Genomic DNA, 57,671 nt, shown 5'->3' on the forward strand with positions numbered 1-57,671 from the left:
ACTGTTCTCCTTGAGACCCGCGTCCATGGCCGCCTCCTTCACCTTGTCCAGACCGACATCCATGCCGAGCTGCACGAAGGCGGAGTTCACGGACTCCCGCATCGCCTCACGAAGGTCGATCTGGAACTTGGGCGGAGAGCCGTAGGACTGCTTGCCGTCGTTCTCCTGGAGCCACTCCTTGCCCTCCTCGTTCTTCCAGATCGAACCGTCGTAGTTCTTGATCTTGAGGTCGTTCTTGCCGCTGAACAGGCTCTTCGCGTTGACGACCGTGCGCTCGTCCTGTGCCTGGCTCTCGCCGAGATCCGGATCGCGCACGCCCCACTTCATCGCAGCGGCGAGCACGAAGGTCTTGAAGGTCGAACCGACCTGGGCACCCGTCGAGTCACAGTTGTTGGTGAAGTGGGTGGTCGCGTCCTCGCCGCCGTAACAGGCCCGGATCGCCCCGGTGGACGGCTCGACCGACGCACCGCCGAACTGGACGAAGGTGTCCTTCGTCGGCCGCTTCTTGGGGTCGATGTTCTCCTTGCGGACCTTCTTGACGGCCGCCTCGAGCTCGCCGACCTTTTTCTTGTCGAAGGTCGTGTAGATCGAGTAGCCACCCTGCTGGAGCTGGTCGGCGGTGATGATCTTTTTGTTGACCAGATAGGCCTTGGCGAGGTCGACCAGGTAGCCGACCTGGCCCTTGAGCTGGGTGTTGGAGCGGGGGTTCTGCCACTTGGGAAGCGAGGTGTAGTTGGCCCGGTCCGCCGCGCTGAGATGGCCGTACTCGACCATCTTGTTCAGGGTGTCCTGCATCTGCCTGAGGGCCCGCTTCTGGTTGGCCTCAGGCGTGGCGTTCGCGGGGTCGATGGAGGTTGCGCCCGCTGGGTCGTAGTACGTGGCGCCCTTCAACGTGGCGGCCAGGAAGGCGCACTCGCCCGGGTCCAGCTTCTCGGCGTCCTTGTTGAAGTACGCGCGCGCGGCGGCCTGGAGGCCGTAGGCGTTGCGTCCGTAGTACGCGGAGTTCAGGTACTCGGCCATGATCTGGTCCTTGTTGACCGTGGCTCCGACCTTGATGGAGATGAAGATCTCCTTGAACTTGCGTGTGACGGTCTGGGACTGGTCGTTCAGGAGCGCGTTCTTGACGTACTGCTGGGTGATGGTGGAACCACCCTGAGTCTCGCCGCCCCTGACCATGTTGAACACGGCGCGGGCGATGCCCTTGGGGTCGATGCCGCTGTCGGTGTAGAAGGTCTTGTTCTCCTGCGAGACGACGGCGTACTGCATCGCCTTCGGGATCTGCGCGAGGTTGATGATCTGACGGTTGGTCTCACCGCCGGTGGAAACCATCTCGCTGCCGTCGGACCAGTAGAAGACGTTGTTCTGCGCCGTCGCGGTCTTGTCAATATTCGGAACGCTGACGAGCGCGTACCCGACGCCGGCCACGGCCACCAGGCTTCCGATGAAGCCGATGAACAGCCCCGTCACCAGTTTCCAGGACGGCACCCAGCGCGCCACGCCGTACTTGCCGGCGCGCGGATAGTCGATCAGCCGCTTCCTGCCGGGATCGGCCGCCCGCCCCCGGCCCGTCGGCGCCCCACGGCGGTTCCCGCGGCCCGGCTCCGGCCCTCTGCGCCGACCACCGCCGCCCGCGCTTCTCTGGGCCGCACGACGGGCCTCGGCACGGCTGCCGTACTGACGTTCCTCGCCTCCCGGACCGAAAGCAGCGGACTCCTGGGAACTTGTCCCATAGGAGTCGGCAAGAGACCCGGTGGCGCCTCGCGGAGCCGCACGGCGGCCGGAGGACGAGCCGGACTGGCCGCGTCGGGCCGCGGCACGTCCGCCTCCCTGCGGCTGCGGCGGTTTGCGACGGTGCTCGCTCATCGAACGACTACTCCTCGGGCAGGCGCACCTTTGCGCGCCTGGAAACGGCGGCTGGTTTCCGGTCCCCCCGAAGTACGGATGCGGTCGGTCGCGCATTCATCCGTACTGCACCGGGACAACGACGCCCCCCAGGCGTCACTCGCTTCCCGGTGGCGTGCATGCCGCACAGACTACGCACCGTCAAAACCCGCCGAGCCCCGAAGTTCACCCCAAATCAGGCAACTTGCTTCGCATGAAACATTGATGTGATCCCGTTCACCATCCCCCCACTTGTCGCTTCCGGATGGCCGTTCTATCGTCTTGATGTATCGAGTCGATACATCGGTGCGAGACAGTGACGAGGAGGCGACGATGAGCCGGCGTTCCGGGATCCTCGAGTTCGCCGTCCTCGGACTGCTCCGCGAGTCCCCGATGCACGGCTACGAGCTGCGCAAACGCCTCAACACGTCCCTGGGTGTGTTCCGTGCCTTCAGCTACGGCACGCTCTACCCCTGCCTCAAGACGCTGGTCGCCAACGGCTGGTTGATCGAGGAACCGGGACACACCACGGAGGACGCCCTCGCCGCACCACTCGCAGGGCGTCGCGCCAAGATCGTCTACCGGTTGACGGCGGAAGGTAAGGAGCACTTCGAGGAGCTGCTCTCGCAGACGGGTCCCGACGCGTACGAGGACGAGCACTTCGCCGCTCGTTTCGCCTTCTTCGGGCAGACCTCACGCGACGTCCGCATGCGAGTCCTCGAAGGCCGGCGCAGCCGGCTGGAGGAGCGCCTGGAGAAGATGAGTGCCTCGCTGGCACGCACCCGGGAGCGACTCGACGACTACACGCTTGAGCTCCAGCGCCACGGGATGGAGTCCGTGGAGCGCGAAGTGCGCTGGCTGAACGAGCTCATCGAAAGCGAGCGGGCCGGTCGGGACCTGAAGGGCCCCGGCCATGGAGAAGCCGCTCGCGACACCACAGAGGGAGCGCCGGGCGTCCTGCCCCGGACCGGGGACACCCCCGGTCCGGATACGCCCGGCGACACCGCCACGTGAGGTCCCTGCCAGGGCCTCACTCGTACACACAGGGAGCAACCGGAATGGGTTCGGTTCGCGTAGCCGTCGTCGGCGTGGGCAACTGCGCTGCGTCGCTGGTTCAGGGAGTCGAGTACTACAAGGACGCCGACCCGGCGTCGAAGGTCCCCGGGCTGATGCATGTCCAGTTCGGCGACTACCACGTCCGTGACATCGAGTTCGTCGCGGCGTTCGACGTCGACGCGAAGAAGGTCGGTCTCGACCTCGCCGACGCCATCGGCGCCTCCGAGAACAACACCATCAAGATCTGCGACGTGCCGAACACCGGTGTGAAGGTCCGGCGGGGCCACACCCTCGACGGTCTCGGTAAGTACTACCGCGAGACCATCGAGGAGTCCGAGGCCGAGCCGGTCGACGTCGTCAAGATCCTCAAGAAGAAGCAGGTCGACGTCCTCGTCTGCTACCTGCCGGTCGGCTCCGAGGAGGCGGCGAAGTTCTACGCCCAGTGCGCCATCGACGCCAAGGTCGCCTTCGTCAACGCCCTCCCGGTCTTCATCGCCGGCACCAAGGAGTGGGCGGACAAGTTCACCGAGGCCGGCGTCCCGATCGTCGGCGACGACATCAAGTCCCAGGTCGGCGCCACCATCACGCACCGCGTCATGGCGAAGCTGTTCGAGGACCGGGGCGTCGTCCTGGACCGCACGATGCAGCTGAACGTCGGCGGCAACATGGACTTCAAGAACATGCTCGAGCGCGACCGCCTCGAGTCCAAGAAGATCTCCAAGACGCAGGCCGTCACCTCCCAGATCCCCGACCGGGACCTCGGCGAGAAGAACGTCCACATCGGCCCGTCCGACTACGTGGCCTGGCTCGACGACCGCAAGTGGGCCTATGTCCGCCTCGAGGGCCGCGCCTTCGGTGACGTCCCGCTGAACCTGGAGTACAAGCTCGAGGTCTGGGACTCCCCGAACTCCGCGGGTGTCATCATCGACGCCCTGCGCGCCGCGAAGATCGCCAAGGACCGCGGCATCGGTGGCCCGATCCTCTCGGCCTCCAGCTACTTCATGAAGTCCCCGCCGGTCCAGTACTTCGACGACGAGGCCCGCGAGAACGTCGAGAAGTTCATCAAGGGTGAGGTCGAGCGCTAAGGCTCACGCAAAACGCTCCTGCCAGGGCTACAGAGGGTCCCCGGGTGGTATCGCCCGGGGACCCTCGCCGTATGTGAGGCTGTGCCCCATGCCCGTCGTCCGCGATCTGCGTGTCCTGCTCCGCCTCCGGGACTTCCGGCGTCTGCTCACCGTGCGCCTGCTCTCCCAGGGCGCGGACGGCGTCTACCAGATCGCTCTCGCCGCGTACGTCGTCTTCTCCCCGGAGAAGCAGACTTCGGCCGCCTCGATCGCCTCCGCCATGGCGGTCCTGCTGCTCCCCTACTCCCTGGTCGGCCCGTTCGCCGGTGTCCTCCTGGACCGCTGGCGCCGTCGTCAGGTCTTCCTCTACGGCAACTTCGTGCGCGCCCTGCTGGCGTCGGCGACGGCCGTCCTGATCCTCAGCGACGTTCCGGACTGGCTCTTCTACGTCTCCGCCCTGTGCGTCACAGCGGTCAACCGGTTCGTCCTGTCAGGCCTGTCCGCAGCACTGCCCCGGGTCGTCGACGACGAGCGGCTGGTCATCGCCAACTCCCTTTCCCCGACCGCCGGAACGCTCGCCGCGACCGCGGGCGGCGGACTCGCCTTCGCCGTTCGGCTCCTCGTCGGCGACTCCGACGCGGCCGTGGTGCTGCTCGGTGCCGGGCTCTACCTGTGTGGCGGCCTGGCCGCGCTGCGGATGCCACCGGAACTGCTGGGCCCCGAACCCGAGTTGATCCAAACGCGTCTGCGCACGGCACTGGCCGGCTCCGCACGCGACCTGGTCGCCGGCGTACGGCATCTGGCCGCACCCGAACGCCGGTCCGCCGCCCGGGCGCTCGGCGCAATGTCCCTGATGCGGTTCTGCTACGGCGCTCTGCTCGTCATGGTGCTGATGCTCTGCCGGTACGCCCTGACGTCCGACCCCAGTGACGGACTGGCCCTGTTGGGGCTCGCACTGGGGGTCTCCGCGGCCGGGTTCTTTGTCGCCGCCGTCATCACACCCTGGGCGGCCGGAAGGCTCGGCCCCGAACGCTGGATCGTCGTGTGCGCGGCCGCTGCCGCGGTCCTGGAGCCCGCCCTCGGGCTTTCTTTCGCCACCGTGCCCATGCTCATCGCAGCGTTCGTCCTGGGCCTGGTCACTCAAGGCGCGAAGATCGCCACGGACACGATCGTGCAGTCCGCCGTCGACGACGGATTCCGTGGGCGGATCTTCTCCGTCTACGACGTGCTGTTCAACATCGCCTTCGTGGGCGCGGCAGCTGTGGCCGCACTGATGCTGCCGCCGGACGGGCGCTCGGACACTCTTGTGATCGCTGTTGCCGTCATCTACGGGGCAGTCGCTGCGGCGATGACGAAAGAGCGCCGAACGGTGAAACGATGACGGGCGATGTTTCACGTGAAACACCGCCCGCCCGCTACCCCCGGGTCATGTTTCACGTGAAACATGACCCCGTCCCCCGCCTCAGCTCTGCTCGGCCCACCAGGCCTTGAGTGCGGAAACCGCCTCGTCGTGCCCCATCGGCCCGTTCTCCAGCCGAAGCTCCAGCATGTGCTTGTACGCGCGACCCACGGCGGGACCTGGGCCCACAGCAAGGATCTCCATGATCTGGTTGCCGTCGAGGTCGGGCCTGATCGAGTCCAGTTCCTCCTGCTCCTGAAGCTGGGAGATCCGCTCCTCCAGCCCGTCATACGCGCGGGACAGTGCGGCTGCCTTGCGCTTGTTGCGGGTCGTGCAGTCCGAACGGGTCAGCTTGTGCAGCCGGTCGAGCAGTGGACCGGCGTCCCGCACATAGCGGCGCACCGCAGAGTCGGTCCACTCCCCGGTGCCGTACCCGTGGAAGCGCAGATGGAGTTCGACGAGCCGGGAGACGTCCTTCACCAGTTCGTTGGAGTACTTGAGCGCCGTCATCCGCTTCTTGGTCATCTTCGCTCCGACCACTTCATGGTGGTGGAACGAGACCCGGCCGTCCTTCTCGAACCGGCGCGTGCGCGGCTTGCCGATGTCATGGAGCAGGGCCGCCAGGCGGAGTGTGAGGTCGGGTCCCTCCTTCTCCAGTGCGATGGCCTGCTCAAGGACGATCAGCGTGTGTTCGTAGACGTCCTTGTGCCGGTGGTGCTCGTCGCTCTCCAGGCGCAGGGCGGGCAGCTCGGGGAGCACGTACTCGGCCAGGCCGGTGTCGACGAGCAGCGCCAAGCCCTTGCGCGGGTTCTCGGACAGGATGAGCTTGTTCAACTCGTCCCGGACGCGCTCGGCGGAGACGATCTCGATGCGTCCGGACATCTCCTTCATGGCGGCCACGACCTCAGGGGCCACCTCGAAGTCGAGCTGAGCCGCGAAGCGGGCCGCGCGCATCATGCGCAGGGGATCGTCGGAGAACGACTCCTCGGGGGTCCCCGGTGTGCGCAGTACCCGTGCGGCGAGATCTTCGAGGCCGCCGTGCGGGTCGATGAACCTCGCCTCCGCGAGGGCGTACGCCATCGCGTTCACCGTGAAGTCCCGACGGACGAGGTCCTGCTCGATGGAGTCGCCGTACGCCACCTCGGGCTTGCGGGAGGTCCGGTCGTAGGCCTCGGACCGGTAGGTGGTCACCTCCACCTGGTAGCCGTCCTTCTGCGCCCCGACCGTGCCGAAGGCGATCCCGACCTCCCATACGGAGTCCGCCCACTTCCTGAGGATCCTCAGCACATCCTGGGGGCGGGCGTCGGTCGTGAAGTCGAGGTCGTGTCCCGGCCGGCCCAGCAACGCGTCCCGGACCGGCCCTCCGACCAGCGCCAGGGAGAACCCGGCGTCCTGGAAGCAGCGAGCCAGGTCGGCGGCGACCGGGGGGAATCGCAGCAGTTCGTTCACCCTGCTGCCATGCTCCTGGCTGAGGACATTGAGGTGGGATTCGTCGGCGTTCGGCACAACAGAAGAGGGTACGTGGCCGCGGCGGCCCGGAGTGCCTCCATTAAACGTGCACAGACCCGTCACCCGAACCTGCACAAGGTCTGCTCCGGAGATCGCTGTCGCACTTCTCTTTATACGTGCACATTCAGGACAGCGCGGCAGCGTCTCCCGATCTTGTGGAGCAGTCCGCGGCACTTCCCCTCAGCGCGCATCGTTACCATGCGTGGACGCACATTCCGACGACCACTGACGACGACTAGGGACGGGCGAGCGCGTGGCCGAGGCGGCAGACTTCCAGGGGACCAGTCCCTCACCTGCCCGCCGCTGGCTGCGGCGCACCGGGGCCCTGCTGGCGGGGGTCCCGCTGCTGGCCGGCCTGTGCCAGCTTCCCGCCGCCGCTGCGGCCCAGGCCGCCGACGACTCCGGCTCGGTGGCCGTCGCCATCGACACCCTCAGCCCCAGCGCGCCTACGGACGGTGACACCGTCACCGTCTCGGGGACCGTGACCAACAACGGCAAGCAGGCCGTCACCTCCGCGCACGTGGACCTGGGGGTGGGGCCCGAGCTGACCACCCGCTCGTCGATCGACCAGACCACCCAGAACAGCGACTCCCTCCAGGGCCCCACAGGATCCGAGGTCGGCGGCAAGTACGTCGCGAAGTTCCCCAAGCTGACCCCGGGCGTCGCCCAGCCCTTCTCCCTCACCGTCCCGGTCGACGAGCTGGACCTCGGCGATACCGGCGTCTACCAGCTCGCCGTCTCCCTCTCCGGCAAGACGGCCGCGCAGCCCTGGGACCGTCTGCTCGGCATCCAGCGGACGTTCCTGCCCTGGCAGGCCGACGAGGCGGACCCGAAGACGAAGACGACCTTCCTGTGGCCGCTGATCTCCAGCGTCCACATGACGGCGGAGACCGGTGCCAACGCGCAGCAGACGCCGGTCTTCCTCAATGACAACCTCTCGAAGGAGATCTCGGCCGGCGGCCGGCTGGACCAGATGCTGTCGCTCGGCGAGGAACTCGGCGTCACCTGGGTGATCGACCCCGATCTACTGGCCTCCGTCGACGCGATGACCGGCCGCTACGAGGTACAGGGCCCGGGCGACACCACCACGCCAGGCACCCAGCAGGCGGTTGCCAAGCAGTGGCTGGCGAGGCTCCAGAAGGCGGTCGAGGGCCAGGAGGTCGTCGCGCTGCCCTTCGCCGACCCCGACCTCGCCTCCCTGGCCCACAACGGCACGAGCGTCACCGGCTCGCTCAGCCACCTCGACGAGGCCACCGACGTCGCGGTGACCACAGTGAAGACCGTGCTCCACGTGACACCGAGCAGTGACTTCGCCTGGCCCGTGAACGGCGCGATCGACCCCTCGATCGTCAAGGTCGCCACCTCCGCGGGCGCCGACAAGGTGATCGCGCGCAGCGACAGTCTCCAGGAGACCGGTGGCCTGTCCTACACGCCCTCCGCCGCCCGTCCCATCGGCGGCGGCACCACGGCCGTCGTCGCGGACGCACGTCTGTCGACGGCGTTCCAGGGCGACCTGACAAGGGCTTCCGCCGCGACGCTCGCCGTCCAGCGGTTCCTCGCTCAGAGCCTCGCTCTCGGACTCCAGACGAACAAGCAGCGCAGCGTCGTCGTCGCCCCGCAGCGCATGCCCACGGCGAGCCAGGCAACCGCCATGGCCGAAGCAATCAGCGCGCTCCAGAGCGGGAACTGGTCCGAGCCCCAGAAGCTCACCGCGGCGGCTGCGGCCAAGCCCGACCCCGGCGCCACCACCAAGGTGCCCCCGGCGTCCGCCTATCCCGCCTCGCTGCGCAAGCAGGAACTCTCGAAGGCTGCCTTCCAGCAGATCGCCGGCACCCAGGGCAAGCTCGACAACCTCAGGGTGATCCTCTCCGACCAGTCCCGCGTCGTGACCCCCTTCGGGCGGGCCATGAACCGCGAGATGTCCACGTCATGGCGGGGCCGGGCCGGCGAGGCGAGCAGTTTCCGCAATGACGTCGAGTCCTACCTCGACAGGCTGACCTCCCAGGTCAGCCTGATCGACAAGTCGGAGACCAAGCTATCCGGCCGCAGCGCCACCATCCCCGTGACCGTCCAGAACAACCTGGTCCAGGGAGTGGAGCATCTGAGGCTTCGGCTGACCTCGCTGAGCCCGAACCGGCTCGAGATCGGCGGCTCCTCCTACGACGAGCAGCCCGTCGAGGTCTCCGGCGGCCACAGCCAGACCGTGAAGTTCACCACCACGGCCAACGCCAACGGCCAGTCCTCGGTGATCGCCCAGCTGTACACCGAGGACGGTCAGCCGTACGGCAACGCGGTCCGCTTCGACGTACGGGTCACGGAGTTCACCGCCACCGTGATGCTGGTCATCGGCGGCGGGGTCCTGCTGCTGGTACTGGCGGGATTCCGCATGTACACCCAGCGCAAGCGGGCGGCCGCCCGTGCGGCCGAGCAGAACGGCCCCGACGACGAGACGGGCGAGGCCGCCGACGGCCCGGAGAACCCCGAGGGCCCCGAGGACCGTCTCACCAAGAAGTCCGGCACCGCCGGGCCAGGGGCGGACGGCCCCGAGCAGCCGAGTGACCTGACAGCGGACACCGCAGCGGAAAGCACGGACCCGTCCGGCACGGGTGAGAGAGTGGACCGTTGAGGATGTCGTGGCCGGTGGGCCCGGGACGATGAGGTGGGGTAACCATGAACGCGCCGTACGAGGGTGACAGCCAGGGCGCGGGCAGCTCGGGTCGCCCCGAGGGCCCGCCGCCCGAGCACGGCCAGGTGCCGCCGCAGTCACCCGCGGACATGTACGTCCAGGACGCCTACGACCAGGACCCCTACCGGGGCCAGGACCTCCATGCCCAGGATCCGGTCGCCGAGGCTCTCTACGACCGCGCCGCGCACCCCCCGCCGCCGCCCGGTACCTACCCACCTCAGCAGCCCCTGTACGCGCAGCCGCCCCAGTCCCCCTACGCCCCCGACCCGCAGGTCTGGGCGCAGACCCCGGCGCCCGAGCCGGAGGGACCGACGCAGTTCCTGCCGTACGGCGACAACCCGCGCACGACCCAGTTCGTGGGTGTCGACGACCTGGTCACCGAGGCCGGCGAGGAACGCCACGAGCCGGACGCCTTCGCACACCTCTTCCGCGACCAGCAGCAGGGCGGCGGCCGCCCGACGGATCCCCCGTCGGTGCCCGGACCGGCGCCAGCTCCCGGCGGGCCGTCGCAGGTCCCGCAGTTCCAGGCGGCTGCCGCGCCCGGCCCCGCGGCCGAGGAGACGATGAACCTCGGTACCGCACCGGCCTTGACCGAGACGGCCTCCGCCGCCACGGTGGCTCCAGCCGCTCCTGCCGCTCCCGCCAAGAAGGGCGGGAAGGCCACGGGCCTGCTCAAGTCGAGCGCCGTGATGGCGGCCGGCACGATGGTCTCCCGGCTCACCGGCTTCGTGCGCTCGGCGCTGATCGTGTCGGCGCTCGGTGTGGGTCTGCTCGGTGACACCTTCCAGGTCGCCTACCAGCTGCCGACGATGATCTACATCCTGACCGTGGGCGGCGGCCTCAACTCCGTCTTCGTGCCGCAGCTCGTGCGTGCCATGAAGGAGGACGAGGACGGCGGCGAGGCGTACGCCAACCGGCTGCTGACGCTGGTCATGGTGGCTCTCGGAGCGCTGACCGGGCTCGCGATCCTCGGTGCCCCCTTCCTGATCCGTCTGTTGTCCGACTCGGTCGCCAGCGACCCGGCGGCCAACGAGGTCGGCATCACCTTCGTCCGCTACTTCCTGCCCTCGATCTTCTTCATGGGCATCCACGTGGTGATGGGCCAGATCCTCAACGCGCGCGGGAAGTTCGGCGCGATGATGTGGACCCCGGTCCTGAACAACATCGTCATCATCGTGACCCTCGGCATGTTCATGTGGGTCTACGGCACCGCGGCCGACTCCGGCATGAAGGTCACGAACATTCCGCCGGAGGGGCAGCGGCTGCTCGGCATCGGTGTGCTGCTCGGCCTCGTGGTCCAGGCGCTGGCGATGATCCCGTACCTGCGTGAGACCGGCTTCCGGATGCGGCTGCGCTTCGACTGGAGGGGCCACGGGCTCGGCAAGGCTGTGACACTGGCCAAGTGGACCGTCCTGTTCGTCCTGGCCAACCAGGCCGGTGCGCTCGTCGTGACCCAGCTGTCCACCGCGTCCGGCAAGGCCTCACCCGTGGACGGCACCGGTTTTGCCGCCTACGCCAACGCCCAGCTGATCTGGGGCCTGCCGCAGGCCATCATCACGGTCTCCCTCATGGCGGCCCTGCTGCCGCGGCTGGCCCGCTCAGCGGCCGAGGACGACGGCGGTGCCGTCCGTGACGACATCTCCCAGGGCCTGCGCACGACAGCAGTCGCGATCGTGCCGATCGCGTTCGGCTTCCTCGCGCTCGGCGTCCCCATGTGCACCCTGATCTTCGGCTCATCCGGCACCAGCGAAGCCACCAACATGGGCTACATGCTGATGGCCTTTGCTCTCGGCCTGATCCCGTACTCCGTGCAGTACGTCGTGCTGCGTGCCTTCTACGCCTACGAGGACACCCGCACCCCCTTCTACAACACGGTCATCGTGGCAGCGGTCAACGCGGGTGCCTCGGCGCTGTGTTACGTCGTGCTGTCGCCGCGCTGGGCCGTGGCGGGCATGGCGGCCTCTTACGGCCTCGCGTACGCGATCGGTGTCGGCGTCGCCTGGAACCGTCTGCGCAAGCGCCTCGGCGGTGACCTGGACGGCAAGCGGGTCCTGCGGACCTACGCCAGGCTCTGCATCGCCTCCGTCCCGGCCGCACTGCTCAGCGGCGCGGCCTGCTACGGCATCGCTCACACCCTCGGTCAGGGCGTGGTCGGTTCGTTCGCCGCGCTGATCGTGGGCGGGGCGGTCCTGCTCGGGATCTTCTTCGTCGCGGCACGCAAGATGCGTATCGAGGAGTTGAACTCCCTGGTCGGCATGGTCCGGGGGCGTCTGGGGCGCTGAGCCGGGGGTACGCGCACAACCATCGTCCGCCACCGTGTGTCGTGCATAGCGGCGGACTGTGGGCACAATTGGATTCTGCGTCGCACGGCGCGCAATGAATGGGGAGGCAGGGAACGACGGTGGCGGAACGGAGCACGGCTGCCGTCGACGTGGCAGACACCAGCGGTGATCAACCGCTGACCGCCAAGGCGGACCAGTCCACGGCCGACGGCGTGGCCAAGAACCGGGAGCGGGACACGGAAGACGTCGAGGCACAGGGGAGTGGCGGGACCGAGAGTCCTGGCAAGGCGTCACCGCCGGAGCTGCACAGCGGTCACAAACTCGCCAGACGCTACCGTCTGGAGGAGTGCCTCACCCGTCTGGACGGGTTCAGCAGCTGGCGTGCCGTCGATGAGAAACTCCGTCGGGCCGTGGGCGTGCACATCCTGCCCGCGGACCATGCGCGGGCCCGTTCTGTCCTGGCCGCGGCCCGTTCCTCCGCGCTCCTCGGCGACCCGCGGTTCGTCCAGGTCCTGGACGCCGTCGAGGAGAACGACCTCGTCTACGTCGTCCACGAGTGGCTGCCCGACGCGACCGAGCTGACCACGCTCCTCGCCTCCGGTCCGCTGGAGCCGTACGACTGCTACCAGATGGTCAGTCAGGTGGCCTCCGCGATGGCCGCGGCCCACCGTGAGGGCCTCGCGCACCTGCGACTGAACCCGAACGCCGTGCTGCGTACGTCGAGCGGCCAGTGGCGCATCCGCGGCCTGGCCGTGAACGCCGCGCTGCGCGGCGCCAGTTCGGACACCCCGCAGCGCGCGGACACCGAGGCGATCGGCGCCCTTCTGTACGCGGCGCTGACCCAGCGCTGGCCGTACGAGAACGACGCGTACGGCCTGGCCGGTCTGCCCAAGGACGTCGGTCTGATCGCACCCGACCAGGTGCGGGCGGGCGTCCACCGTGGACTGTCCGAGCTGGCGATGCGGGCACTCGCCAACGACGGTGCCACCGCCTCCCGGCACGAGTCGGCGTGCACGACGCCGGAGGAACTGGTCAAGGCGATCGGGGAGATGCCCCGTATCCGTCCGCCGGAGCCGGCGTTCACCGCGCCGCCGGAGTACCAGCGCACGACGTACCAGCAGGGCACCTACGGCCGTCCGGCACCGCACCCCGGTGTCACCCAGCCGGTCGCACCCCCGCCCCCGCCCCTCCAGAGCCGCACCGGCCGGGCGCTGAAGTGGGCCGTCTCGGCTCTCCTCATCGCCGCGCTGGGCCTGGGCAGTTGGCAGCTGGCGGACGCGCTGATGGACCGGAGCGGCGGTTCGGACGACAACCAGAGCCAGACGACCGATGACGGCGACAAGAACAGCACCGCGCCGAAGCCGACGAAGACGCTCAGCATCGAGGATGCTCAGGAGTTCGTCGCCCAGGGCGATGCGCAGCACCCTGGTGATGTGAAGCTGACGTACGACAACAGCATGACCACGGGCTGGCGGACGAGTAGCTACACAGACGGTCCGAAGATAGTGATCAAGCCTGGCGTCGGCATCGTCTACGACCTCGGTTCCTCCCAAGAGGTGTCGGCCGCGACCCTGTCGCTCCGGTACGGAGGGAACTACACGGCAGCCTCGCTGTACGCTGCCGATTCGCTCACGCCGTCCTCCCTGGACGCCATGACCAAGATCGGCTCGGTCAAGACCGACGACACCACGGCCACGATCAAGGTCGGCAAGCCGGTGAAGTCGCGGTACCTGCTGGTCTGGCTCACCGCGATGCCGTACTCCGGGGACGATCCCGCGAACTACAGCCGGCCCGGCTACAAGCAGGCCATCACCAATGTGAAGTTCACCGGCTGAGGCAGCACCACAGACAAAGGGAGGGGGTCCGATGGCGGATGACACCGCATACGGCGACACCAGCGATCAGGACCTCCTGGCCCGTCACGTGGACGGCGATCCCGACGCCTTCAGTGAGCTCGTACGGCGTCACCGGGACCGGCTCTGGGCGGTAGCCCTCCGGACGCTCGGGGACCGCGAGGAAGCCGCTGACGCCGTTCAGGACGCCCTCGTGTCCGCCTACCGGGCCGCCCACACCTTCCGGGGACAGTCGGCCGTCACGACCTGGCTGCACCGGATCACGGTGAACGCCTGCCTGGACCGGGCCAGAAAGGCCGCCTCGCGCAAGACGTCCCCGGTGGACGACACCGAGCGCCTGGAGCAGCTCCTGGAGCCGCACGAGTCCGCCTCGGCGCCCGCGGAGCGCAACGACCTGCACCGCCAACTCCTGGAAGCGCTCGGCACCCTCCCGCCGGACCAGCGCGCCGCCCTCGTCCTGGTGGACATGCAGGGCTACCCCGTCGCCGAGGCCGCCCGCATGCTCGATGTGCCGACCGGCACCGTGAAGAGCCGCTGTGCCCGGGGCAGAGCCAGACTCCTCCCCCTTCTCACCCATCTACGGCCGGAAAAGGCCGGAGACGACAGAGAAGGGAACGCCGGACGGAACCGCACGCAGGGGACATCCGTCCCACCCGCAGCGGGACCTTCGTCAGAAGGCCCGCCCACGTCGGGACCAAGCGATTCAACCGTAGTGAAGGGCGGAGGTGGGCGAGCGTGACTTCCTCGACGGACACAACCGGGCACCCGGATGTCGCCGAGATCTCCGACCTCACCGAAGGCCTCCTCCCCGATTCCAGGACCGCGGACGTACGTCGGCATCTGGACGACTGCGAACTCTGCGCCGACGTGCACGCCTCGCTGGAAGAGATCCGCGGACTGCTCGGAACAGCACCTGGACCGACCCGCATGCCCGCCGATGTGGCCGGCAGGATCGACGCTGCTCTCGCCGCCGAAGCACTGCTCCAAGCCACAGCCCCCGACGCGGTGAACGCCCCGGCGCCGGTGGAGAGCGCGCATGTTTCACGTGAAACATCACCCACCGCCGACCGCCCCTCGGGACATGCCCGGTCCGCCTCCACCGGTCCCGGCCGCAAGGAGCGGAAGAAGGGCAGCCGACGCAGGACCGTAGTCCTGGGTACCGCCTTCGCTGTCGCCGCTCTGGGACTGGGTTCTGTACTCATCACATCGCTGAACGACGGCAAGACGTCAGACGAAGGTCAGGCCGCCCCGTCCGACACCTTCTCCGCCGGCACCCTCAAGACGCAGGTCGCCCAACTCCTCACCCCGGACAGGTCCGCCACCGGCGGCTCCCGATCCCCGCAGAACGACATGGGTGCGGCAACCGAACCCGGCGACAAGCAGCCCTTCATCAAGAAGCTGCCCTTCGTCCCCGCGTGCGTCCAGAAGGGCATCCCCACGCAGAGCACCGCCCTCGCGACCAAGGACGGCGTCTACAAGGGCAAGGACGCGCTTCTCGTCGTGCTGCCCGACCCCTCCGACAGCAACCGGGTCACCGCCTTCATCATGGACGCGTCCTGTGTGAAGACCGCTCCCACCAGCACCGCGAAGATTCTGCTGAAGCAGTCCTACGCCCGCTCCTGAACACTGACGCTTCGTCTCCCGCCTGCGTGGTATTTCGTACGGTGTGGCCTCTCCGTGTGCCCGGACACACCGGGAATGCGCGCCCCTTAGGATCCGTTGGGTGGGGTGAGAGTTCTGAGAGGGGCTCCACCGGTCCGACGACGCAGTCCAGAGACGAGGAACCAAGCCGTGAGCGACGTCCGTAACGTGATCATCATCGGCTCCGGGCCCGCCGGCTACACGGCGGCGCTCTACACCGCGCGCGCGTCGCTGAAGCCGCTGGTGTTCGAGGGCGCCGTCACCGCCGGTGGCGCCCTGATGAACACCACGGAGGTGGAGAACTTCCCCGGCTTCCAGGACGGCATCATGGGCCCCGAGCTCATGGACAACATGCGCGCCCAGGCCGAGCGTTTCGGCGCCGAGCTCGTCCCGGACGACATCGTCAGTGTCGACCTGACCGGCGAGATCAAGACCGTCACCGACACCTCGGGCACGGTCCACCGGGCGAAGGCCGTGATCGTCACCACCGGATCGCAGCACCGCAAGCTCGGCCTGCCGAACGAGGACGCCCTCTCCGGCCGCGGTGTCTCGTGGTGTGCCACGTGTGACGGCTTCTTCTTCAAGGACCAGGACATCGCCGTGATCGGTGGCGGCGACACCGCGATGGAGGAAGCGACCTTCCTCTCCCGCTTCGCCAAGTCCGTGACGATCGTCCACCGCCGTGACACCCTGCGCGCCTCCAAGGCGATGCAGGAGCGCGCCTTCGCGGACCCGAAGATCAAGTTCGTCTGGGACAGCGAGGTCGCGGAGATCCAGGGCGATCCGAAGCTGTCGGGCCTGAAGCTGCGCAACCTCAAGACCGGCGAGCTCTCGGACCTGGCGGTGACCGGCCTGTTCATCGCGATCGGGCACGACCCGCGCACCGAGCTCTTCAAGGGCCAGCTCGACCTGGACGGAGAGGGCTACCTCAAGGTGGAGGCGCCCTCGACCCGCACTAACGTGACGGGCGTCTTCGGAGCCGGTGACGTGGTCGACCACACCTACCGCCAGGCGATCACCGCGGCCGGTACCGGCTGCTCCGCCGCGCTCGACGCGGAGCGCTTCCTCGCCGCCCTCGCGGACGAGGAGAAGGCCGAGCCCGAGAAGACCGCTGTCTGACCTACCTGCATCCCGCCCCGCCCCACCGCACCAACCAGTTAAGGAGCCCGCCGTGGCCGGCACCCTGAAGAATGTGACCGACGATTCCTTCGAGCAGGACGTCCTGAAGAGCGACAAGCCCGTCCTGGTGGACTTCTGGGCCGCCTGGTGCGGTCCGTGCCGCCAGATCGCGCCCTCTCTTGAGGCGATCGCCGCCGAGTACGGCGACAAGATCGAGATCGTCAAGCTCAACATCGACGAGAACCCGGGTACGGCCGCCAAGTACGGCGTCATGTCCATCCCGACGCTGAACGTCTACCAGGACGGCGAGGTCGCCAAGACCATCGTCGGCGCCAAGCCCAAGGCTGCGATCGTCCGCGACCTCGAGGCCTTCATCGCCGAGTGACGTTTCACGTGAAACACGAAGGGGCCGGTCCATGAGGACCGGCCCCTTCGTTGTGTTCCGTCACAGCGGTCGCAGCGCCGGCTCCTTCTGAACCGCCCCCAGAAGCCGGTCCAGCGCCATCTCCACGTCTTCCTTCCAGGAGAGCGTGGTACGCAGTTCCAGCCTCAGCCTTGGATACGTGGGGTGTGGCCGGACCGTCTTGAAGCCCACCGCCAGGAGATGATCTGCGGGAAGCAGACAAGCGGGCTCTTTCCAGCGGGCGTCACCGAAGGCCTCGATCGCCTTGAAGCCTCGCCGCAGCAGATCCTTGGCAACCGTCTGCACCATCACCCGGCCCAGCCCCTGTCCCTGGTAGCCCGGCATGATGAACGACGTGATCAGCTGGACGGCGTCCGGAGAGACAGGACTCGTCGGGAAGGCCGTCGAGCGGGGTACGTATGCCGGAGGCGCGTAGAGGACGAAGCCGACCGGCACATCGTCGACGTAGACGACCCGCCCGCATGATCCCCAGTCCAGCAGGACGGCGGAGATCCAGGACTCCTTCTCCACGGCCGGTGTGCCGGCCTTTACCGCGGCTTCTCCGCTGACGGGGTCCAACTCCCAGAAGACGCAGGACCGGCAGCGTGTGGGGAGGTCCTGAAGATTGTCCAGCGTGAGCGGTACGAGCCGACGCCCCATGAAGGCTGATCCTCGCTTCCTTCGCCCGCCGCGCTGCGGGCGGCCGTCAGAGCGCTCCGTTCCCTGAGCAGGCTGCCGACGAATCCGCCGACCGCCCCCAGTCCCAGGCCCGCGCTCACCAGTCCGCTTCGGCTCATCGTTCGCATGGCCCCTGCCTCCCCTCAGAGGTACTGCCGGGTGGATGTGCCGCACCCAGTCGCATCGTATCCACCCACCGATTCCATCGATACCGCCTGAAAGCAAAGAGCGGGCCGTGTCCGGTGGGCACCGGACACGGCCCGCTCTTGGTCTTCTGCCTGAGCACCCTCACTCGGCGAAGCCTGGCTCAGGCTTCCGTCTCCTCGGCATCGTCGTCCAGCAGGCTCTTCTGGAGCACGGGCCCCTCGCCGGGAGCGAGGCTGCTGAGGATGCGCTCGAGGTCCTCCATGGAGGCGAACTCGACGGTGATCTTGCCCTTCTTCTGCCCCAGATCGACCTTCACCCGCGTCTCAAAACGGTCCGAAAGACGGGTCGCGAGGTCACTCAGCGCCGGGGAGACGCGAGCACCGGCACGCGGCCCCTTGGGGCGCTGAGCGGTCTGCGGACGTGACCCCATGAGAGTCACGATCTCCTCGACGGCACGCACCGAGAGCCCTTCGGCCACGATCCGGTGAGCCAGCCGGTCCTGCTCCTCCGAGTCCTCGACGGAGAGCAGCGCACGAGCGTGTCCGGCGGAGAGGACCCCGGCAGCCACCCGGCGCTGGACCGCCGGAGAGAGCTTCAGCAGACGCAGCGTGTTGGAGACCTGCGGACGGGACCGGCCGATGCGGTCCGCCAGCTGATCGTGCGTGCAGTTGAAGTCCTTCAGCAACTGGTCGTAGGCCGCAGCCTCTTCCAGCGGGTTCAGCTGGGCGCGGTGCAGGTTCTCCAGGAGAGCGTCCAGAAGGAGCTTGTCGTCCTCCGTGGCCCGCACGATCGCCGGGATCGCGTCCAGGCCGGCCTCACGGCTGGCCCTCCAGCGCCGCTCGCCCATGATGAGCTCGTAGCGCGCGGGACCGACCTGCCGTACGACGACCGGCTGGAGCAGACCCACCTCCTGGATGGAGGTGACCAGTTCCTGCAGCGCGTCCTCGTCGAAGACCTCACGCGGCTGACGCGGGTTCGGCGTGATCGAGTCGAGCGGAAGCTCAGCGAAGTGAGCGCCCATGGGAGGCGCAGGAGTCTCCGCATAGCCGTTGACCGACGACTCCTCGGCCTCAGATGAAACAGGCGGCAGTGTGGCCACCTTCGCCGCAGCCACACCACGATCGCTCGTCAGCACCGGCACGGCCGACGGGGAGGCGGAACCGGCGCCCCCCATCGCGGCCGGCGTCGGCGTCTTCTCCGTCGGGGCAGCAGGGATCAGTGCGCCGAGCCCACGGCCCAAACCCCTCCGTCGCTCGCTCACTGGATCCCCTCCACCATGCTCGGGTTGCTCTGTGCGCCGATGTGCGCCTGCGTCGGGTCATAGCTGACACCGACGCCCTTCAGCGCGATCTCTCGTGCTGCTTCAAGGTAGGACAGGGCGCCGCTCGATCCGGGATCGTACGTCAGCACCGTCTGTCCATAACTCGGCGCCTCGGAGATACGGACGGAACGGGGAATGCTCGTCCGCAGCACCTCGTCACCGAAGTGGGTGCGCACCTCGTCCGCGACCTGGGACGCGAGGCGCGTCCGGCCGTCGTACATGGTGAGCAGAATCGTCGATACGTGCAAGGTGGGGTTGAGGTGACCCCGCACCAGGTCGACGTTGCGCAGCAGCTGACCCAGCCCTTCCAGCGCGTAGTACTCGCACTGGATCGGGATGAGGACCTCCGCACCGGCCACCAGCGCGTTGACCGTCAACAGGCCGAGCGAGGGCGGGCAGTCGATGAGGATGTAGTCCAAGGGCTGCTCGTACGCCTGGATCGCGCGCTGGAGCCGGCTCTCACGTGCCACCAGGGACACCAGCTCGATCTCCGCACCGGCGAGATCGATCGTGGCGGGAGCGCAGAAGAGTCCTTCGACATCAGGCACTGGTTGGACGACCTCGGACAAGGGCCTGCTGTCCACCAGGACGTCGTAGATGGAAGGGACTTCGGCGTGGTGGTCGATGCCCAGCGCAGTGGACGCGTTGCCCTGGGGGTCGAGGTCGATCACCAGGACACGACCGCCATGCAGCGCCAGCGAAGCAGCAAGATTGACGGTCGTCGTCGTCTTGCCCACCCCACCCTTCTGGTTGGCAACGACCATGATCCGGGTCTGCTCGGGCCGCGGCAGACCCTCGCCGGCACGACCCAGAGCCTCTACCGCCAGTTGGGCAGCACGACCGATCGGAGTGTCGTCCATAGGAGGCGGTGTTTCACGTGAAACATCGTCCCCCATCGACTCGGTTCGGGGACCGGGGACCGGATCGGTCATCGGTCCCGCGATGTTGGCGTCGGACCGCAAGGATTCACTCTCCTCGACTTCAGGCTCGCAATGAACAGAGCCTCCCATGTCTTCGGGGGTGTGAACCAGTGAGGCCTGTTGTTCTGTGGAGAAATCCACCTCTGTGGACAACTCCGTTACCTCTCCGAGTGACCCGAGAGGCTTTCGGTCGCGGGGTTCGGCCGCGGCGCGGCCCCGGCTGATGATGCCGTGCAGCAGTGAGCGACGTTTCACGTGAAACACGATGCAGTGCAGCCGTGCCCGTTCTGCCGCGACACTCCGGCATGCATAGGTTTGGCAGCTTGTGTGGAGTACGTCTCGTCGTCAGGACGGATCAGCGGCGTCGCCGGGTCCGCCCGGTCCGGGCCGCCTTGGCACGCTTGGCGGCGAACCGCACACCGCCCGGGCTCTCCCCGACCTCGACGCGCACGACGGTGGACAGCGGATCGACCACACCCTCACCCACATGCAGGACGGACGTCTCCACGGCTCCGAGCTTGCTCAACGCCGTGGACGCGGCCTTGAGCTCCTCCTCCGCGGTGTCGCCCTTGAGGGCCAGCATCTCCCCGTAGGGACGCAGCAGCGGGATGCCCCAGGTCGCCAGCCGGTCCAGCGGCGCAACGGCACGCGCCGTCACGACATGGACGGGTGTGAGCTTGCCCATGACCTCCTCGGCTCGCCCGCGGACCACCGTCACATGGTTCAGGCCCAGCAGCTCCACGACCTCCGTCAGGAAGGTCGTCCGCCGCAACAGAGGCTCAAGGAGCGTGATCTTCAGATCCTCGCGGACGAGAGCCAAGGGGATACCGGGAAGCCCGGCTCCGGAGCCGACGTCGCACACGGTCACGTTCTCGGGTACGACCTCCGAGAGCACCGCGCAGTTCAGCAGGTGCCGCTCCCACAGGCGGGGCACTTCACGCGGTCCGATGAGACCGCGCTGCACACCCGCCTCGGCAAGCAGCTCGGCGTAGCGGACCGCGTCCGCAAAGCGATCGCCGAACACCTCACGCGCCTGCTCGGGCGCGGGGGGAAGCTCCGCTGCCTCCGTCACGGGGAACCGTCCTTCCGTACCGCATCGACGCACCCGGCGCCGACCACCAGAACTATCAGGCTGACAAAGTTCGGCCCCGCCTGCTCTACAGACGGGGCCGGAGAAACCTAGGGACCGATCAGGCGGGAAGCACGACGACGAAGCGCTGCGGCTCCTCGCCCTCCGACTCGCTGCGCAGGCCGGCGGCCTTGACCGCGTCGTGCACGACCTTGCGCTCGAACGGCGTCATCGGCTTGAGCTTCACAGACTCGCCGGTGCTCTTGACCTCGGCGGCCGCCTTGGAACCCAGCTCGGAGAGCTCGGCACGCTTCTTGGCCCGGTAACCGGCGATGTCCAGCATCAGACGGCTGCGATCCCCGGTCTCCCGGTGCACGGCCAGGCGGGTCAGCTCCTGAAGGGCTTCCAGCACCTCGCCGTCACGGCCGACCAGCTTCTGCAGATCGCGGCCGCTCGCGTCGCTGATGATCGAGACAGCGGCGCGATCGGCCTCGACGTCCATGTCGATGTCGCCGTCGAGATCGGCGATGTCGAGCAGACCCTCGAGGTAGTCCGCCGCGATCTCGCCCTCCTGCTCCAGGCGGGTCAGGGTGTCTGCACCCTCGGCAGCGGCGGAGGTGGTGCCTTCCGTCACGGGATGGACTCCTTCGTTACTTCTTGGAGGGGGACTTGGGCCGCTGCGGGCCCTTGCGCTGTCCGGACTGGGCCTTGCTGCGGCTGGCGCTGCCGGGCTGCTTCTTGGCGGCAGGCTTGGCGTCCTCGGGCTCGTCGGACTTGACGAGCGAGGTCGGCTCCGACGCCTCGGTCTCACCGGCCGCCTTGGGGCCGCCCGACTGGCGCTGGGACTTGCTCTGCCGCTTGGGCTGCTGACGCTTGGGTGTGGCCGCGCTCGCCGGCGAACCGTCCTCGGTCTGGACCGCGGCCTGGGACTCGCTCTGGATCACGGTGCCGTCGGCCTGAGCCGCCAGACCGGCCTTGTTCAGACCGTTGATGAACTTGCGCTCGAACTCGTTGCGGTCCCGGCCCTTGGCGACGATGGCCTTGATGATGGTGCGCTCGCTGCGCTTGCGGGCCTTGCCGTGGTTCGTGACGTGCTTGGTGAGGCGCTCCAGGTAGGCGGCCTGGGCCTTGGAACCCGGGGTCGGGTTGTTGTGGATGACGTACATCTGCTGGCCCATGGTCCACACGTTGGTGGTCAGCCAGTAGACGAGGACACCGACCGGGAAGTTGATGCCGAAGACGGCGAACATGACCGGGAAGACGTACATCAGCATCTTCTGCTGCTGCATGAACGGCGTCTTGACCGTGGTGTCGACGTTCTTCGTCATCAGCTGGCGCTGCGTGTAGAACTGCGACGCCGACATCAGGATGATCATGACCGCGGTCACGACCCGCACATCGGTGACCGTGGCACCCAGCGCCTGGACGGTGGCGGAACCGTCCTTGAACTTCGCGGCGAGCGGGGCCCCGAAGATGTGCGCCTTACGGGCGCTGGCCAGCAGCGACTCGTTGATGACACCGATGGTGTCGCCCGTCGCGATGCCGTTGAGCACGTGGTACAGGGCGAAGAAGAACGGGGACTGCGCCAGGATGGGAAGGCACGAGGAGAGCGGGTTGGTGCCCGTCTCCTTGTACAGCTTCATCATCTCTTCGGACTGACGCTGCTTGTCGTTCTTGTAGCGCTCCTGGATCTTCTTCATCTCGGGCTGGAGCGTCTGCATGGCCCGCGTCGACTTGATCTGCTTCACGAAGAGCGGGATCAGGCAGATACGGATCAGGATCACGAGGGACACGATCGACAGGCCCCAGGCCCAGCCGGTGTCAGGGCCGAAGATCTTGCCGTACACCGTGTGGAACTGGACGATGACCCAGGAGACGGGTGTCGTGATGAAGCTGAAAAGACTGGCAATCGTGTCCACTAATCATGCTCCTTGGGCATGGGACGGAGTCTCTGCGGCCGGGCTCGAAGGAGTATGTCCCTCGGTGGCCGAGTCGGCGGCGGAGGGCCCGCCCCTGCGTGCACGCCAGGTGTTACGCAGCATTTCGTGCCACCGCGGACGCTTGCGCGGCGGGACATGGTCCACACCACCCAGCGACCACGGATTGCACCGCAGGATGCGCCAGGCGGTGAGTGCCGTTCCCTTGATCGCACCATGGCGGTCGATGGCCTGGAAGCCGTAGTGGGAACACGACGGGTAGTACTTGCAGACCGGCCCCAGCAACGGACTGATGGTCCACTGGTACAGCTTGATCAGCGCCAGCAGCGGGTACTTCATCGTGCGCCCCCTCCCAGCAGCCGCTGAACAGCGGCATCCAGGTCTCGGGCCAGTTGTTCATGATCGGCGTCGCCCGCCTCGGGCAGCGCTCGTACGACTACCAGGCTACCGGGGGGAAACAGGTCGACCCTGTCGCGCATCAGATGGCGAAGCCTGCGCTTCACCTTGTTGCGCACCACGGCACCACCCACAGCCTTGCTCACGACGAAACCCGCACGCGTCGGGGGAGCGCTCTCCCCAGGCGCGTGCGGGTCCGTGGCACCGCTACGTAGATGAACGACGAGGGACGGGCGGCCTGCCCGGCGACCCCGTCGTACCGCGGTCGCGAAGTCCTCGCGCCGCCTCAGCCGATGCTCGGTAGGCAGCACGACGTCATGACCTGATCAGATCAGGCGGACAGGCTGGCGCGACCCTTGCTGCGGCGGTTCGCGAGAATCGCGCGGCCGGCACGGGTACGCATCCGCAGACGGAAGCCGTGGGTCTTCGCGCGGCGACGGTTGTTCGGCTGGAAGGTGCGCTTGCTCACTCGGGGGCTCCAGAAATAAATCGGTGGTGGCGGGTGCCGTCCTGGCTGTCACCGTGCGCCCACGAGTAGCTCGCAGTAACGCCCGAGTGCACCGCTTCCCGATCACCTGAAGCGATCTGTGCCCATCGGAGGCAGGCGGCAGCAGCCATCGACAACTCGACCTGGTTACGGTACGCGCGGCTACGCCATCCGGTCAAACCAGTGGTCACCGGGAGACACTATCCACAGGCTGGGGACAACAACTTGAACCGCACCCGTCGCCCTGACTACCGTGGCTGAACTCCGATTCGTTCCCTTGACCCCTGTGTTTCGGCTCCACCCCATTTGAATCCCGACTCGTCCCACAACCACACGTTCGTGGGACTCGTGAGAGAGCGTGCCCTGTGGCTGACGTACCTGCCGATCTTGCCGCAGTGTGGCCACGCGTACTCGAGCAACTCCTCGGAGAGGGTCGCGTCCAGGGTGTCGAGGCGAAGGACGAGCACTGGATCCGTCGCTGCCAACCCCTCGCGCTGGTCGCCGACACCGCTTTGCTCGCCGTACCGAACGAATTTGCGAAGGGCGTACTGGAGGGCAGGCTCGCCCCGGCCGTCAGCGAGACGCTGAGCCGTGAATGCGGCCGCCCGATCCGTATCGCCATCACCGTCGACGACTCCGCCGGCGAACCTCCCTCGCCGCCCGCACCCCCGGCCCCCCGTTCCCAGCCCCGCTACGAGGAACCCGAGCTCCCCTCCGGCCAGTACGACGGGCCCCACGACAGCCAGTACGACAAGCCATACGGCAACCAGTACGAGAGCTACGGCCGCCACCGCGCAGACGACCGCCCACGCGACGATCGCCAACGCGCCGACGACTCCCCCTCGGGCCGCCCCGAGCAGCGCCCCGGCCCCCAGGGCGACCACAATCCCCGCCCGGACCAGCTCCCGACCGCCCGGCCCGCGTACCCCTCCGAGTACCAGCGCCCCGAACCCGGCGCCTGGCCGCGTCCCGCGCAGGACGAGTACAGCTGGCAACAACCACGGCTCGGCTTCCCGGAGCGCGACCCGTACGCGACCCCGTCGCAGGAGCCGTACCAGCAGGAGTCGTACAAGCAGGAGCCGTATCCGCAGGAGCCGTATCCGCAGGAGCCGTACAAGCAAGAGCCGTACAAGCAGGAACCGTATGCACAGGACCCCTACGGCTCCCCCTCCCAGGACTACCGCCCCCAGTCCATGGAGCGTCCCTCCTACGACAACCCGCGCCCCGACTACGACCAGCGGCCGGACTACGACAAGCCCCGCCCCGACTACGACCAGCGGGACGCCCGCCGGGACCTGCCCGAGCCCCCGTCCGCCACCGGGCACGTGCACCGCGGCGGCCCTGTCGGCTCCAGCCTGCCCACCACCGGCGCCCCCGGCCCGCTGGCCGCCCAGCCCGCGCCGGCGACCGGTCCCGGTGAGCCCACCGCGCGGCTGAACCCGAAGTACCTCTTCGACACCTTCGTCATCGGCGCCTCCAACCGCTTCGCCCACGCGGCCGCGGTCGCCGTCGCCGAGGCGCCGGCCAAGGCCTACAACCCCCTCTTCATCTACGGCGAGTCGGGCCTCGGGAAGACGCACCTGCTGCACGCCATCGGGCACTACGCGCGCAGCCTCTACCCCGGCACCCGCGTGCGGTACGTGAGCTCGGAGGAGTTCACCAACGAGTTCATCAACTCCATCCGCGACGGCAAGGGCGACAGCTTCCGCAAGCGCTACCGCGAGATGGACATCCTGCTCGTCGACGACATCCAGTTCCTCGCGGACAAGGAGTCGACGCAGGAGGAGTTCTTCCACACGTTCAACACCCTCCACAACGCCAACAAGCAGATCGTGCTCTCCAGCGACCGGCCGCCCAAGCAGCTGGTCACCCTGGAGGACCGACTGCGGAACCGTTTCGAGTGGGGCCTGATCACCGACGTCCAGCCGCCCGAGCTGGAGACGCGGATCGCGATCCTGCGCAAGAAGGCGGTCCAGGAGCAGCTCAACGCCCCGCCGGAGGTCCTGGAGTTCATCGCCTCCCGCATCTCGCGCAACATCCGCGAGCTGGAAGGCGCGCTGATCCGCGTGACGGCCTTCGCGTCGCTCAACCGGCAGCCGGTCGACCTGGGCCTGACCGAGATCGTCCTCAAGGACCTGATCCCCGGTGGCGAGGACTCCGCCCCGGAGATCACCTCCACGGCGATCATGAGCGCCACGGCCGACTACTTCGGCCTGACCGTCGAGGACCTGTGCGGCACCTCGCGCGGCCGTGCGCTCGTCACGGCCCGGCAGATCGCCATGTACCTCTGCCGCGAGCTCACCGACCTCTCGCTGCCCAAGATCGGTGCCCTGTTCGGCGGCCGCGACCACACCACCGTGATGCACGCGGACCGCAAAATCCGCAATCTGATGGCCGAGCGGCGCTCCATCTACAACCAGGTCACCGAGCTGACGAACCGCATCAAGAACGGCTGACACGAGCGGAACCGCCGCTGTTTCGACGCCGAAGGGCGCTCATGGGACGAGGTCCCGGGGCGCCCTTCGGCGTTCCCGGGTCACGACGCCGTAGCCGGGTGTTCGATTCCCGGTCGGGTTACGGCCTCCCTCCACAGATTCGGCGACTTTCTGCCGTCCACATCCTGGGGACTGCGAAGTTGTCCAGATCACCGTCCACAGGCGCCCTGTTGAGGACCCATCAGGCCAGGTCAGATGGTTGTGGATTCGTGGACGAACGATCTCCACAGACTGTGGACAGCCAGAAGATCCACAGGCTGTGCATCGAGTTGTCCACCGGCAACCCACAGGCGGAGGCCGGTTGTCCCCAGAGATCACCAGCTTCTCCACATGCCTGTCCACTGTTCGGCAACGTGACGCGCCTGATCACCGGGTCGAGTGAAAGGCGTCACACGAAGGTGCCGGGTTGGGCTGTGGGAAACGTGGGTAAAGCTGGGGACGGCGTTGGGGAGAACTCGCCTCCGGCTGTGCACGGAGTGTGCAGAACTTTCTGTTCTCCACAGATACGCCTGGTTGTCCACCGGTGTCGCCCACAGGGTCCGTGGACAAAATTTCCCCTCTGAGCTGGGAAAACGGGGTTATCCACGGTATCCACAGCCCCTACTACTACTGACAACTAGAGAGAGCTGGGAATCCGTTTCGAAGGAGGCCCTGTGCACAACTCGCTGTCCGGTGCCCGGCTGCCCCTCGTCACGACTTGACCCCGAGAGGCACCTACTGTCAGTGGGGTGCGTCAGACTGTTCCCCGGTGTCCTTCCCGTCACCGGGGCCGACGACACCGAGACAGACGACGAAGCCAGGCAGGCCGAGCAGCGCCGGCAACAGCAGGAGGCGGCAACAGTGAAGATCCGGGTGGAACGCGACGTACTCGCGGAGGCAGTGGCCTGGGCGGCGCGCAGCCTCCCGGCCCGTCCGCCGGCGCCGGTCCTCGCCGGCCTTCTCCTGAAGGCCGAGGAAGGCCAGCTGAGCCTGTCCAGCTTCGACTACGAGGTCTCCGCGCGGGTCTCGGTGGAGGCCGAGGTCGAGGAGGAGGGCACGGTGCTGGTCTCCGGCCGCCTGCTCGCCGACATCTGCCGTGCCCTGCCCAACCGCCCGGTGGAGATTTCCACAGACGGTGTACGGGCGACCGTGGTCTGCGGTTCCTCGCGGTTCACCCTCCACACCCTGCCTGTGGAGGAGTACCCGTCGCTGCCGCAGATGCCGAGCGCGACCGGCACCGTGCCCGGTGAGGTCTTCGCCTCCGCCGCCGCCCAGGTGGCCATCGCCGCGGGCCGCGACGACACGCTCCCGGTGCTGACCGGTGTGCGCATCGAGATCGAGGGCGACACCGTCACCCTGGCGTCCACCGACCGCTACCGCTTCGCGGTCCGTGAGTTCCTGTGGAAGCCGGAGAACCCCGAGGCGTCCGCGGTGGCCCTGGTGCCCGCCAAGACGCTCCTGGACACCGCCAAGGCGCTCACGAGCGGCGACAGCGTCATCCTGGCGCTCTCCGGCTCCGGCGCCGGTGAGGGCCTGATCGGTTTCGAGGGCGCGGGCCGCCGTACGACGACCCGTCTGCTCGAGGGCGACCTGCCGAAGTACCGCACGCTGTTCCCGACGGAGTTCAACTCCGTCGCGGTGATCGAGACCGCGCCCTTCGTGGAGGCCGTCAAGCGTGTGGCCCTGGTCGCCGAGCGCAACACCCCGGTGCGGCTGAGCTTCGAGCAGGGCGTGCTGATCCTGGAGGCCGGTTCCAGCGACGACGCACAGGCTGTGGAAAGGGTGGACGCCCAGCTGGAGGGCGACGACATCTCGATCGCCTTCAACCCGACCTTCCTGCTGGACGGGCTGAGCGCCATCGACTCCCCGGTGGCCCAGCTGTCCTTCACGACGTCCACCAAGCCGGCGCTGCTGAGCGGCAAGCCGGCCCTGGACGCGGAGGCGGACGAGGCCTACAAGTACCTGATCATGCCGGTGCGGCTGAGCGGCTGAGCGGCTGAGCGGCTGTCGCCGGAAAGCCCCAGGTGAGGGCATACGTTTGAGCGCGTATGCCCACGGGTGTGCGTGAGCGTCCGGGTTTAGGCTCGTACGTGGGTACGAAAGTGCCCCACACGTCACAGCTACCTAAGGAACCACTGATGGAGCTCGGTCTCGTCGGCCTCGGCAAGATGGGCGGCAACATGCGCGAGCGGATCCGCCGCGCAGGCCACACCGTGATCGGATACGACCGCAACCCGGACCTCGCGGATGTCCACAGCCTCAAGGAGCTTGTGGACGCGTTGCAGGGCCCGCGGGTCGTGTGGGTGATGGTCCCGGCCGGGGCGCCGACGCAGGCGACCATCGACGAGCTGGCCGAGCTCCTCCAGCCCGGTGACGTCGTGGTGGACGGCGGGAACTCCCGCTGGACGGACGACGAGAAGCACGCCGAGGAGCTGGCGGCCAAGGGCATAGGTTTCGTCGACTGCGGTGTCTCCGGCGGCGTGTGGGGCCTGGAGAACGGCTATGCGCTGATGTACGGCGGCGACGCGGAGAACGTCGCCAAGGTGCAGCCGGTGTTCGACGCCCTCAAGCCCAAGGGCGACGCGGGTGCGGTGCACGCGGGCAAGGTCGGTGCGGGCCACTTCGCGAAGATGGTCCACAACGGCATCGAGTACGCGATGATGCAGGCCTACGCCGAGGGCTGGGAGCTCCTGGAGAAGGTGGACTCCGTGACCGACGTCCGGGAGGTGTTCCGCTCCTGGCAGGAGGGCACGGTCATCCGTTCCTGGCTCCTCGACCTCGCGGTCAACGCCCTCGACGAGGACGAGCACCTCGACAAGCTGCGCGGTTTCGCACAGGACTCCGGCGAGGGCCGGTGGACCGTGGAGGCCGCCATCGACCACGCGGTGCCGTTGCCGGCGATCACCGCGTCCCTGTTCGCGCGGTTCGCGTCCCGCCAGGACGACTCGCCGCAGATGAAGATGATCGCGGCGCTGCGCAATCAGTTCGGCGGCCACGCGGTCGAGACGAAGTAATCCACAGGACCGTTCGCACCGTCCACAAGAGGCACGGTGCACGGTCCACAAGAGGGGCTGTGCGCAGTCCACAAGCTGGGGGAGGTCGGCGCCCGACCATGCACGTCACGCATCTGTCGCTGGCCGACTTCCGCTCGTACGCCCGGGTCGAGGTTCCGCTCGACCCGGGCGTCACCGCGTTCGTGGGCCCCAACGGGCAGGGCAAGACGAACCTGGTCGAGGCGATCGGCTATCTCGCCACCCTCGGCAGCCACCGGGTCGCCTCCGACGCGCCTCTGGTCCGCATGGGGGCCGACCGCGCGATCGTCCGGGCGCAGGTCAGACAGGGCGATCGGCAGCAGCTGGTCGAGCTGGAGCTGAACCCGGGCAAGGCGAACCGGGCCCGTATCAACAGGTCGTCGCAGGTCAGGCCGCGTGATGTGCTCGGCATCCTCAGGACCGTCCTGTTCGCCCCCGAGGACCTGGCCCTGGTGAAGGGCGACCCCGGTGAGCGGCGCCGCTTCCTCGACGAGCTGATCACCGCCCGCTCCCCCCGCATGGCCGGGGTGCGCTCCGACTACGAGCGCGTCCTCAAGCAGCGCAACACCCTGCTGAAGTCGGCGGCCCTCGCGCGGCGGCACGGCGGCCGCTCGATGGACCTGTCGACTCTCGACGTATGGGACCAGCACCTCGCGCGCGCGGGTGCCGAGCTGCTGGCCCAGCGGCTCGACCTGATCGCCGCGCTCCAGCCGCTGGCCGACAAGGCGTACGAGCAACTGGCCCCCGGCGGCGGTCCGGTCGCGTTGGAGTACAAGCCGTCGGCACCGGGTGAGGCGCACACCCGTGAGGATCTCTTCGAGCAACTGATGGCGGCGCTCGCGGAGGCGCGCAAGCAGGAGATCGAGCGGGGCGTCACCCTCGTAGGACCTCATCGAGACGATATGAATCTCAAACTCGGTCAGCTGCCGGCCAAGGGATACGCCTCGCACGGCGAGTCCTGGTCGTACGCGCTGGCGCTGCGTCTCGCGTCGTACGACCTGCTCCGCGCGGAGGGGAACGAGCCGGTGCTGATCCTCGACGACGTGTTCGCCGAGCTGGACGCCCGGCGCCGGGAGCGGCTGGCCGAGCTGGTGGCGCCGGGTGAGCAGGTGCTGGTGACGGCGGCGGTCGACGACGACGTGCCGCACGTGCTGGCGGGGACGCGGTACGCCGTGTCGGAGGGGTCGGTGGAGCGCGTATGAGCGACGAACGACCTCGCGACGAGCACGCCGGAAGCGCCGAGAACACCGCTGCGGACACCGCAGGCGCTGGGCCCGCCGAGCGCCCCAAGCCCGCCGAGCCCTCCGGTGTGGACCTCGCGCGCGTGGCGCTGCGGGCGGCGAAGGAGCAGGCACGCGCGCGTGGGGACGCGGCGCAGCAGAAGCGGCAGGCACGGCGCGGGGGCGGGCTGCGCTCCGGCGCGCACGCCGACGGCCGGGATCCCATGGCGTTCGGTGCTGCCATCAACCGGTTGATCACGGAGCGGGGCTGGGAGGCGCCCGCCGCGGTGGGCGGGGTGATGGGGCGCTGGCCGCAGATCGTCGGGGAGAAGCTCGCCGACCACTGCACGCCCCAGAGGTACGACGAGGACGAGCGGGTCCTGGTCGTGCAGTGCGATTCGCCGGTGTGGGCGACCGAGGTGCGGCGGCTGGCCCCGAGCCTGGTCGCGCGGCTCAACGAGGATCTGGGGCACGGCACGGTGCGGTTGATCAAGGTGCTGGGTCCTGGCGGTCCTGCACGCAGTTACGGGCCTCTGCGGGCCCCGGGCAGCAGTCGGCCCGGCGATCCCTACAGGTGACTTACGTCACGTGGTGTCGGCGTGCTCGGTGCCGTCACAGCACTGCACGCGGATGCGAACGACGACCTGACTCCCAAGTAGCAAAGGGTTGACGGCCGAAAGCGCTGAGTGCCGCTGTGAGCCTCTTGGAGCCCCGCTCCGTATATGGGGACCCGGAAGACGCCGGTTGAGGGCGGCACATGAGGACTCAGGTACCGGCAAACCCCCATCACTGTCGGCGCTACCGGTAGACTGGAAGACAATCCCGCCCCGTACGTGGGGACCGCCCGGGAAACGCTGAGCAACGCTGATCAAGGCTTACCAACGCAACATGCCGCAGCCGCTCCGGCAACCCGCCGACGAGCCCGGCTCGTGCTGTGCCAGAAAGGGCGCTTCGTGGCCGATTCCGGCAACCCCAACGAGAACATTCCGTCCACCGACGCCGAGGCGACCTCGTCGAGCCACGAGGTGACCGCCTCGTACGACGCCAGCGCCATCACCGTCCTCGAGGGTCTGGACGCGGTCCGCAAGCGACCCGGTATGTACATCGGCTCGACCGGCGAGCGCGGCCTGCACCACCTGGTGCAGGAGGTCGTCGACAACTCCGTCGACGAGGCGCTTGCGGGTCACGCGGACACCATCGACGTGACGATCCTCCCCGACGGCGGGGTCCGGGTCGTCGACAACGGCCGTGGCATCCCGGTCGGCATCGTCCCCTCCGAGGGCAAGCCGGCCGTCGAGGTCGTGCTCACCGTGCTGCACGCGGGCGGCAAGTTCGGCGGCGGCGGCTACGCGGTCTCCGGCGGTCTGCACGGCGTGGGCGTGTCCGTGGTGAACGCGCTGTCGACCAAGGTGGCCGTCGAGATCAAGACCGACGGCTACCGCTGGACGCAGGACTACAAGCTGGGTGTGCCGACGGCCCCGCTGGCCCAGCACGAGGCCACGGACGAGCACGGCACCTCGGTGACCTTCTGGGCGGACCCGGACATCTTCGAGACCACCGACTACTCGTTCGAGACGCTCTCGCGGCGTTTCCAGGAGATGGCGTTCCTCAACAAGGGTCTGAGGATCAAACTCACCGACGAGCGGGAGTCGGCCAAGGCCACGTCCGGCGCGGACGAGGCGGGCGCGGACGAGAGCGCCGAGGTCAAGTCGGTCGACTACCACTACGAGGGCGGCATCGTCGACTTCGTGAAGTACCTCAACTCCCGCAAGGGAGACGTGGTGCACCCGACGATCGTCGACCTCGAGGCCGAGGACAAGGACAAGAACCTGTCCGTCGAGCTCGCCATGCAATGGAACAGCAGTTACAGCGAGGGCGTCTACTCCTTCGCCAACATCATCCACACGCATGAGGGCGGCACCCACGAGGAGGGTTTCCGCGCGGCGCTCACCTCGCTGATCAACAAGTACGCGCGCGACAAGAAGCTGCTGCGCGACAAGGACGACAACCTCACGGGTGACGACATCCGCGAGGGTCTGACCGCGATCATCTCGGTGAAGCTGGGCGAGCCGCAGTTCGAGGGTCAGACCAAGACCAAGCTGGGCAACACCGAGGTGAAGACCTTCGTCCAGAAGGTCGTCTACGAGCACCTCACCGACTGGCTGGACCGCAACCCGGTCGAGGCCGCGGACATCATCCGCAAGTCGATCCAGGCGGCCACCGCGCGCGTGGCGGCCCGCAAGGCCCGCGACCTGACCCGTCGCAAGGGCCTGCTGGAGACCGCGTCCCTGCCGGGCAAGCTCTCCGACTGCCAGTCGAACGACCCCACCAAGTGCGAGATCTTCATCGTCGAGGGTGACTCCGCCGGCGGCTCCGCCAAGTCCGGCCGCAACCCGGAGTACCAGGCGATCCTCCCGATCCGCGGCAAGATCCTCAACGTCGAGAAGGCCCGGATCGACAAGATCCTCCAGAACCAGGAGATCCAGGCGCTGATCTCGGCCTTCGGCACCGGGGTCCACGAGGACTTCGACATCGAGAAGCTGCGCTATCACAAGATCATCCTGATGGCGGACGCCGACGTCGACGGCCAGCACATCTCCACGCTGCTGCTGACCTTCCTGTTCCGCTTCATGCGGCCGCTGGTCGAGGCCGGGCACGTGTACCTGTCCCGTCCCCCGCTCTACAAGATCAAGTGGGGCCGGGACGACGTCGAGTACGCGTACTCCGACCGTGAGCGCGACGCACTGATCGAGATGGGCCGCCAGCGTGGCAAGCGGGTCCGCGAGGACTCCATCCAGCGCTTCAAGGGCCTCGGCGAGATGAACGCCGAGGAGCTGCGCGTGACGACCATGGACCAGGAGCACCGCGTCCTCGGCCAGGTCACCCTCGACGACGCCGCCCAGGCGGACGACCTGTTCTCCGTCCTGATGGGCGAGGACGTCGAGGCGCGTCGGCAGTTCATCCAGCGCAACGCCAAGGACGTCCGCTTCCTCGACATCTGAGTCGGTCTCAGCTGACCGCACCAGGAAGGATCTTCACCCGCAATGGCCGACGAGAACACTCCTGTCACCTCTGAAGAGGGCGGCGTCATCGCTCAGCGTGTCGAGCCCGTCGGGCTCGAGACGGAGATGCAGCGTTCGTACCTCGACTACGCGATGTCCGTCATCGTGTCCCGCGCGCTGCCCGACGTCCGGGACGGACTCAAGCCCGTCCACCGCCGCGTCCTGTACGCCATGTACGACGGCGGCTACCGCCCCGAGCGCGGCTTCTACAAGTGCGCGCGCGTGGTCGGCGACGTCATGGGCAACTACCACCCGCACGGCGACTCCTCGATCTACGACGCCCTGGTGCGCCTCGCCCAGCCGTGGTCGATGCGGATGCCGCTGGTGGACTCCAACGGCAACTTCGGCTCCCCGGGCAACGACCCGGCGGCCGCCATGCGGTACACCGAGTGCAAGATGGCGCCGCTGTCCATGGAGATGGTCCGGGACATCGACGAGGAGACCGTCGACTTCACGGACAACTACGACGGCCGCTCCCAGGAGCCGACCGTCCTGCCGGCCCGCTTCCCGAACCTGCTGATCAACGGCTCCGCCGGTATCGCGGTCGGCATGGCCACCAACATCCCGCCGCACAACCTGCGCGAGGTCGCGGCCGGCGCCCAGTGGTACCTGGAGAACCCCGAGGCCTCCCACGAGGAGCTCCTCGACGCCCTCATGGAGCGCATCAAGGGCCCCGACTTCCCGACCGGCGCCCTGGTGGTCGGCCGCAAGGGCATCGAGGAGGCGTACCGCACCGGCCGTGGCTCGATCACCATGCGCGCGGTCGTCGAGGTCGAGGAGATCCAGAACCGCCAGTGCCTGGTGGTCACGGAACTGCCGTACCAGACCAACCCCGACAACCTCGCGCAGAAGATCGCCGACCTGGTGAAGGACGGCAAGGTCGGCGGCATCGCGGACGTCCGTGACGAGACGTCGTCGCGCACGGGCCAGCGGCTCGTGATCGTGCTCAAGCGCGACGCGGTCGCCAAGGTGGTCCTCAACAACCTCTACAAGCACACGGACCTCCAGTCGAACTTCGGCGCCAACATGCTGGCGCTCGTCGACGGCGTGCCGAGGACCCTCTCCCTGGACGCGTTCATCCGGCACTGGGTGGCGCACCAGATCGAGGTCATCGTCCGCCGTACGCGCTTCAGGCTGCGCAAGGCCGAGGAGCGGGCGCACATCCTGCGCGGCCTCCTGAAGGCCCTGGACGCCATCGACGAGGTCATCGCGCTGATCCGGGCCAGCGACACGGTCGACATCGCGCGCACCGGCCTGATGGACCTCCTCCAGATCGACGAGATCCAGGCCAACGCCATCCTCGAGATGCAGCTGCGCCGCCTCGCCGCCCTGGAGCGCCAGAAGATCATCCAGGAACACGACGAACTCCAGGCGAAGATCACCGAGTACAACGAGATCCTGGCCTCGCCGGTCCGCCAGCGCGGCATCGTGAGCGCCGAACTCGCCGCGATCGTCGAGAAGTACGGCGACGACCGCAAGACCATGCTGGTGCCCTACGACGGCGACATGTCCATCGAGGACCTCATCGCCGAGGAGGACATCGTCGTCACGGTCACGCGCGGCGGGTACGTCAAGCGCACCAAGACCGTCGACTACCGCGCCCAGAAGCGCGGCGGCAAGGGCGTGCGCGGCACGAAGCTCAAGGAAGACGACATCGTCGACCACTTCTTCGTGTCCACCACCCACCACTGGCTGCTGTTCTTCACCAACAAGGGCCGTGTGTACCGGGCGAAGGCGTACGAGCTGCCGGACGCCGGCCGGGACGCGCGCGGACAGCACGTCGCCAACCTGCTGGCCTTCCAGCCGGACGAGGCGATCGCCGAGATCCTCGCGATCCGCGACTACGACGCGGCGCCCTACCTGGTGCTCGCCACCAAGGCGGGTCTGGTCAAGAAGACGTCACTGAAGGATTACGACTCTCCGCGTTCCGGTGGCGTCATCGCCATCAACCTGCGGGAGCGCGAGGACGGTTCGGACGATGAACTGATCGGCGCCGAACTGGTCTCGGCCGACAGCGATCTGCTTCTGATCAGCAAGAAAGCCCAGTCGATCAGGTTCACGGCCTCGGACGACACCCTGCGTCCCATGGGCCGCGCGACCTCGGGTGTGAAGGGCATGAGCTTCCGCGAGGGCGACGAGCTGCTCTCGATGAATGTTGTTCGACCCGGTACGTTCGTGTTCACTGCTACGGACGGCGGGTACGCGAAGCGCACCCCTGTCGACGAGTACCGCGTCCAGGGTCGCGGCGGCCTCGGCATCAAGGCCGCCAAGATCGTGGAGGACCGCGGATCGCTCGTCGGAGCGCTGGTGGTCGAGGAGACCGACGAGATCCTCGCCATCACGCTGTCCGGCGGTGTGATTCGTACGCGAGTCAGCGGAGTCAGGGAGACGGGCCGTGACACCATGGGCGTCCAACTGATCAATCTGGGCAAGCGCGATGCCGTCGTCGGCATCGCTCGTAACGCCGAGGCGGGACGCGAGGCGGAGGAGGTCGACGGCGATGTGGCCGACGACGAGACCGCCGAGGGTGCCGCCGAGACCATCGGCACGGACGAGGGTGAGTCGCCCTCGGCCGAGTAGCACGAGGAGAGAGTCATCGTGAGCGGAGCCACGGGCGCCGGATCGACCGGAACCTCTACGGGGTCCACCCCCGGCACGGAGGCCGACGGCGGCGGCCGTGGCTCCGCCGCGCGTGCGGCGGACGCACGGGGCCCGGAGGCGCGCGGAGCAGACACGCGCGGCACCACCCCGCATCCGACAGAACCGCACACCGCGGACACGCACACGACTCAGCTCAAGGCGATCAAGCCGGCCTCGACCCCGCCGCGCTCGCCCGAGACTCATGGATCCCAGGGGGGACCTGTGACGGACACCCAGCCGCCGGCCCGGCCGACGGCGCCCGCCGCACCGCCCCAGGCGGCGGCCCAGCCGCAGCCCGCGGCTCAGGCTTCGCCTTCTCCGCTGCCGGGGGAACGGCAGCCGCAGCAGCAGTCCGGTCCGTATCACCCGCCGCAGGCCTACCCGACACAGGCCGCCCCGGCCGGTGCCGTACGGCGCCCGCGGACCGGGGCGCGCACCGTGCCCCGTACACGCAAAGCACGTCTGCGGGTGGCCAAGGCCGACCCGTGGTCCGTCATGAAAGTCAGCTTCCTGCTCTCCATCGCACTCGGCATCTGCACGATCGTCGCGGCCGCCGTGCTGTGGATGGTCATGGACGCGATGGGCGTCTTCTCGACGGTCGGCGGGACGATCTCCGAGGCGACCGGCTCGAACGAGTCGAACGGCTTCGACCTCCAGGCATTTCTCTCCCTGCCGAACGTCCTGATGTTCACGTCGATCATCGCGGTCATCGACGTCGTCCTCGCGACGGCTCTCGCGACCCTCGGCGCGTTCATCTACAACCTCTCCGCGGGCTTCGTCGGCGGCGTCGAGCTGACGCTGGCCGAAGACGAGTGACCCGGCTTCCTACCTGGCTTCAATTCCGTGGGGGCGGTCCTGAAGGAACCGATTTTGGGACTGCCCACGTCGTGCGCTAATCTTCAGGAGTCAGCGCGCGGGACACACCCCGCAAAGCGCGGCGGGGCTATAGCTCAGTTGGTTAGAGCGCATCCCTGATAAGGATGAGGCCACAGGTTCAAATCCTGTTAGCCCCACCAGACTCGAAGACCTTCAGCCGGATCCGGTTGGGGGTCTTCGGCGTTTGTGGGTGCACTCCGGTACGGCGCGGTACGGGCGTGGTCTCAGACACAGTCGGCTGGTTCGGCGGCCGGGTCCGCCGTGGTCTCCGTGTCCGCGGGGGAGCGGTGGCGGCAGCTGGGGGTCTTGCCGTGGGCCTCGGCGCGGATGCGCTGCTTCATCGTGGGTGGCAGGGCCTTGGCGTAGGACCAGAGTGCGTTCCCTTGGGCTGCCGCCAGGGGCTCCGGGTGCGTCACCGCGCTGTTGCGGGCCGGCTGGGTCTGCGGTACGGCCGCGGCTGCGGTCGTCGTGATGAGTCCGAGCGCCGTGAACAGCGCGAGGACGGCGGTGATGACGGCGGTCCACAGGTTCATGACCTTGTTCTGGGCCATGGTCCCTCACTTTCGGGCTGAGGCGATTTGCGTACTTTCCTCATGATGTGTATGGGCGCCGCGAAAGCACGGACCGGAGCCTGTGGCGCGTCGATCTTCAGATGAACACCACACGGATGGGTGCAAGTAGGTCGAAAAAGAGGAGAATCGACATTAAGGGGCCGAAGTGACCCTGCGTGGAGATGTGATCACCCTCTGATCGGAGGTGCCTGCTCCGCTTGTACTGGGCTGGCCCGGGCGGCAGTTGAGGCCCCGACGCAGGTCACCGATCGGTATCGGTCGGTGTGTATAGTCGGGCGCCAGAGGTCCCCTACGTCAACGAAAGACGAGGTCGCGCGGTGAAGAAGCTTCTCCTGGTCGCACTGGCCGCCATCGGCGGGCTCCTCGTGTACCGCCAGATCCAGGCGGATCGCGCCGAGCAGGATCTGTGGACGGAGGCGACTGACTCCGTGCCCACGGGTTCGTGAGTACCGAGATTCGATTCTGAGCAGACCCCGGCCGTGTTGCGGTCGGGGTTTTGTGTTGTCCGGAGCCGGTCGCAGGGGGGTTTCGGACGGCCGTACGGATTGCGGGGGTGGGCGGCGGCGCTGCGGGGCAGGATGGGCCACGGTCGGTGCGTGGATCGCTGCGTGGATGGTTGCGCGGCTCGGTCGGTGCGTGGGTCGCTCGGCCGTCGTACGGGCGGTCCCGGCCGGTCGTTGGGGCTCGGGCGCGGGTACGGAGGGGTGGCGCGGCATGGGGCGGCGTACGGCGTGGTGGCGGGTGGCCGTGGTGGGAGCGGTGCTGGGTGCCGTGGCCGGAGTACCCGGGGCTCCGGTCCATGCGGCCTCCCCCTCCCCCTCCTCTTCTCCTTCCTCCTCCGCTACGGCCCCCTCGTATGTCTTCGCTGCGGGCGCGCCGTCGGTGGCGGGCACGGTGAGCACCGGCGACGCCGAACTCCTCGAACCCGGCACCACGTACCGGAGTTCGCTCCCGAGCGAGGGCAAGGTCTACTACCGCCTCGACCTCGACAGCACCTCCAGCGTGTACGTCGCCGCCACCGCCGTACCCGCGGCGGACACCCCGGTCACCGCCACGGAAGGCGTCAGGGTGACCGTGCAGGACACCGACGGCCGATTCTGCTCCGCGCCGGACACCGCCACCATCGGCGCAGGCCGCAGCCCACGTCCCCTCACCGCATGGGGCGCGCGGACGCTCCCGTCGAAGCGCTCGCTGTGCCGGGGCGCCGGGACGTACTACGTCGCCGTCGAGCGGGTCCTGCGCACCGAGTCCGTGCCGGGCGACTGGGACCTGGAACTGGCGCCGGTACGGGAACCGAAGTTGCGGCAGACCGGTTCGGCCGGCGAGGCGCCCGAGTCCTGGGACTCCGCCACGCCCTCCCCTCCCGGCGGCGGGGCCGTGTCGGTGCGGGGCGGCGGGGGGTTCGGCTCGGCCACCGCGCTGGAGCAAGGGGTCTGGCGGGACGACGTACGGCCCGGACAGACGCTCTTCTACGAGGTGCCGGTCGGCTGGGGCCAGCAGGTGTACGCCACGGCCGAGATCAGCAGCGCGGAGGCGGGCGCCGGCGGGGTGAGCGGGAAGGGCCTGGTGCCGGGGGCCGTGAACCTGGCGCTGTACAACCCCGTGCGCGGCCTCGTCGACGACACCAGCATCAGTTACAGCGGCAGCCAGCGGTCCGGTGCGCTCCCCGCCGTCCCGCCGGTGGGGTACGACAACCGGTACGCCGTCTCCGGGCGGGTGAGCGGGATGCGGTTCGCCGGGGCCTACTACCTCGTGGTGCATCTCGCCGCACGGGTGGGCGAGGAGTTCGGCGACGGGCCGCTCGGGCTGACGCTGCGCGTACGGGTGAAGGGGGAGCCGGAGGACGGGCCGGGCTATGCGGGGGAGTCCGAGCCGGCGGGGCTGTTCCAGGCCGGTCCCGGCTCCTCGTCGGGGGATGACGCCGCTCCGGGCGACGGGGGTGGCGGTGTGAGCGGGAGCGGACACGGGAGCGTCGGCATGAAGGTGGCCGCCTTCGGGGGGATCGGGGCGGGGACCTTGGTGTTGGGGGTTCTCGGGGTGTGGGTTGTGGTGGGGCGGCGGAGGGCTGCCGGGGTGTAGGCGGGGACGCTGAGGGGGGCTCACTCAGGTGGGGCGGCCTGCTCGGGACACGTTCTCTTCGTGGCGTGCGAGCCATCTCTTCGTGGCGTGCCTGGTTCTCAGATCTGGGCCAGGGCCCAGAAACCCACGGCGTAGCAGGCCAGGGCCAGGAGCAGCAGCGGGATCGCCACCTTTGCGGGTGGGCCGCTTCGGCGTGCGCGGGTCATGGCCCTGGCGGGAGGCGGAACCTGCGGGGTCTGAGCGGTGTACGAAGCAGTGGAGGCGTCAGCGGGGGGCTGGTGCTGGGGGAGACGTGGGGGGTGAGGGGAGGGCAGGACGTGAGTGGGGGGTGTCGGGTCATGGGGGGAGACGTAGGCGGGGTGGGGCTGAGGGAAGCTGCCGGGCCCCGACATCGAGGGGGGCGTCGTGGGGGCGGGAGGGGTGGGGTGCGTGGGCCAGTAGGCCCCGGAGTGTGCGCCGGGGTCGGCTTGCCCGGGCGGAGTCCAAGGGTTCGCTTCTCCGGGCCCAGGCTCCGGTGTCGCTGCCCCGGAGTGGGCTTGCGGGTCTGCTGTACCGGGCCAGGACGGGTCGCTTCTCTCAGCGGGTCGAGATGCCGGCCCGCCCATCTCACCGGGGTGGGAGGAGGTCTGCCGGTTTCCTCCGCCGGGCCACGAGGAGGCGTCGTTCCCGGCTCCGCGCGGCTGCGGGGAGCCGCCGCTGCCCTCCCCGAACCAGGAGGACGCCCCATTCGACTCACCGGACAGGGGGCCCGCCCCGTTGGACTCGCCGGGCAGGGAGCCCGCCCCGCTCCACTGGCCGGGCCAGGGAGTTGCTCCCTCCGCAGCTCCGGGGTCAGCGCCGGCCGTGTGACCCGGCCAGGAAGGGCCCCCCGCTTCCCCCGCTCCCCCTTCTCCTCCACCGGCGCCGAAAGCCTCCCCGCCTTCGCGAACGCCCCCGGAAGACACTCCGTCCTGCTCACCGCCCCCGCGATGAGCCCCTCCACCCGGCCCCGCCCAGTTCTCGGACGGCACCCCGGCCCCAGCTCCGCTTCCGGACCAGGCCCAGCCCTCGTGCGGCCCACCGTTCCCGATCACCGCCCCGCCCTCGGACGCCGACCGGTCCTCGGACGAGGACGGTCCCCCGCTCCTGGGCACGCCCTCGTCCCCGGAGGACCCCTCGCCTCCGTAAGGCCCCGCAGCCGCCGACCAGTTCTCCGACGACCCCCCACTGCCGTAGGGCGGCCCGTCCCCTTCGGACCCCCCACTGCCGTAGGGCGGCCCACCCCCGATCAACTCCCCACTCCCGTAAGGCAGCCCGCCCCCGACCGCCCCCCGGCGGCCGCCCTCGCCGACCACCCGGAACCCCGTCCCTCCCCCGGACCCAGCTCCCGACCCGAACCCGGACCCCGACCTGAACCCGGACCCGGACCCCGACCCAGACCCAGCTCCCGACCCCGACCCGGCCCCCCCGATCCCCGCCCTGCGCGGGTCCACCCCCGGTGCCTGCTTGAGGGGGCCCTCGGGGGCGAAACCAGTTGGCAGGGGGCCGAGTTGGTCGAAGATCTCGATGGGGTCGTCCTCGGGGCCGGGCTCCGGGAGGAGCTCCCGGGCGGCGGCGAGGGCCTTGCGTGCCCCCGTGGCGGTGCGGAAGCGAGCCTGAGGGTCCGGTTGGAGGAGGGAGGCCACGACCTGCCAGAGCGGTTCGGGCACGCTCTGGGGCGCGCTCGGAGTGCCGTGTGAGGCGAAGTACTGGATGAGTGCCTTGGCGTCGGGCTTGGCGCCCTCCAGGAGGTACAGCGCGACCAGGCCCACCGCGAACAGGTCGGCGGGGAAGTCCGGTTCGGCGCCCAGCATCTGCTCGGGGGCGAGATAACCGGGCGTGCCCACGACCAGGTTGGTCTCGGTCAGCCGCGGCTCGCCCAGCCGCATCGCGATGCCGAAGTCGGACAGCCGCAGCCGGGGCCGCCCGGTACCGGTCGCCTCCAGCAGGATGTTGGCCGGCTTGATGTCCCGGTGGACCACGCCCTCGGCATGCACCGCGGCCAGCCCCGCGAGGAGCTGGTCGAGCAGTGTGCAGACGAACACCGGCGGCAGCGGGCCGTAGTCCCCGATCAGATGGACCAGGGAGCCGCCGGAGACCAGGTCCATGGTGAACAGCACCTTGTCGTCGTCCGCGGCCCAGCTGGCCGGCGCGAGGACATGGGGGTGATCGATCCGCAGCGCCTGCTCGCGGACGAAGCGCAGCAGGGAGTGCGCGTCGCTCTGGAGCAGAACCTTCGCGGCCACATAGCGGCGGCGCCGGTGGTCCCAGGCACGCCAGACGGCGCCCACACCGCCGCGTCCGATCGGATCGGCCAGTTCGTACCGGCCCGCGAACACCTCACCCATGACTGCGCGTCGCTCCTCCCCCTGCGGCTGTCCCCCTTGCCTGCCCCTCGATGAGTGAATCGACCCCTCGTGGCCTCCCCAATGAGAGATACGGCCCCGTGTTCCTCGTCTCCCCGGCGGCCGACACACCCCCGTGTGTCACCCCCGGTGAGGAGCGCGACCCCCTCGCGCCCCCCGTCACACCAGTACGGCCACCCGCCCGGCTGCCGAACCCCCTTCGGCGGCCGGGCGGACGGCTCAGTTCTGGTGGGACTGGTAGTGCGTGACGGCGTCCGAGGTACGGCCGGCACCGTAGACCCGGAGGAACTCTGCCAGCTCCGGGTGGGTCGGGGCGAGAGTGTCGGCCGCATCGATGATGTCTCCGGCGGCGGCGACCGAGCGCAGCAGCGACTGGATCTCACGGACCACCCGCTTGACCGTCGGCGCACCCGAACTGCTGGTCGTGGTCGTGGTGTTGCTGAGCACCGAGCCCCCCTGCGACTTCTTGATCTCGTCCATCCGCTCGGTCGCCTCGGCTGCGCTCACGCTGCCGTCGGCGACCTGTCCCGCCAGGTCCTGGAGCAACTGCACCCGCTGGACCACGGCGGGATTCCCGATCTTCGCCCGCTGACCGCTCATCAGCTGGGACAGCATCGGCGCGGACAGCCCCAGCACCCCCGCGAGACGAGCCTGGTTGAGGCCCAAGTCCTCTATGAGCTTGCGGAACAGCGCCCCCAGCGGCTCCCCGTACCAGTTCCGCTGAAGCTCCCGCGCTCTCGCGGTCGCTTCCTGCTGTGCGGCGTCCATGTGCGTCTCCCCATCGCTTCCCCAAAAAACCGCGGTTCGCGACAGCGAACCACGCCGAGCATCTTACGGAGAGTGGTCGTTCGCGGGGACCCCCAATCTTTTTGCGGAATACCGGGGATGACCCGGTACTCTGGTCTGCGGCGCCCACCGGCAGCGGTACATCCGGCGGACGTCCCTCTTCCCGGGGCCTTAGCTCAGTTGGTAGAGCGCTGTCTTTGCATGGCAGATGTCAGGGGTTCGACTCCCCTAGGCTCCACTCCTCGAAAACCCCTCCGACCTGCGGAAACGCGGGCGGAGGGGTTTTCTGTGCGCGCGGGCCCGCTACGACCTCCCCGCGCCCATCAGCGCGCGGTACACCGCCGTCGACCTCGGATGGGAACGGCAGGACCACACGCCGTGCGGGCAGTAGTCGCTGATCGACTGGTAGAGGGGGCGCTGCTCCGCGAACCACGTGAGCATGCCGCGCAGGTACGCCGGGTTGTCCCCGTTCTCGAAGAGCCCCCACTCCTGATACGAGAACGGCTTTCCGTGAGCGCGAGCGAAACGGACATGCGCTCGCAAACCGTACGGCTCGTCCAGCTGGCCGGAGAAATCCAGGCCCCGCGGGGCGTCGTAGGCGTCCATGCCGACGATGTCCACGACCTCGTCGCCCGGGTAGCAGCGTGGCCACGGAATCGCGTCACGGCCCCGGGTCGGTGTGAACTCGAAACGGAAGCGCTGACCGGGCACCGCACGCATCACCCGCACGATCCGCGCCCAGTACGACCTCCACGCCGCCGGGTCCGGGCCACAGCGATGCGTGTACGTCGTGCCGTTCATCTCCCAGCCCAGCACGACCACCGTGTCCGGGACGCCCAGGGCCATCAGCCGGCCGGCCAGGACACGGAAATGCGCGTCGTACCCGCCACTCGCCCCGCGCCGGAGCTCGGACGCGACCGTGCCGTCGGGAAGATGGGCCTCGCTGCGCTCCAGCATCGGCACGTTCAGGACGAAGATCCGCCGCGGATCGGCCCGCCGCCATGCCGCCCAGGACTCCAGATATCCCGGAGCGCCCTCGATGTTGCTCCAGCGGTCACCCGGCAGATACACATGCCCCACCCGGGGCGGGGGCCCGCCCAGCCAGGCGCCGAGCGCCATCAGCCGTGCCGTGTCCGAGGGCTCGTAACCGACATACGCGCCGTACGCCGAGGCGGCGGCGGGCTCAGGGGCCGGGGCGCGCTCGGTGCACGCAGACACCAGAAGCAAGAGGACGGCGGCCAGGGCGAGCAGCCCGCGACGCGCGGACCTCGGCACTGCGGCGGACTTCATGAGGAGGGCGGTCCATCCGGTCGGGAGACCGCCACGAGACGGTCGCAGGGCATGACCCCGCGACTGTGACGCACCCCGGCACCGCCGGAGCCGCCCCGCCGCTCCCGCCACCCCGTCGGGTGAACATGAGGGTGGGGCGGAGAACTCCCCGCCCCACCCCTGATACACGCCGCCGGAACGGCGTCAGCGCCCTTCCTCGTCCTCAGCGCCCTGGGCCGTGGCTCAGCGCCCCTCGTCCTTCTTCGCCGCGTCCTCCTCGGCCTCCTTCGCCTGGACCTCCGGGTCCAGAACCGACTGGCCCGTGCCGTCGACCGACGTCAGCCGGCCCGACTCGGGCACCTCGGTGGCAGCGGGGGGCTCGACCAGCCAGTCAGGATTGGCCTGCTTGTCCCACCACTTCCACGCGGCGAAAGCACCTCCCGCCACCAGGCCCGCAACCGCGAGCGCCTTGGCGAGCCGGCCGGCGCGAGCCCGCCGCTCGTGCTTGCGGACCAGCTTGCGGACCTCCTTGGGCGAGACCTGGCCACGCAGAGCGGCAAGCGCCGCCGCACTCCGTGCCGTGGCCTCACCGGCGACCGGAACGGCCACCGCGACGGCCTGCTCGATCTTCGGACGGGAATAGTCGGCGGCCTGACGAGCCGCCTTGCGCGTACGAACGGCAGCCTCGTGGGCCGCCTGGTCGACCTTCGGTGGAACATGCGTGCGGGCCTGCTCCAGACGTGGCGCGACGTGGGCGCCGTACTGGACACGAGCCTGCTCGGCGGCCTGGGAGACCTTCGGCGCGAGCCGTACACGCGCCTCGGTCGCATACTGCGAAGCCTTGTCCTTGGCCGTGTCGGCGTAGGGCGCCACCACTTCCGCGGCGTGCAGCACGCTGTCCTTCGCCGAGCCGGTCGCGGCGCGCACGCTGTCGATGCGGGTCACGGGATCCTCCTCCTCGGTGGCGTACGGTAATTCGACTTTCCACCCTTTTACGGATCATGCCTGTCGGAACCCAGCCCGGCACCTGAGGGCGGGCATCCGGATCAATAGCGGATGAATACGTGGCAACAGGAGCTTGTCGACGACAATGCCACGGATCGCCGCCCAGCGCCCCCGCCCGGACCCTGCTCGACCGGATCCGTGCGAGGATCGGTCGGGCACAGGAAGACAACGGAAGGCAGATCGTGGCCGAGCAGCTCTACGCCACCCTCAAGACGAACCACGGCGACATCGAAGTCCGGCTCCTGCCGAACCACGCCCCGAAGACCGTCAAGAACTTCGTCGAACTCGCCCAGGGCGAGCGCGAGTGGACGCACCCCGGTACCGGCGAGAAGTCCACCAAGAAGCTGTACGACGGCACGATCTTCCACCGTGTCATCAGCGGCTTCATGATTCAGGGCGGCGACCCCCTCGGCACCGGCATCGGCGGCCCCGGTTACGAGTTCGAGGACGAGTTCCACCCCGACCTCGGCTTCAACAAGCCCTACCTCCTCGCCATGGCCAACGCCGGCCCCGGTACCAACGGCTCGCAGTTCTTCATCACCGTCTCCCCGACGGCCTGGCTGAACCGCAAGCACACGATCTTCGGCGAGGTCACCGACCCCGCCAGCCAGAAGGTCGTCGACGCCATCGCCGCCGTCAAGACCAGCCGCCCCAACGACCGGCCGGTCGACGACGTCGTCATCGAATCGGTCGTCGTCGAAACCCGCTGAGTCATCGGAGTACCCCCGCGCAGGGAACCAAACGCCCCGCTCAACCGTAAGGACGAGCGGGGCGGCGCACGCGCCACGACCACACAGGGCGACGAGGGGATGCCATGAACCAGGAGGCGGACAGCACACCGCAGGCCCACAGCCTGCCCGGCTGCTACCGGCACCCGGACCGCGAGACCGGCATCCGCTGCACCCGCTGCGAACGCCCCATCTGCCCCGAGTGCATGGTCAGCGCCTCCGTCGGCTTCCAGTGCCCCGAGTGCGTACGCGACGGCGGCGGCAGCGGACCCGCCCCGGCCGCCGCCAGACCCCGCACCATCGCGGGCGGCAGCGTCACCGCCGACCCGCGGCTGTTCACCAAGATCCTCATCGGGATCAACCTCGCGGTCTTCATCGCCATCCAGGCCAACGCGTCCCTCGCGGCCGACCTCAGCCTCGTCGGCGCCTATCCGCCGCCGCCCTTCCCGCTCCACGTGGGCGTCGCCGACGGGCAGTACTACCGCCTGGTCACCTCGATGTTCGCGCACCAGCAGATCTGGCACATCGGCTTCAACATGCTCAGCCTGTGGTGGCTCGGCGGCCCCCTCGAAGCCGCCCTCGGCCGCGCCCGGTACCTCGCCGTCTACTTCGTCTCAGGGCTCGCGGGCAGCGGGCTCGCCTATCTGCTGGCCGGCCCGGCCACCCAGACCCTCGGTGCCTCCGGAGCCATCTTCGGCCTCTTCGGCGCGACCGCCGTCCTGATGCGCAAGCTCAACTACGACCTGCGGCCGATCATCGCGCTCCTGGTGATCAACCTGATCTTCACCTTCGGCTGGAGCAGCATCTCCTGGCAGGCCCACATCGGCGGCCTCGTCGCCGGGCTCGTCACGGGCTACGGCATGGTCCACGCCCCGCGCGAGCGGCGGGCGCTGGTGCAGTACGGCACCTGCGCGGTGGTCCTGCTGGTCGTCGTGGTCATGGTCCTGGTGAGGACCGCGCAGCTGACCTGAGCTGCACGTTGTCCACAGCGAGTGGCGGATCTTGTGCATACAGTGCGGGAACAGCTGTGCCCCCTGTCGCTGACCCGTGTTTCCGCAGGTCAGGCAGGGGGCGAAGTGGCTCGCCGGGGCTGGTGTGATGGTCGCACCGGCGTCAACACTCGATGAGTTATCCACAGATCGTAGTCTTTTCCCCAGGCCCTGTGGATACTGCTCCAGTCTGTGGATAACTCAGCGGATACCCGTGGGCAGAGCTACTTCCACTGGGTGGAGACGGCGAATCCGGCCGCGATGAAGCCGAAGCCCACGACGATGTTCCAGTTGTCCAGGGCGTCGATGGGCAGCGAGCCGTCGGTCACATAGAAGACGACGATCCAGGCAAGCCCGATGAGGAACATGGCCAGCATCACGGGGGCGACCCAGGCGCGGCTGTTCAGCTTGATGGCGGTCGCCTGCTTCGCCGGCGGCGGCGTGTAGTCGGCCTTCTTGCGGATACGTGACTTCGGCACGAGGGTCTCTCCTGTCGATGCGCTGCGTGGCCGCGCAGGTAACTGGTCGGGCTCCGGGCAGCGTACAAGGGGACTCTTAGCGCTCCCCCGGGCGTCCGTTAGCGTAGTGCTTCCGCGGCGCCGAAGGAGATAAGGGTACGTTGAGCAATTCTGCCGACTCCCCCCAGTCCGGATCCAGTCCTGTCCGCAGGCGGGGTTTCCGGCCGGTGAGAGTGCTCACGGTGGCCGTCTTCGCTCTCGCGGGGCTGATCTTCTTCACGAGCTTCAACACGGCCAAGGGCACCGACATCCGCACGGACGCCTCCCTGCTGAAGCTGTCGGACCTGATCCAGGAGCGCAGTCACAAGAACGGCCTGCTGGACGAGGCCAACGGCTCGCTGCGCCGGGACGTGGAGTCGCTGGCGGAGCGGGACGACGGCAGCACGAAGGCCGAGGACGAGAAGCTGGCGGCTCTGGAGCACAGGGCGGGTACGCAGCGGATCAAGGGCAAGGCGGTCACGGTCACCCTCGACGACGCCCCGCCGAACGCCACCGCGAAGCTGCCGGGCTATCCCGAGCCGCAGCCCGACTATCTGGTCATCCACCAGCAGGACCTTCAGGCCGTGGTCAACGCGCTGTGGAAGGGGGGTGCCCAGGGGATCAAGGTCATGGATCAGCGGCTGATCTCGACGAGTGCGGTGCGCTGCGTCGGCAACACGCTGATCCTCCAGGGCCGGGTGTACTCGCCGCCGTACAAGATCCAGGCGGTGGGTGATCCGGGGAAGCTGAAGCAGGCGCTCGCGGATTCGAAGGCGATCCAGAACTACATGGTCTACGTCAATGTCTACGGCCTGGGCTGGAAGGTCGAGGACGACGGCACGGTGACTCTTCCCGGCTATTCGGGCACAGTGGACCTGCAGTACGCCAAGCCAGTGGAGTAAGTGCCGGGGGGCTGTCGGTGCGAGTCTTCGTCAGGGCCGTCAGCGAGTTGTGCATCACTGTCGGTGCCCTGATCGTGTTGTTTGTCGCCTACGTGCTGTTCTGGACCGGTGTGAAGGCCGACACCGTGATGGATCGCCAGATCGACCAGTTGCAGAGTCAGTGGTCCCAGGGGAGTGTGCGGCAGCCGCAGGCGGCGGCGGGTGCGTCCGCTGCTCCGGCCGAGCCGGCGCCGTACCGCAAGGGCCGGCCTTTCGCGATCATGTACATTCCGCGGCTTGGTTTCACGTGGAACAAGCCCGTGCTCGAGGGCACCGAGGTCGGCACCCTGAAGAAGGGGCTGGGGCATTACGCGAACACCGCGCGGCTGGGGCAGGAGGGCAACTTCTCGGTTGCCGGGCACCGGCGGACGTACGGGGATCCGTTCAAGGACTTCCCGAGGTTGCGGCGTGGGGACGCGGTCGTGCTGACGGACGGGACGACCTGGTTCACGTATCGGATCGACAAAGGGCCTTACAAAACAGTTCCCACTGACATTGAGGTGATCGATCCTGTGCCACGTACTTCCGGGTACACGCGGCCCGGCCGCTATCTCACGCTGACCACGTGCGATCCGGAGTGGGGACACAGTCACCGGCTGATCGTCTGGGCACATCTGGACTCCACACAGCCTGTGGAGGACGGCAAGCCTGCTGCCCTGCGCCGTTAGTCTGGTGCGGTACGGCGTGAGTGTGGTGCCGTGGTGCGACGGAAGGGACGGCATGTACGGCTGGATCTGGCGGCATCTGCCGGGGAACGCATGGGTGAAGGCGCTGCTCTCACTCGTGCTGGTCGTTGCTGTGGTCTATGTCCTGTTCCAGTACGTCTTTCCGTGGGCCGAACCGCTGCTGCCCTTCAACGATGTGACGGTGGACAACCAGTGAGCGCGCGCATTCTCGTCGTCGACAACTACGACAGCTTTGTCTTCAACCTGGTCCAGTACCTGTACCAGCTGGGCGCCGAGTGCGAGGTGCTGCGCAACGACGAGGTGTCGACGGCGCACGCCCAGGACGGGTTCGACGGAGTGCTGCTGTCGCCGGGGCCCGGGACGCCGGAGGAGGCGGGCGTGTGTGTGGACATGGTCCGCCACTGCGCCTCGACGGGGGTGCCGGTGTTCGGTGTGTGTCTGGGCATGCAGTCGATGCAGGTGGCCTACGGCGGGGTCGTGAACCGTGCGCCCGAGCTGCTGCACGGCAAGACGTCTCTGGTCGAGCACGAGGGGCGGGGGGTCTTCGCGGGCCTTCCGACGCCGTTCACGGCAACCAGGTACCACTCGCTGGCGGCGGAGCCGACGACGGTTCCGGCCGAGCTGGAGGTCACCGCGCGGACGCAGGACGGGATCGTCATGGGGCTGCGGCACCGTGAACTGGCGGTCGAGGGCGTGCAGTTCCACCCGGAGTCGGTGCTGACCGAGCACGGGCACCTGATGCTGGCCAACTGGCTGGTGGAGTGCGGGGATCAGGGCGCGGTGGCGAGGTCGGCGGGGCTCGCCCCGGTGGTGGGCAGGGCCACGGCGTGACGGCGCTGCGCCCCGAGCGCGAGGACTTGTACGGCGACGCGTCGTACGCGTCCTACGGCGGTGATGCTTACGGGGGTGATCCCTCGCCGTATGTGCCGCCGGCTGATGACGAGACGGTGGCGTTGCGGATACCGGATCCGCCGCCTCCCATATCCGCTTCTGAGGCCTCTTCCGTCACATCCGCCACTGGATCCCCACAGGGCGGCCGTGCGGCCCGCAGAAAGGCCGCCAAGGGCCGTCGTGGGCGTCATGGTGGGGCCGCTGCCGCCGAGGTGCAGCCGGAGCAGGAGCCTTCGGACGGAAGACCCCTCTCGCGGGTGGAGGCCCGTCGGCAGGCGAAGGCGCGCAAACCGGGCGCGGCGGTCGTCGCGAGCCGGGCGATCGGCGAGGTGTTCATCACCACCGGTGTGCTGATGCTGCTGTTCGTCAGCTACCAGTTGTGGTGGACCAACGTGCGGGCGCACGCGGCGGCGGACCGGGAGGCGAGCAGCCTCCAGAACGACTGGGCGAGCGGGAAGGGTGCCCCGGGCACGTTCGAGCCGGGTCAGGGTTTTGCCCTCCTGCACATTCCCAAGCTGGACGTGGTCGTGCCGATCGCGGAGGGCGTCAGCAACAAGAAGGTGCTCGACAAGGGCATGGTCGGGCATTACGGCGAGGGTGCCCTGAAGACGGCGATGCCGGACGCCAAGACCGGCAACTTCGCGCTCGCCGGGCATCGCAACACGCATGGTGAGCCCTTCCGTTACATCAACAGGCTCAGTCCGGGTGACGCGATCATCGTCGAGACGCAGGACGAGTACTACGTCTACAAGATGACGTCGACGCTGCCGGTGACGGCGCCGAGCAACACGAGCGTGATCGATCCCGTCCCGAAGGGTTCCGGCTTCACCGGGCCCGGCCGGTACATCACCCTCACCACGTGCACGCCGGAGTTCACCAGCAAGTACCGGTTGATCGTCTGGGGCAAGATGGTCGAGGAACGGCCGCGCAGCAAGGGCAAGCCGAATGCGCTCGTCCAGTAAGGGCAGATGACTAGTGGCAGCGACCACGGAGCAGCAAGAGCAGCACACCGGCCCGTCCGCGCCGCGCCGTCGTGGCACCGGGCGGATCGCCATGGCGGTGAGCGTCTTCGGTGAACTCCTCATCACGGCGGGCCTGGTGCTGGGTCTGTTCGTCGTCTACTCGCTGTGGTGGACGAACGTCGTCGCCGACCGGCAGGCCGACAAGCAGGCCGACAAGGTGCGCGACAGCTGGATGGAGGGCCGGGACACGGGTCCGGGCGCGCTGGACACCAAGAACGGCATCGGGTTCCTGCATGTCCCCGCGATGAGGAACGGCGAGGTCCTGGTCGAGAAGGGCACGTCGACCAAGATCCTCAACGACGGTGTGGCCGGCTACTACACCGACCCGGTGAAGGCCACGCTTCCCACCAGCGACAAGACCGGCAACTTCTCCCTCGCCGCGCACCGGGACGGTCACGGGGCGAAGTTCCACAACATCGACAAGCTCAAAGAGGGCGATCCGATCGTCTTCGAGACCAAGGACGAGTGGTACGTCTACAAGGTCTACGCCATCCTCTCGGAGACCTCGAAGTACAACGTCGACGTCCTCGGCCAGATCCCCAAGGAGTCCGGCAAGAAGAAGGCCGGCCACTACATCACCCTGACGACGTGCACGCCGGTGTACACGTCGCGGTACCGGTACGTGGTGTGGGGGGAACTGGTGCGGACGGAGAAGGTGGACAGCGAGCGGACGCTGCCGAAGGAACTGCGGTAACCACTGAACGCAAGAGCCCCGGCCCCCACTGAGGGGGCCGGGGCTCTTCCGTTCCTTGCCCTACGGCTAGCCGTTGCCGCCTCCGAAAAAGCCTCCGCCGCCGTTGTTGCCGCCGTTGTTGCCGCCTCCGGCGCTCACGGTGGCCAGGACGATCTGGGTGCTTCCCGGGTCGTTGACCTCGGTGCCGCCGCCCGGGTTCTGCTGGACGACGAAGGCGTTGTCGCTCTGGTCGCTGCCGTTCGCGAACTGGATGTTGTTGAAGCCGGCGTTCTTGAGGGTCTGCTTGGCCTGACCGACCGTCTGGCCGACGACCTGCGGGACCTCGGTCTTCTCCGCCGGCTTGCCGATCTGGATGTTGACCGACGAGTTCTTGTCGACCTGGGTGCCGGCCTGCGGCGAGGTCGCGATGACCTTGCCGATCTGGTTGGTGTCCTCGGTCTCGACCTCGGTGCAGTTGCCGACGAGGTTGTTCGCCTGCATCTGGGCCTTGGCGTCGTCACAGGAGCGGCCTGTCACGTCCGGGACCGTGGACTTCTCCTCGGCCTTGGCGATGGTCAGGGTGATGGTGGAGCCCTTCTCCACCTCCGCGCCGAGTTTCGGGTCCTGAGCCAGGACGGTGCCCGGTTTCTCGGCGGACTCCTCCTGCTTGGTCTTGACGACGAACCCGTACTTGTCGCCTTCCAGCGTCTCCGTGGCCTTGTCGACGTCCTGGCCCAGGACGCTGGGGACGGCCACCTTCGGGGCCCCGGTGGACACCACGATGTCGACGGCGGTGTTCTTGTCGACCTTGGTGCCGGCCGTCGGGTTCTGCTCGCAGATGTTGCCCTTGGCCGCGTCCTCACAGGCCTTCTGCGTGACTTGGCCGACCTTCAGGTCGATGTTGGTCAGCTGTCTGGTGGCGTCGGCCTGCGACTGGTTGACGATGTTGGGCACGTCCACCTGGTCGTTGCCTGCGCCCCCGCCACCGCTGAAGATCCACTTGCCGATCAGGATCGCGCCGACGAGCACCAGGATGCCCGCCACCACCAGCAGGATCGTCGAGGTGTTCGACTTCTTCTGGCGGCGCCGGTCGGGGCGGTCGTCGTAGCCGAAGCCGCCGTCGTCCGGGCTCATCGGCGGCAGCATGGTGGTGGCGCCCGCGTCGGAGCGCAGGGCCGTGGTTGCCTGGTCGTCGGGGTAGCCGCCGTAGCCCACCGAGCCCATGGCCGCGGTGGCCGCGACCGGCTGGCCGTCGAGGCAGGCCTCGATGTCGAGGCGCATCTCGTCGGCGGACTGGTAGCGGTAGTTGGGGTCCTTGACGAGGGCCCGCAGCACGATCGCGTCCATCTCGGGCGTGATCTCGGGGTCGAAGACCGACGGCGGCTGGGCCTCCTCGCGTACGTGCTGGTACGCGACGGCCACCGGGGAGTCGCCCACGAAGGGCGGCCGTACCGTCAGCAGTTCGTAGAGGAGACAGCCGGTGGAGTAGAGGTCGGAGCGTGCGTCGACCTGTTCGCCCTTGGCCTGCTCCGGGGAGAGGTACTGGGCGGTGCCGATCACCGCGGAGGTCTGGGTCATGGTCATGCCGGAGTCGCCCATGGCGCGGGCGATGCCGAAGTCCATGACCTTGACCTGGCCGTTGCGCGTGAGCATGACGTTGGCCGGCTTGATGTCCCGGTGCACGATGCCGCTGCGGTGGGAGTACTCCAGTGCCTGGAGGATCCCGATCGTCATCTCCAGGGAGCGCTCCGGCAGCAGTTTGCGGCCGGAGTGCAGCAGTTCGCGGAGCGTGGAGCCGTCGACGTACTCCATGACGATGTACGGGATCGAGACCCCGTCGATGTAGTCCTCGCCCGTGTCGTAGACCGCCACGATCGCGGGATGGTTGAGCGAGGCGGCCGACTGGGCCTCCCGGCGGAACCGGGCCTGGAAGGACGGGTCGCGCGCGAGGTCCGCGCGCAGCGTCTTCACCGCCACCGTGCGGCCGAGGCGCGTGTCCATGGCGAGGTAGACCTCCGCCATGCCACCACGGCCGAGCACCTGGCCCAGCTCGTACCGGCCGCCGAGGCGACGCGGCTCTTCCATAGCTTCCTACCAGCCCTCTCCGTCGGTCCCGACCGGCACGTGTGTGCCGTCGGAGGCTGCACTCCGGGCCTACCGTACCCGGCTTGCTTTGTGTGACCTGGCCAAGTGCGTCACCCGATACAGGACCGGTATCGCAACGTGCACCGATGTGAAGGGGACGTGAGCGGGGTCACTTCTTGGAGTCGATGACCGCCTCCATGACGCTCTTGGCGATGGGGGCCGCGAGACCGCTGCCGGAGATGTTCTCGCGGACCGCGTTGTCGTCCTGGACGACCACGGCCACCGCGACCGGCGCGCTGTCGCCGACCTTGGCGTACGAGATGAACCAGGCGTACGGGTTCTTGCTGTTGTTCTCGCCGTGCTGGGCGGTACCGGTCTTGCCGCCGACGGTGACGCCCTGGATCTGGGCGGTCTTGCCGGTGCCGTCCTTGACGACGGTCTCCATCATCGACTGGAGGATCTGCGCGTTCTGCGCGGACAGCGGCTCGCTCATCTTCTCCGGCTCGGTCTTCTCGAGGGTGTCGAGGTTCGGGGCCTGGAGGGAGTCGACCATGTACGGCTTCATCAGGGTGCCGTTGTTGGCGACGGCCGAGGCGACCATGGCCATCTGGAGCGGGGTCGCGGCGGTGTTGAACTGACCGATCGAGGACAGCGCGGTCTCCGAGGGGTTCATGTCGTCGGAGAAGACGGAGGCGCTGGAGCGCACGGGGACGAACTGCTGCTCGTCGAAGCCGAACTTCTTGGCCTCTTCCAGCATCTTCTCGTTGCCGAGGTCGGAGCCGATCTTGCCGAAGACGGTGTTGCAGGAGTACTGGAGCGCGACCCGCATGGTGGCGTTCTCGCAGGGGATGTTGCCCTCGTTCTTCAGCTGGGTCGTGGTGCCCGGCATGGTCCACGGCAGCGGCGACTTGGTCTTCTGGTCCGCCTCTGTGTAGAGGCCGTTCTCCAGGGCGGCCGCCGCGGTGACGACCTTGAAGGTGGAGCCGGGCGGGTAGACCTCGCGCAGGGCCCGGTTCAGGGCGGGGTCGTCGGGGTTGTTCTTCTTGTCGATCTTCTTCCAGGCCTCGGCGTCGGCGTTGCTGCCGCCGGCGATCGAAGAGGGGTCGTACGACGGGTAGGAGGCGAGCGCGAGGATCTTGCCGGTGGAGGGCTCGATGGCGGCGACCGCGCCCTTGCCGCCCTGCTTCTTCAGACCGTCGTAGGCGGCCTTCTGGGCGGCCGCGTTGAGGGTGGTGACGACGTTGCCGCCCTCCTTCGGCTTGCCGGTGAGCATGTCGAGGGTGTTGCGGAAGAAGAGCCGGTCGTCGTTGCCGGTGAGGATGCCGTCCTCGATGGACTCCAGCTGGGTGGCGCCGTAGGACTGCGAGACGAAGCCGGTGACCGGCGCCCACATCGCGCCGTCCTTGTAGGTGCGCTTGTACTTGAAGTCGCCGGACGTGGTCTCGGCGTGCCCGGTGATCGACTTGCCGTCGACGATGATGTCGCCGCGGGGGGTGGCGTACCGGGCGATCAGCACACGGCGGTTGTCCGGGTCCTCCCGGAGCGCGTCGGCCTTGACGTACTGGAGCCAGTTGTCGCGGATGAGCAGGGCGAGGACCAGGAGGCCGCAGAAGATCGCGATCCGGCGCAGGGGCTTGTTCATGACGGGCGGACCACCTGGGTCATCTCGGCGTCGGGGCTGGGGGCGGGGGCGGGCGCCGGGCGGCGTGCGGTGTCGCTGATCCTGATGAGGATGCCGATCAGGGCCCAGTTGGCGATGACGGAGGAGCCGCCGTACGCCAGGAAGGGCATCGTCATACCGGTGAGCGGGATGAGGCCCATCACACCGCCGGCGACGACGAAGACCTGGAGCGCGAAGGCACCGGACAGGCCGACGGCGAGGAGCTTGCCGAACGGGTCGCGGGCGGCGAGGGCGGTGCGCACGCCGCGTTCCACGACCAGGCCGTAGATCAGCAGGATCGCCATGACGCCGGCCAGGCCCAGTTCCTCGCCGAAGGTGGCGAAGATGAAGTCGGAGTTGGCGGCGAAGCGGATCAGCTCGGAGTGGCCCTGGCCCCAGCCGGTGCCGAGGGTGCCGCCGGAGCCGAACGCCCACAGGGCCTGCATGGCCTGCTCGGAGTGGACGCCGGTGGCGCCGGGGGTGCGGCTGAGCGTGTACTCGTGCATCGGGTTGAGCCAGGCCTGGACACGCGTCTGGACGTGCGGTTCGAAGCTGGCCACACCGACGGCGCCGGCGCCGGACATCAGCAGACCGAAGACGATCCAGCTGGTCCGCTCGGTGGCGACGTACAGCATGATGACGAACATTCCGAAGAACAGCAGCGAGGTGCCGAGGTCGGTCTCGAAGACCAGGATGAGGATCGAGATCATCCAGACGACGATGATCGGCCCGAGGTCGCGGCCGCGCGGCAGGTACAGGCCCATGAAGCGGCGGCTGGCGAGGGCGAGCGCGTCGCGCTTGACCATGAGGTACCCGGCGAAGAAGACCGCGAGGACGATCTTGGCGAACTCTCCGGGCTGGATGGTGAAGCTGCCGACCTGGATCCAGATCTTGGCTCCGTACGTGAGTTCGGCGCCGAGACCGGGGACGAGCGGGAGGAGCAGCAGGACCAGCGCGCCGGCCATGGAGATGTAGGTGTAGCGCTGGAGCGTGCGGTGGTCCTTGAGGAAGATCAGGACGACGGCGAAGAGGGCGATGCCCATCGCGGTGTAGATCAGCTGGTTGGTCGCCTTGCCGCCGGCCTGGCCGATGGACTGGAGCAGTTTCGACTGGTCGAGGCGCCAGATCGCGACGAGCCCGAGGCCGTTGAGCAGGGTGGCCAGGGGCAGCATCAGCGGGTCCGCGTAGGGGGCGAACTTGCGGACGACGAGGTGGGCGACGCCGGCCAGCAGGCCGAGGCCCAGGCCGTAGCTCAGCAGCCCGGCCGGGACCTGGTCGTCGATGGCCAGGCCCACGTTGGCGTACGCGAAGACCGGGATGAGCACGGCGAACACCAGCAGTGCCAGCTCGGTGTTGCGGCGGCTCGGTGCGCCGATCGCGCCGATCGTGGACGTGTGGTGCGTCGACGTGTTCGTGGCTGAAGTACCGCTCATCGTGTAACAGGGCCTCTCACGGCTTGCCTACTGCGTACCGCAGTTCCCGACGACCTGCTTCTCCTCGTCCGAGAGAGTGGGGCCGGGGGTGGGAGTGGGCGCGGTCGGGGATGCGGAAGCGTTCGGGGACGGGGAGGACGTGGTCGTCGGGGTCGGTGTGGCCTTTGACGTCAGGGAGGACCGAGTGGTTCCCGTGGTGCCGCCGGCCTGGCCCTGACCCGTCTTGGAGTTCTTCCCGCTCTCCGTGGCCTCGGCCGCGGCTTCCTTCTTGCACGCGGAGGCCTGGACGCTCAGTTCGTCGATCTTCTTCTGGGCGGTCTTCAGGTCGCCCTCGGCGATGGTGCCCTGGACGGACTTCTGCTGGTACGGGGGCAGGTACTTGAGTTCGATCTCGGGGTGGTCCTTGGACACCTTCGAGAGCGACACCCATGCCAGGTCCTGGCTGATGCCCCGGTACAGCGCCACGTGTTCGCCGTTGACGCCGACGTAGTACTGGGTCTGGGTCCAGCGCCAGCCGCCGTACAGGCCGCCGCCGATGACGGCGAGCGCGAGGACGGTGTAGAAGGATCTCTTCAGCCAGCGGCCGCCCTTGCGGGGCTTGACGAAGTCGTCGTCGCTGTAGTCGCCGAAGCTGCCCGCCTGGACGTAGCCGGTGGTGTCGCCGGAGTCGGCCTGGCCGTATCCGCCGCCGCCCTGTCCGGGCACCTGGCGGCCGAGGCCGGAGGCGCGGCCGGCGGGGGTCTGCATGATGCCGTTGTCGTGCAGGTGGTTCTGGTTCTCGGCGACCGCGCCGACCACGACGGGCTGGTCGGAGAGCTG

48 protein-coding genes, 2 tRNA genes and 1 pseudogene (2 of these 51 only partly in view) are annotated in these 57,671 nt (G+C 68.4%); 30 read left to right on the top strand and 21 right to left on the bottom strand.

Annotation, left to right across the window (positions count from 1 at the left end; translation table 11 throughout):
• Positions 1-1,863, bottom strand: partial view of a transglycosylase domain-containing protein gene (locus H295_RS0104470; protein WP_078616556.1) — the 5' portion only. Its footprint begins 822 nt before the window's first position; 1,863 of the gene's 2,685 nt are visible here — the first part of the coding sequence; the start codon lies at positions 1,861-1,863; the stop codon falls past the left edge of the window.
• 351 nt (positions 1,864-2,214) lie between these two features.
• Here H295_RS0104470 and H295_RS0104475 point away from each other — a divergent pair, with 351 nt between their 5' ends.
• The 3 genes from H295_RS0104475 (at position 2,215) to H295_RS0104485 (ending at position 5,382) form a co-directional block, all read left to right on the top strand.
• Entirely contained in the window at positions 2,215-2,895 is a 681-nt protein-coding gene (locus tag H295_RS0104475) for a PadR family transcriptional regulator (protein ID WP_020134140.1), read from the top strand.
• A 44-nt stretch (positions 2,896-2,939) separates the two neighbouring features.
• Entirely contained in the window at positions 2,940-4,022 is a 1,083-nt protein-coding gene (locus tag H295_RS0104480) for an inositol-3-phosphate synthase (RefSeq protein WP_020134141.1), read from the top strand.
• An 88-nt stretch (positions 4,023-4,110) separates the two neighbouring features.
• Positions 4,111-5,382: an MFS transporter gene (locus tag H295_RS0104485; protein WP_020134142.1), complete on the top strand. Its 1,272-nt coding sequence runs from the start codon at positions 4,111-4,113 to the stop codon at positions 5,380-5,382.
• 81 nt (positions 5,383-5,463) lie between these two features.
• On the opposite strand, the gene H295_RS0104490 is transcribed toward H295_RS0104485, so the two are convergent.
• A complete protein-coding gene (locus tag H295_RS0104490) occupies positions 5,464-6,906 on the bottom strand; it encodes a CCA tRNA nucleotidyltransferase (RefSeq protein ID WP_028809041.1) in 1,443 nt (480 codons plus the stop codon).
• 256 nt (positions 6,907-7,162) lie between these two features.
• Between H295_RS0104490 and H295_RS0104495 the strand changes: the two genes are divergently transcribed.
• The 7 genes from H295_RS0104495 to trxA all read left to right on the top strand — a co-directional run bounded on the left by H295_RS0104495 (position 7,163) and on the right by trxA (position 16,875).
• Positions 7,163-9,535, top strand: coding sequence for a DUF6049 family protein (locus H295_RS0104495; protein ID WP_020134144.1), 2,373 nt, complete (start codon positions 7,163-7,165; stop codon positions 9,533-9,535).
• Between the two features lie 44 nt (positions 9,536-9,579).
• The gene (gene murJ / locus H295_RS0104500) at positions 9,580-11,877 is read left to right on the top strand and encodes a murein biosynthesis integral membrane protein MurJ (RefSeq protein ID WP_020134145.1); all 2,298 of its coding nucleotides are present in this window, start codon (positions 9,580-9,582) and stop codon (positions 11,875-11,877) included.
• Between the two features lie 119 nt (positions 11,878-11,996).
• Entirely contained in the window at positions 11,997-13,712 is a 1,716-nt protein-coding gene (locus tag H295_RS0104505; RefSeq protein WP_020134146.1) for a protein kinase family protein, read from the top strand.
• A gap of 31 nt (positions 13,713-13,743) precedes the next feature.
• Entirely contained in the window at positions 13,744-14,469 is a 726-nt protein-coding gene (sigM, locus tag H295_RS0104510; RefSeq protein WP_020134147.1) for an RNA polymerase sigma factor SigM, read from the top strand.
• Entirely contained in the window at positions 14,466-15,353 is an 888-nt protein-coding gene (locus tag H295_RS0104515; protein WP_020134148.1) for an anti-sigma factor family protein, read from the top strand. Before sigM ends, H295_RS0104515 begins: the two co-directional genes overlap by 4 nt.
• 168 nt (positions 15,354-15,521) lie before the next feature.
• Entirely contained in the window at positions 15,522-16,490 is a 969-nt protein-coding gene (gene trxB, locus H295_RS0104520) for a thioredoxin-disulfide reductase (RefSeq protein ID WP_020134149.1), read from the top strand.
• Between the two features lie 52 nt (positions 16,491-16,542).
• Complete coding sequence (gene trxA / locus H295_RS0104525) at positions 16,543-16,875, top strand: thioredoxin (protein ID WP_020134150.1); 333 nt, start codon at positions 16,543-16,545, stop codon at positions 16,873-16,875.
• Between the two features lie 60 nt (positions 16,876-16,935).
• On the opposite strand, the gene H295_RS0104530 is transcribed toward trxA, so the two are convergent.
• The 9 genes from H295_RS0104530 to rpmH form a co-directional block, all read right to left on the bottom strand.
• The gene (locus H295_RS0104530; protein ID WP_020134151.1) at positions 16,936-17,553 is read right to left on the bottom strand and encodes a GNAT family N-acetyltransferase; all 618 of its coding nucleotides are present in this window, start codon (positions 17,551-17,553) and stop codon (positions 16,936-16,938) included.
• Positions 17,554-17,878: 325 nt separating this feature from the next.
• The gene (locus H295_RS0104535; RefSeq protein WP_028809042.1) at positions 17,879-18,979 is read right to left on the bottom strand and encodes a ParB/RepB/Spo0J family partition protein; all 1,101 of its coding nucleotides are present in this window, start codon (positions 18,977-18,979) and stop codon (positions 17,879-17,881) included.
• Entirely contained in the window at positions 18,976-20,049 is a 1,074-nt protein-coding gene (locus H295_RS0104540; RefSeq protein WP_078616586.1) for a ParA family protein, read from the bottom strand. The genes H295_RS0104535 and H295_RS0104540 overlap by 4 nt, the downstream gene beginning before the upstream one ends.
• A gap of 265 nt (positions 20,050-20,314) precedes the next feature.
• Positions 20,315-21,031: a 16S rRNA (guanine(527)-N(7))-methyltransferase RsmG gene (gene rsmG, locus H295_RS0104545; RefSeq protein WP_020134154.1), complete on the bottom strand. Its 717-nt coding sequence runs from the start codon at positions 21,029-21,031 to the stop codon at positions 20,315-20,317.
• A 118-nt stretch (positions 21,032-21,149) separates the two neighbouring features.
• Positions 21,150-21,662: a protein jag gene (locus H295_RS0104550; protein ID WP_020134155.1), complete on the bottom strand. Its 513-nt coding sequence runs from the start codon at positions 21,660-21,662 to the stop codon at positions 21,150-21,152.
• Positions 21,663-21,678: 16 nt separating this feature from the next.
• A complete protein-coding gene (gene yidC, locus H295_RS0104555) occupies positions 21,679-22,947 on the bottom strand; it encodes a membrane protein insertase YidC (RefSeq protein WP_020134156.1) in 1,269 nt (422 codons plus the stop codon).
• A 3-nt stretch (positions 22,948-22,950) separates the two neighbouring features.
• Positions 22,951-23,304, bottom strand: coding sequence for a membrane protein insertion efficiency factor YidD (yidD, locus tag H295_RS0104560; RefSeq protein WP_020134157.1), 354 nt, complete (start codon positions 23,302-23,304; stop codon positions 22,951-22,953).
• Complete coding sequence (gene rnpA / locus H295_RS45205; protein WP_078616557.1) at positions 23,301-23,672, bottom strand: ribonuclease P protein component; 372 nt, start codon at positions 23,670-23,672, stop codon at positions 23,301-23,303. The genes yidD and rnpA overlap by 4 nt, the downstream gene beginning before the upstream one ends.
• A 20-nt stretch (positions 23,673-23,692) precedes the next feature.
• Positions 23,693-23,830 (bottom strand): 50S ribosomal protein L34, encoded by a 138-nt coding sequence (gene rpmH, locus H295_RS0104570; RefSeq protein ID WP_005482975.1) that lies wholly within the window; start codon positions 23,828-23,830, stop codon positions 23,693-23,695.
• A gap of 383 nt (positions 23,831-24,213) precedes the next feature.
• Here rpmH and dnaA point away from each other — a divergent pair, with 383 nt between their 5' ends.
• The 9 genes from dnaA (at position 24,214) to H295_RS0104615 (ending at position 37,292) form a co-directional block, all read left to right on the top strand.
• Positions 24,214-26,304 carry a chromosomal replication initiator protein DnaA gene (gene dnaA / locus H295_RS0104575; RefSeq protein WP_078616558.1) on the top strand — a complete coding sequence of 697 codons (2,091 nt, stop codon included), beginning with the start codon at positions 24,214-24,216 and terminating at the stop codon, positions 26,302-26,304.
• A gap of 879 nt (positions 26,305-27,183) precedes the next feature.
• Positions 27,184-28,314 (top strand): DNA polymerase III subunit beta, encoded by a 1,131-nt coding sequence (dnaN, locus tag H295_RS0104580; RefSeq protein ID WP_020134160.1) that lies wholly within the window; start codon positions 27,184-27,186, stop codon positions 28,312-28,314.
• 146 nt (positions 28,315-28,460) lie between these two features.
• On the top strand, positions 28,461-29,336 hold the full coding sequence (gnd, locus tag H295_RS0104585; protein WP_020134161.1) for a phosphogluconate dehydrogenase (NAD(+)-dependent, decarboxylating): 876 nt from the start codon (positions 28,461-28,463) through the stop codon (positions 29,334-29,336).
• Between the two features lie 98 nt (positions 29,337-29,434).
• A complete protein-coding gene (gene recF, locus H295_RS0104590) occupies positions 29,435-30,556 on the top strand; it encodes a DNA replication/repair protein RecF (protein WP_020134162.1) in 1,122 nt (373 codons plus the stop codon).
• Positions 30,553-31,152: a DUF721 domain-containing protein gene (locus H295_RS0104595; protein ID WP_020134163.1), complete on the top strand. Its 600-nt coding sequence runs from the start codon at positions 30,553-30,555 to the stop codon at positions 31,150-31,152. The genes recF and H295_RS0104595 overlap by 4 nt, the downstream gene beginning before the upstream one ends.
• Positions 31,153-31,503: 351 nt before the next feature.
• Positions 31,504-33,576: a DNA topoisomerase (ATP-hydrolyzing) subunit B gene (gyrB, locus tag H295_RS0104600; protein ID WP_020134164.1), complete on the top strand. Its 2,073-nt coding sequence runs from the start codon at positions 31,504-31,506 to the stop codon at positions 33,574-33,576.
• A gap of 42 nt (positions 33,577-33,618) precedes the next feature.
• Positions 33,619-36,216, top strand: coding sequence for a DNA gyrase subunit A (gene gyrA, locus H295_RS0104605; RefSeq protein WP_020134165.1), 2,598 nt, complete (start codon positions 33,619-33,621; stop codon positions 36,214-36,216).
• Between the two features lie 18 nt (positions 36,217-36,234).
• On the top strand, positions 36,235-37,092 hold the full coding sequence (locus H295_RS45220; RefSeq protein ID WP_078616560.1) for a DUF3566 domain-containing protein: 858 nt from the start codon (positions 36,235-36,237) through the stop codon (positions 37,090-37,092).
• A 123-nt stretch (positions 37,093-37,215) separates the two neighbouring features.
• Positions 37,216-37,292, top strand: a tRNA-Ile gene (locus tag H295_RS0104615).
• An 84-nt stretch (positions 37,293-37,376) separates the two neighbouring features.
• Here H295_RS0104615 and H295_RS0104620 read toward each other — a convergent pair.
• A complete protein-coding gene (locus H295_RS0104620) occupies positions 37,377-37,703 on the bottom strand; it encodes a DUF6344 domain-containing protein (RefSeq protein ID WP_020134167.1) in 327 nt (108 codons plus the stop codon).
• A 338-nt stretch (positions 37,704-38,041) separates the two neighbouring features.
• Between H295_RS0104620 and H295_RS45225 the strand changes: the two genes are divergently transcribed.
• Complete coding sequence (locus H295_RS45225; protein ID WP_003999697.1) at positions 38,042-38,170, top strand: DLW-39 family protein; 129 nt, start codon at positions 38,042-38,044, stop codon at positions 38,168-38,170.
• A 268-nt stretch (positions 38,171-38,438) separates the two neighbouring features.
• A complete protein-coding gene (locus tag H295_RS0104630) occupies positions 38,439-39,803 on the top strand; it encodes a hypothetical protein (RefSeq protein ID WP_028809043.1) in 1,365 nt (454 codons plus the stop codon).
• 1,468 nt (positions 39,804-41,271) lie between these two features.
• On the opposite strand, the pseudogene H295_RS48705 reads toward H295_RS0104630, so the two are convergent.
• Together H295_RS48705 and H295_RS0104640 are read right to left on the bottom strand one after the other, a co-directional pair.
• Positions 41,272-42,169: pseudogene (locus tag H295_RS48705) on the bottom strand (serine/threonine-protein kinase); the annotation flags it as partial.
• 237 nt (positions 42,170-42,406) lie between these two features.
• Positions 42,407-42,955, bottom strand: coding sequence for a helix-turn-helix domain-containing protein (locus H295_RS0104640; RefSeq protein ID WP_020119478.1), 549 nt, complete (start codon positions 42,953-42,955; stop codon positions 42,407-42,409).
• Between the two features lie 183 nt (positions 42,956-43,138).
• On the opposite strand from H295_RS0104640, the gene H295_RS0104645 reads away from it, so the two are divergent.
• A tRNA-Ala gene (locus H295_RS0104645) sits at positions 43,139-43,211 on the top strand.
• Positions 43,212-43,276: 65 nt separating this feature from the next.
• On the opposite strand, the gene H295_RS0104650 is transcribed toward H295_RS0104645, so the two are convergent.
• Positions 43,277-44,263 carry a glycoside hydrolase family 26 protein gene (locus tag H295_RS0104650; protein ID WP_020134170.1) on the bottom strand — a complete coding sequence of 329 codons (987 nt, stop codon included), beginning with the start codon at positions 44,261-44,263 and terminating at the stop codon, positions 43,277-43,279.
• Between the two features lie 222 nt (positions 44,264-44,485).
• On the bottom strand, positions 44,486-45,187 hold the full coding sequence (locus H295_RS0104655) for a DUF5324 family protein (protein WP_020134171.1): 702 nt from the start codon (positions 45,185-45,187) through the stop codon (positions 44,486-44,488).
• A gap of 242 nt (positions 45,188-45,429) precedes the next feature.
• On the opposite strand from H295_RS0104655, the gene H295_RS0104660 reads away from it, so the two are divergent.
• Together H295_RS0104660 and H295_RS0104665 are read left to right on the top strand one after the other, a co-directional pair.
• A complete protein-coding gene (locus tag H295_RS0104660) occupies positions 45,430-45,957 on the top strand; it encodes a peptidylprolyl isomerase (protein ID WP_020134172.1) in 528 nt (175 codons plus the stop codon).
• A gap of 104 nt (positions 45,958-46,061) precedes the next feature.
• Positions 46,062-46,946, top strand: a complete 885-nt coding sequence (locus H295_RS0104665) for a rhomboid family intramembrane serine protease (RefSeq protein WP_020134173.1) — start codon at positions 46,062-46,064, stop codon at positions 46,944-46,946.
• A gap of 242 nt (positions 46,947-47,188) precedes the next feature.
• Here the strand turns inward: H295_RS0104665 and crgA are convergent, their stop codons facing one another.
• The gene (gene crgA / locus H295_RS0104670; protein ID WP_007383302.1) at positions 47,189-47,443 is read right to left on the bottom strand and encodes a cell division protein CrgA; all 255 of its coding nucleotides are present in this window, start codon (positions 47,441-47,443) and stop codon (positions 47,189-47,191) included.
• Positions 47,444-47,583: 140 nt separating this feature from the next.
• On the opposite strand from crgA, the gene H295_RS0104675 reads away from it, so the two are divergent.
• Genes H295_RS0104675 through H295_RS0104700 form a run of 6 tightly spaced genes read left to right on the top strand, consistent with a single transcriptional unit; the run spans position 47,584 to position 51,695 of the window.
• Complete coding sequence (locus H295_RS0104675; protein WP_078616562.1) at positions 47,584-48,363, top strand: DUF881 domain-containing protein; 780 nt, start codon at positions 47,584-47,586, stop codon at positions 48,361-48,363.
• 17 nt (positions 48,364-48,380) lie between these two features.
• Entirely contained in the window at positions 48,381-49,070 is a 690-nt protein-coding gene (locus H295_RS0104680) for a class E sortase (protein WP_020134175.1), read from the top strand.
• A gap of 52 nt (positions 49,071-49,122) precedes the next feature.
• Complete coding sequence (locus tag H295_RS45230; RefSeq protein WP_019324742.1) at positions 49,123-49,284, top strand: hypothetical protein; 162 nt, start codon at positions 49,123-49,125, stop codon at positions 49,282-49,284.
• Entirely contained in the window at positions 49,281-49,919 is a 639-nt protein-coding gene (locus tag H295_RS0104690; protein WP_020134176.1) for an aminodeoxychorismate/anthranilate synthase component II, read from the top strand. The genes H295_RS45230 and H295_RS0104690 overlap by 4 nt, the downstream gene beginning before the upstream one ends.
• Entirely contained in the window at positions 49,916-50,941 is a 1,026-nt protein-coding gene (locus tag H295_RS0104695; protein ID WP_028809045.1) for a class E sortase, read from the top strand. The genes H295_RS0104690 and H295_RS0104695 overlap by 4 nt, the downstream gene beginning before the upstream one ends.
• A gap of 13 nt (positions 50,942-50,954) precedes the next feature.
• Entirely contained in the window at positions 50,955-51,695 is a 741-nt protein-coding gene (locus H295_RS0104700; RefSeq protein ID WP_028809046.1) for a class E sortase, read from the top strand.
• A 66-nt stretch (positions 51,696-51,761) separates the two neighbouring features.
• Here the strand turns inward: H295_RS0104700 and pknB are convergent, their stop codons facing one another.
• From pknB to H295_RS0104720, 4 genes are all read right to left on the bottom strand, one after another.
• On the bottom strand, positions 51,762-53,759 hold the full coding sequence (gene pknB, locus H295_RS0104705) for a Stk1 family PASTA domain-containing Ser/Thr kinase (protein WP_020134179.1): 1,998 nt from the start codon (positions 53,757-53,759) through the stop codon (positions 51,762-51,764).
• Positions 53,760-53,928: 169 nt separating this feature from the next.
• Entirely contained in the window at positions 53,929-55,401 is a 1,473-nt protein-coding gene (locus tag H295_RS0104710) for a peptidoglycan D,D-transpeptidase FtsI family protein (RefSeq protein ID WP_020134180.1), read from the bottom strand.
• Positions 55,398-56,852 (bottom strand): FtsW/RodA/SpoVE family cell cycle protein, encoded by a 1,455-nt coding sequence (locus H295_RS0104715; protein ID WP_020134181.1) that lies wholly within the window; start codon positions 56,850-56,852, stop codon positions 55,398-55,400. The genes H295_RS0104710 and H295_RS0104715 overlap by 4 nt, the downstream gene beginning before the upstream one ends.
• Positions 56,853-56,879: 27 nt before the next feature.
• Positions 56,880-57,671: the 3' portion of a Stp1/IreP family PP2C-type Ser/Thr phosphatase gene (locus H295_RS0104720; protein WP_043217110.1), read on the bottom strand. It continues 774 nt past the right edge of the window; only the last 792 of its 1,566 coding nucleotides appear in the window; its start codon lies off the right edge, out of view — the gene reads right to left on this strand; its stop codon occupies positions 56,880-56,882.

Origin of the sequence: Streptomyces sp. 351MFTsu5.1 (assembly GCF_000383655.1) — a bacterium.
GTDB classification, from domain to species: domain Bacteria; phylum Actinomycetota; class Actinomycetes; order Streptomycetales; family Streptomycetaceae; genus Streptomyces; species Streptomyces griseorubiginosus.

Bases quoted from the DNA above. Each gene is read 5' to 3' on its own strand.
- H295_RS0104475 (WP_020134140.1), top strand. From the start codon at position 2,215: ATGAGCCGGCGTTCCGGGATCCTCGAGTTCGCCGTCCTCGGACTGCTC.
- H295_RS0104480 (WP_020134141.1), top strand. From the start codon at position 2,940: ATGGGTTCGGTTCGCGTAGCCGTCGTCGGCGTGGGCAACTGCGCTGCG.
- H295_RS0104485 (WP_020134142.1), top strand. From the start codon at position 4,111: ATGCCCGTCGTCCGCGATCTGCGTGTCCTGCTCCGCCTCCGGGACTTC.
- murJ (WP_020134145.1), top strand. From the start codon at position 9,580: ATGAACGCGCCGTACGAGGGTGACAGCCAGGGCGCGGGCAGCTCGGGT.
- sigM (WP_020134147.1), top strand. From the start codon at position 13,744: ATGGCGGATGACACCGCATACGGCGACACCAGCGATCAGGACCTCCTG.
- H295_RS0104530 (WP_020134151.1), bottom strand. From the start codon at position 17,553: ATGGGGCGTCGGCTCGTACCGCTCACGCTGGACAATCTTCAGGACCTC.
- H295_RS0104540 (WP_078616586.1), bottom strand. From the start codon at position 20,049: ATGGGAGGCTCTGTTCATTGCGAGCCTGAAGTCGAGGAGAGTGAATCC.
- yidD (WP_020134157.1), bottom strand. From the start codon at position 23,304: ATGAAGTACCCGCTGCTGGCGCTGATCAAGCTGTACCAGTGGACCATC.
- gnd (WP_020134161.1), top strand. From the start codon at position 28,461: ATGGAGCTCGGTCTCGTCGGCCTCGGCAAGATGGGCGGCAACATGCGC.
- recF (WP_020134162.1), top strand. From the start codon at position 29,435: ATGCACGTCACGCATCTGTCGCTGGCCGACTTCCGCTCGTACGCCCGG.
- H295_RS0104595 (WP_020134163.1), top strand. From the start codon at position 30,553: ATGAGCGACGAACGACCTCGCGACGAGCACGCCGGAAGCGCCGAGAAC.
- gyrA (WP_020134165.1), top strand. From the start codon at position 33,619: ATGGCCGACGAGAACACTCCTGTCACCTCTGAAGAGGGCGGCGTCATC.
- H295_RS0104620 (WP_020134167.1), bottom strand. From the start codon at position 37,703: ATGGCCCAGAACAAGGTCATGAACCTGTGGACCGCCGTCATCACCGCC.
- H295_RS0104630 (WP_028809043.1), top strand. From the start codon at position 38,439: ATGGGGCGGCGTACGGCGTGGTGGCGGGTGGCCGTGGTGGGAGCGGTG.
- H295_RS0104640 (WP_020119478.1), bottom strand. From the start codon at position 42,955: ATGGACGCCGCACAGCAGGAAGCGACCGCGAGAGCGCGGGAGCTTCAG.
- H295_RS0104650 (WP_020134170.1), bottom strand. From the start codon at position 44,263: ATGAAGTCCGCCGCAGTGCCGAGGTCCGCGCGTCGCGGGCTGCTCGCC.
- H295_RS0104665 (WP_020134173.1), top strand. From the start codon at position 46,062: ATGAACCAGGAGGCGGACAGCACACCGCAGGCCCACAGCCTGCCCGGC.
- H295_RS45230 (WP_019324742.1), top strand. From the start codon at position 49,123: ATGTACGGCTGGATCTGGCGGCATCTGCCGGGGAACGCATGGGTGAAG.
- pknB (WP_020134179.1), bottom strand. From the start codon at position 53,759: ATGGAAGAGCCGCGTCGCCTCGGCGGCCGGTACGAGCTGGGCCAGGTG.
- H295_RS0104710 (WP_020134180.1), bottom strand. From the start codon at position 55,401: ATGAACAAGCCCCTGCGCCGGATCGCGATCTTCTGCGGCCTCCTGGTC.
- H295_RS0104715 (WP_020134181.1), bottom strand. From the start codon at position 56,852: ATGAGCGGTACTTCAGCCACGAACACGTCGACGCACCACACGTCCACG.